Genomic DNA, 54,436 nt, shown 5'->3' with positions numbered 1-54,436 from the left:
ACAGCCCGGTGCGCACATGTCCCGGCACCAGGCAGTTCAGCCGGATGCCATGCCGTGCAAGGTCGATGGCCGAGGACTTGGCGAACTGGATCAGCGCCGCCTTGGAAGCCCGGTAGGTCATCATCCCCATGCCCGCCAGCGTCCCCGCGATCGACGCGTTGCTGAGGATCACCCCGCCCCGCCCTTGCCTGCGCCTCACCCGCGCCGCATTGCGCGTCCCCAGCATCGGCCCCAGCACGTTGACGCGCATCACCCGGTCGAAGTCGGACAGTTCGTCGTCGAGGAAGTTCAGCCAGGGGCGGGTCGATATGAAGACCGCCGAGGGCCTCGACCTCGTCAAGCGCATGGTCGCCACGGCCGACATCCTGATCGACAACATCCGCTACGGCGATTCCACCGCAGGCGCCTGCGCGGCGCTCGCCTGCGTGGCGGCGCTTCATCACCGCGAAAGCACCGGTGAGGGCCGGTTCATCGATCTGTCCGCCGTGGAAGCGATGACCGGCCTCGTCGGCGACAGCCTTTCGCCGCGAGCGTCATCGGTGCGGTGCCGGAGGCCGACGGCAACTTCCATCCCGAGATGTGCCCGCACAGCGCATACCCTTGCGCGGAGCACAGCTGGACAAGTATCGCAGTGGCGAACGAAGCCGAATGGCAGGCGTTGTGCCAAGTGCTCCAAGCCCCCGCACTGGCCGCCGACGAGCGCTTCGCCGCCCTCGCCGACCGGCTTTTGAACCGCTTGGCGCTGGACGCTGCGATCGGCGCGCTGACCGTCTCGCACGATGCTGCGCGACTTGCCGAAAAGCTCAGGAATGCAGGCGTTCCGGCGTTCAAGTCGATGAGTTCGCTGGACCTCGTCACCGTTGCATTCCTATGGCAGCGGCAGGCATATCGCCTGGTCTCCGATCACCGCTCCGGCACTCGCCCGATCATCGGCCCGTCCTGGCGGACCAGCCCCGATCCGCCCCTCATCGAACGCGGCGCGCGGTTGCTCGGGGAGCATAACGGCTACGTCTAACGCGATCTGCTGGGCTTGCGGAGGGGCGAAATGGACGATCTGATCGCGCGCAAGGTGATCGACTAGGGGCATTCCCCGGTCGGCCAAATTCGGGGAGGACATCATGAAACTAGGCTTTGCGATGCCGCACATGCTGCGGCTCAAGGCGACGATGCAGCCGTGGGAAACCGAGGTTACCGGCGCCGATCAGACCCGCCTTGCGAAATGGGCGGAAAAGCTGGGTTTCGAGATGATCGCCGTGCCCGAGCATCACGTCATTCCGAAAAGCCACGTCGATCTTTCCGGGCCTTTCTACTTCAATGCCTATGCCGCCATGGCCTATATCGCCGGGGCGACCGAGCGGGTGCGCGTCAATTCGTGCATCGCGATCCTGCCGGCGCAGCATCCGATCGTCACGGCCAAGGCGCTCTCGACGATGGACTGGCTGTCGAGCGGCCGGGTCACGATCACTTTCGCCGTCGGCTGGCTCGAGGAGGAATTCGCGCTGCTCGGTGTCCCCTTTCACGAACGCGGGGCAATGGCGGAGGAGTACATTCAGGCGATCATCGCACTGTGGACTCAGGAAAATCCCGAATTCGAGGGGAAATACGTCTCATTCCGCGATGTCGCCTTCGAGCCGAAGCCGGTACAGAAGCCGCATCTGCCCGTCTGGTTCGGTGGTGATGCCGACGCCGTCCTCAAGCGCGTTTCCCGCTATGCGCAAGGCTGGTGGCCATTTCTGACCAAGCCCGAGGACATTCCCGCGCGCATCGACTTCATCCGCTCCCAACCCGACCATAACGGCCAGCTTGCGGACATCTATTACGGCATGTCCACCAGCCGCGTCGGCGAGGGTCATGCGGTGCTCGACGATCCCACCGCCCGTCCCGGCCAGACGAAACAGGAGATCATCGACCGCCTCGGCTGGCTGAAATCCCTGGGTGTCACATGGAGTTCCGTGCCCATCCCGGCCCTTCCCGGCATCCAGGCCTATTACGATTACACCCAATGGATCGCCGAGGAGATCATGCCCGCGATCCGGTGAGCGAACGTCGCCGCGATGCCTGCGACGAACGCCTTGACCTGATGGCACTCGACGGCCCTTAACGGCACACAGAACGGGGAGAGCAACACATGAGCCCACCAAGACCGAGGCCGAAACTGGACCAGGAAAACACGGCGTTCTGGACCAGCGGCGCCGAGGGCGAACTGCGCATCGTTCGCTGCAGCGACTGCGGCGAATACACCCATCCGCCCCGCATCCTGTGCCGCCATTGCCAGTCCGAAAACGTAGCCGCGCAGGCTGTCGCCGGGACCGGGGTGATCGACACTTTCACGGTCAATCACCAGCCCTGGGCCAAGGACCTCCCCGTCCCCTACGTCATCGCCCGCGTCGCGCTCGACGGAGTGCCCGGCGTCTACCTCACCACCAACATCGTGAACTGCCCGGTCGAGGCCGTCGCGTTCGGCGATCCGGTCCGCGTGGTGTTCGAGGAGCAGGCCGGCATCTTCTATCCCTTGTTCGAGAAGGTCGGCTGATGGCCCGCGAAGCCTACATCACCGGCGTCGGCCAGTCCGAGGTGGGCGTGCGCCTGCCCCGCCATCCGCTGCTGCTGACGCTCGACGCCGCGAAGGAGGCGATCGCCGAGGCGGGCCTTACCTTCGGGCAGATCGACGGCGTGTTCTCGTTCCCCGGCAAGAGCCACGGCTACCTCGCCTTCTCGCCCGTCGGCACCGACGAGGTGATCGAGGCGCTCGGCATCAAGTCGAAGTGGCAGATGGGCGGACTGGAGCAACCGGCGCAGCTCTCCGCCATCGGTATGGCGGCGTGGGCGGTGAAGCAGGGCATCTGCCGCCACGTGCTGTGCTACCGTACCGTCTACGAGGCGGGCGGCATGGCCGATCCGGCGACCTACATGGGTGCGCGGTCGGACACCGTCTCCGGCGCCTCGCAGTGGACCAGCCCGTTCTGGGCGACTTCGGCCGCCTGCTGGACCGCGCAATATGCCGCGCGCCACGTCCACAAATACGGGTTGACGCGCGAACAGTTGGGCCAGATCGCCATCAACGGCTCCAAGAACGCCATGCTCAACCCAAGGGCGCGCGCGATCACCAAGGAGGAACTGACGCTCGACAAGTACATGTCGGCACGGATGATCTCGACGCCGCTGTGCCTCTACGACTGCGACCGTTTCTCCGACGCCTCCACGGTGGTGATCGTCTCGGCCGGCGATGCGCTCGACGAGATCACATGCGAGCCGATCCGCATCGCCGCGATGTCGGGCTCTGTCGACCGGTATTCGTGGGATCAGGTCGAGTGGCCCGCCGCCTACGATGCCGGGCGCGACTTGTGGCAGCACACCGATTACACCGTAGGCGATGTCGATACCGTGCAGTTCTATGACGGCTTCGCCTATCTGCCGATCACCTGGCTGGAGGGCCTGGGCTTCTGCGAGAAGGGCGAAGGCGGCCGCTTCATCGAAGGCGGCACCCGCATCGCGCGCGATGGCCAACTACCGCTCAACACCGCAGGCGGTCAGCTCGGTGCGGGACGCCTGCACGGCTTCGGCTTCGCGCACGAGGCGGTGACGCAGCTGCGCGGCAAGGCAGGCGAGCGGCAGATCCCCGGCGATCCCAGAGTGGCGGTGGCGACATCCGGCGGCGGCCCGCTCGCGGCGGCGCTGCTGCTGGCGAAGGACTAGACGGCTCCGGCCTCGCGGGCTCTCCTCTCGCGAGGTCGGGGATACGGAAGAAGGCTTCGAAAAGCTCAGCCTGCCCCTTCCACAAGCTCAGGGTGAGGGGCGGTTGTGCAAGAACCTCCAATCCCGCTCAGGCTGAGCTTATCGAAGCCCCAGCGCAATCACGCAACCGTCGGCGGTACCACGCTCGCCTTCGCCCGCTTGACCGGCTTGGCGCGCTTCAGCCCGATCAGCGGGCGCAGCGGCCCGACCTCGCGGCCAACGAGATAGAACAGCCAGGAACCGCCCGCCACTACCGCGCAGAGCACCAGAAACTCCGGCAGAGCCGTCAGTCCCTTGTCGCGCAGCCAGTAGCTGACCAGCACCATCACCGTCTGGTGCGCGATGAACACCGGGAACACCGCCTCGGCCAGCATGCCGCGCCAGCGGGCGTCACGGTTCCAGAAGCGATCGGCGATGCCGAACAGAGCGATCACGGTACCCCAGCACTGCACCGCCTTGGCGAAGTCCAGCGGCTCCATCCATGCACGCGGCGTGCGCACGTTGCCGGGAAAGTACCACGCCTCGAGTGCGACGAAGGCGTAACCCGCCAGCCCCAAGACCAGCGCCCATTTCCACTGCCGTGCGATCGCCGCGCGCAGCGGTTCCGAGTTGCGCAGCAGGTAGCCGAAAAGGAACATGCCGCCATAATGAAGGTGCGCGCAAAGGTCGGTGAGCAGGCTGTGAGTGTCGGTCCAGCCGTCGCCCGGCGCGCGTACCGCATAGATGGCCAGGCATCCGAACGGCAACAGCCACGGCCCCGACAGCAGCTTCTCCGATCCCCGCGCCAGCGCGGCGCGCCAGCTTGCAGGCAGCACCATTACCGACACGCAAAGCGCGACCGTATAGGCGAGCAGGTAGATCACGAACCACAAGTGCATGATCGCGGGCAAATCCTCGTGGATCACCCGGCGGAAACCGAAGGCATCGTGGAACAGGAAGTAGGCGTAGCCATGGGCATAGCCGCTGTTGAGCAGACCCATGTAAGGCTGTGGCGGCACGATCACCGTCAGGCCGAACAGCAGCGGAATGCCCAGCCGCAGCAGACGGCTCCTGAGAAAGCTCCCGGCGTCGCGCTCCCGGGAAAACAGCGCCGCGCTGGCGTAGCCCGAGATCGCGAAAAGCAGCGCCAGCCGCCAGGCGCTGAGGCCCAGCAACGGGATTTCCGCCCACCACACCACGCCGCGCGTGGGCGTCTGGTAGCCCCATGGCGTGAACGAGAAGCCGACATGATAGAAGATCAGCATCACGAAGGCACCCACGCGCAACCAGTCCATTCCGTAGTGGCGTTGGCTGGGGGCGGGGTTCATCGCTATCCGTCAAGTCTTCGGCCCGCCACGCGGGTCAGGGGTGCCCGCAAGAAGCGGCATGTATTTGCAGGGCTCATTAAGCGCGTTGTCACCACTCTGCAATCGCGCGGTTGTAATAGACGGTAACGCGGGGCCTGTCCGGTTTCATCGGTTCCGGAGCTAACTGCGGTTGGTCCGCCGCGCGCGAGCGCCCAGCATCGCGGTCATGACTTCACCCGAAGCGTCCGTCGCACCCCGGCCCGCTCGCAAGCGACCTGCCACCTCGATCGAACGGGCGGCCTATGCCCCCGACCTGCGCGCGCCACTGCGTCCGCCGGAGAGTGTCGGTGCGGCCGTGCCGGGCGGGGCGATTGTCCTGCTCGTCCACGACGGCCGGGAGAGCGCCGTTCGCGAAGCCCTGCAACGCGGCATGGAGCGCGCCGTGACCACGGCGCCTCTGCTGCTTGCCATCCACGTCCAGCCCCCGGATGAAAGTACCGCCATGTTCGCGCAGGTTCTCGAACATCATCGGCCTGAAGCCGTGGTGCTGACGCCGCCCCTCGGCGGGCGCAGCGATCTTGTGGACGTGTGCGACCGCGCGCGGACCCGCTGCCTGCGCATCGGTCTGGCGCCCGAGTTGTCCTGCGACGAACGGGCCGCCACCGCGCTGACCGTGCGCCGTCTGGTGACGCTGGGCCATGCGCGGATCGGACTTGTAGCCGGGCCGGAAACCTCCCCCGGCGCCCGGCAACGCGAACTCGGCTATCTCGATGCCATGGCCGAACATGGGCTCGACCGGGGCCCGGCGCTGATCGTGCCGGGCGACGATACGTTCGAGTCCGGCATGGCCGCCGGACGGCTGCTGCTGGAGATCAGTCCGCGGCCGACCGCGATTCTCGCCTGCAACGACGACATGGCCGCCGGCGTCCTTCATGCGGCCGCACAGGCGGGCGTGCCGGTTCCCGAAGCGCTATCGCTCGTCGGGTTCGACGACACCTCGATCGCCCGCCGCCTGCTTCCTCCGCTGGCCTCGGTGCGCATCCCCTGGGAGCGCATCGGCCACGAGGCGATCAACCGGATACTGGACCGGAGCGCGGCACCGCCCGGCCCTTTCGATGCGCAACTGGTAGAGCGCGCCTCGCTAGCCGTGCTCACGTGAAAGCCGGCAGTTCCTCGAAGGTGAAGCCGTTGCCCGGGGCACATCGCTGCACCTCGATGACGCTCCCCTCCGGGTCGCATGCCCGACAGCGACGAAATCGCGGTCGTTGAACGTCATCCCGCATGCCTTCAGGTGCGCGATATCCCGTTCGATGTCGGTCACGTCGATACGGAAATGCGTGTAGCCCCGATCGTTGGGCCGCAACGGCCGGTCGAGGTCGGAAGGCGGCGCGGTATATTCGAACATCTCGATGTAGCAACCGCCCACCCGCAACACATACCCTTTTGCGACAGAGCCCCGCAGATCGACGATGTGGTCCATGACCGGCTCCCGCGCCCAGGAAAGCCCGTCGGCGTCCACCGGCGCAAAGCCCGGCGCGTCGCAATAGAGGCGCTTCATCCGCTCGAGATCTCGGCAGTTCATGCCGATATGGTGGATGCCGCGGATCATGGCGCTTTTCTTCCTTTGTCCCGACCGAAGGCTATCCGCAGCCCGGGCAGAAATGACAACGCCGCAGGCTTGACCCCATCGGAGCAATGCGCCCGCTCAAATGGCAGTTCCGTTAGCGAACGTTTTACCATAAGGAATTAAACCATTGTGGATCCATTGGCGGATGGATGGCGCAAGGGGGCCAATCTTGTATCTGCAGACCGACCGGCATCGTACCGCCATCCGCCCGCTTACCGACGGTCGCCTCGTGTCACGGGCCGCGGCGCTGGTCGGGCTCAGCGCCTGGAGCTGCGACCTCGCTACCGAGCAACTCGAATGGACCGACGGCGTCTTCGAAATCTTCGGCCTCTCCCACGACACGCATTTCGAACGTCGCGATACCGTCGCCCTCTACCACGAGGAATCTCGCGAGATCATGCTGCGCCTGCGCGCGCAGGCGATCGAGACAGGCTCCGGCTTCTCGATGGAAGCGCAGATTCGCCAGCCGGGCGGCGAGGCGCGCTGGCTGAGGCTGGCCGCCAACACGCGAGTGGAAAATGGGCGCGCGGTCCAGATCTACGGCATGAAGCAGGACATCACGCAGGAGCGCCTGCAGTGGGAACAGCTGCGCCGCCTTGCCGAGAACGACCCGCTCACGGGCCTCGGCAACCGGGCGCGGTTCCAGTCCGAATTCCTCGACCTTCCCGCCGGGTCGGAACGGCTGTCGCGCATCGGTGCGCTGGCGATGTTCGACCTCAACGACTTCAAGGCGATCAACGACCGCTGGGGGCACGCCGCCGGGGATGCCTGCATCGCCCGCTTCGGGGAACGCCTGGCCACTGCCTTCCCCGGCGCCCGTCTGATCGCCCGCATCGGCGGTGACGAATTCGCGGCGCTGCTACCCGCCACGATGCCCGCCGCAACGCTGGAAAGCGCCGTGCGCCGCCGCATCAACCGCCTCGTCACCCGGGTCGAGTGGCAGGGTACGCTGATCCCCATCGGTGTCAGTGCCGGTCTCGCCTTCATCGACGGATCGCCGGAGGCCACCTTCGCCGCCGCCGATGCCGCGCTCTATGCCGCCAAGCGCAGCGGCCGCAACGTGCTGCGGGTGGCGGCCTGAAACTCCCGTCAGATCAAAGGCAACCCCCAAACCCCGCTCAGACTGAGCAGACTATTCCGGCTCCACCCAAGTCGTGCGGGTGACGCGCGGGGAGAGATATTTCGTCGTCGTCCAGCCGCCGTCCACCACGATCGACTGCCCGTTGATCATCTCGCTGCCCGGCAGGCACAGGAAGGCGATGACCGAGGCGATGTCCTCCGGCTGGGCGAGGCGCGGATAGGGCGTGGTCTCGACGTTGGCGCGCTTGAAGCCCTCGTCCTCGAAGCGGTGGCGCACCATGTCGGTCATCGTCACGCCCGGTGCCACGCAGTTGGAGCGGATGCCGCGCGGGCCGTATTCGCAGGCCATGTGCTCGGTCATCGACTTGAGCCCGCCCTTGGCCGCCGAATAGGCCCCGCCGCGCCGTCCGCCGATATGCGCGAATGTACTCGTCACGTTGACCACGCTGGCGCCCTCCCCCAGATGCGGGATCACGTCGCGGCAGAGCCGGAACGGGGCGACGAGCATGATGTCGAGGAAGTCGTCGAGCGTCTCGTCGTCCGTCTCGTCGAGCGGCTTGGGGCTGCCGACGCCCGCGTTGTTCACCAGCGCGTCGATGCGGCCGAAGCGGGCCAGCGCCTGCGCGACGACGGCTCCGGGCGCGGCCGGGTCGGTCAGGTCGGCGCTGATGGCAAGGACGTGGTCGGGATTGCCGATCGCGGCTTCCAGCGCCGCCAGCTTGTCCTTCGAGCGGCCGACACCGACGATCGCGAAGCCCTCGCCGTGCAGGATCTTCGCGGTTTCGAGGCCGATGCCGCTGCCCGCACCCGTGATGATCGCTACCTTCACTTCGACTTCCTCCACCGTTGCAAGGCCGTGTTAGCCGCCGCTCCGGCAGGCGTCGAACCGCCCCGGCGGTATTGCCCGAGGCTGCCTTGTCCCCGGACCGCACAGGGCTAGTCAGAAGGCTCAGACAACGAGCGAACAGGCACAATGAGCACACCCAAGGCCGCCCTCGAAGGCATCCGCGTCATCGACATGAGCCGCGTCTTCGCCGCCCCCGTCGGCGCGCAAATCCTCGGCGATCTCGGAGCCGACGTCATCAAGGTGGAGCGGCCGGGCGTGGGCGACGACGGGCGCGGCTACGGCTTCTCGTGGGTGCCCGGCAAGGACGGGATCGAGACGCGGCACTCCAGCTTCTTCACCGTGTCCAACCGCAACAAGCGCTCGATCACGCTGAACCATTCCCGGCCCGAGGGGCAGGCGATCCTGCGCGATCTGGTGAAGAACGCCGACGTGCTGATCGAGAACTACAAGGTCGGCGACCTCAAGCGCTTCGGCCTCGATTACGAGAGCCTGCGCGCAATCAACCCGGGCCTCATCTACTGCTCGGTCACCGGCTTCGGCCAGACCGGGCCGATGGCGGCGCTGCCGGGCTATGACGGGCTGTTCCAGGCGACCGGCGGCATGATGGCGGTGACCGGCATTCCCGAGGGCCAGCCGGGCTCCGGCCCGCTCAAGACCGGCCCCAGCCTCGTCGACTTCGTGACCGGCCACAACACCGCGCTGGCGATCCTCGGCGCGCTGATGCACCGCACCCGCTCCGGCGAGGGGCAGTACATCGACATCGCCCTGCTCGACAGTTCGGTGGCGATGGTCAGCCACATCATGCAGGACTACCTGATAAGCGGCAACGCCCCGCCGCGCCTCGGCAACGGCGGCAACGGCGGCGGCCCGGCGGACCTGATCCATTGCGCGGACGGCATCATCTACCTCACCGCCGGCACCGACGAGCACTGGCGGCGCCTGACGGTGCTGATGGATCAGCCCGAACTGAACGACGATCCGCGCTTCGATTCCAACCTGAAGCGCGGCAAGACCAATCGCGCCGAGTTGATGGCCATCATCAACGACTGGAGTGGCCGCTTTCCGACCCTCGAGGTTCAGGCCATGCTCGACGGCGCGGGCATTCCGGCGGCGCGCTACAATGAACTGGCCGACGTCTGGGAAGACCCGCAGGTGCAACATCGCGGCCTGAAGGCGACGACGCCGCATGCATGGGCGGAAAGCGGCTCGGTCGATCTCATCGCCAGCCCGCTCGCGAAGATGTCGGCGAGCCCGGCGACGATCCGCATGGCCCCGCCGATGCTGGGCGAGCATACCGACGCCATCCTTTCGGAGCTGGGCTACGACGAGGCGCAAGTCGCCGCGCTGCGGGACGCGAAGGTGGTGTGAACGCCCAATCCTCCCTGTTCCGAGGGAATGGGGAGGTGGCAGCCCGCCGGGCTGACGGAGGGGGCTGCTACCCCTCCACCACCGCCTTCGGCGGCGGTCCCCCTCCCCATTACTGCGCAACAGGGAGGATATAGCCTCAGCGTCCCTTGAACGCGGGCTTGCGCTTTTCGAGGAACGCATTGACGCCTTCGAGGAAGTCCTCGGTCCGCCCCGCCTCGCGCTGGCCGCGTCGTTCGGCCTGCAGCGCGGTCTCAAGGCTCGAATCCAGCGCATCCCACGCCATCCGCTTGATGAGGCCGAGCGAGCGCGGACCGGTGGCCAGCCGCTTCGCCAGCTTCATCGCCTCGGCGTCGAGGTCGTCCTCGGGCACCACCCTGGTCGCAAGGCCCCAGTCGAGCGCGGTCCTAGCATCGACCTTCTCGCCCAGCAGCATCATCTGCATGGCGCGCACCCGGCCCACCGCCTGCGCCAGCAGGTAGGTCGCGCCGCCATCGGGGACGAGGCCGACGTGGCAGAAGGCGCAGAAGAAGTACGACCCTTCCGCCATCAGCACCACGTCGCCCGCCGCCGCCAGACCCGCGCCGAAGCCCGCCGCAGGCCCGCGGATCGCGGTGACGACCGGCTGCTCCATAGTCTTGATCTGCATGATGACCGGGTTGAACGCGCGGTCGAGCTGGCCGCCGATATCGCGCATGGGATCGGCCAGCATATCCTGCGCCGCCGCAAGGTTTGCGCCCGAGCAGAACGCCTTGCCCTCGCCCGTCAGCAGCACCGCGCGGGCATCGCGCGCCGCCACGTCCAGGGCGTGGACCATCTCCAGCCCCATCGCCTCGGTGACGCCGTTCATTGTCTTGGGATCGTTGAGGGAAATGCGCGCGACGCCGTCCTCCAGCGAATAGAGGATGTGCTCGTAACTCATGGAATCTCCCTCTCCGTCGATCAGGCGAGCATGGCGCCCAGGCGTTCCTTCACGATTGCCTCGGCCTCGCCAACGATCCTTTCGATCAGTTCCTTGCAGGTGGGCACGTCATGGATCAAGCCCTGCACCATCCCGGCCCAGAAGATGCCCTTGGTAAGATCGCCGCTCTGCAGCAGTTCGCGGCCCACAGCGCCCGCGACGAGGTGGCGGATATCCTCGAAAGTCGAGTCGGGCCGTTCGGAAATCGCGACCACTTCGTCGGACACATCGTTCTTGCCGACGCGCGCCGAGTTCTTGAACTTGCGGAAGATGAGGTTGGTGCCGCGCTCGTCGTTCTCGACGTATTTGGCCTTCACGTTGTCGTGGATCGGCGCTTCCTTGGTGGCGCAGAAGCGGGTGCCCATGTTGATGCCCTCCGCCCCCAGCGCCAGCGCCGCGACGAGGCCGCGCCCGTCGCCGATGCCGCCGCTCGCCAGCATCGGAATCTTCACCTTGTCCGCCGCCGAGGGGATCAGGATCAGGCCGGGAATGTCATCCTCGCCGGGGTGCCCGGCGCATTCGAAGCCGTCGATCGAGATGATGTCGCAGCCGTGCCTCTCTGCCGAAAGCGCGTGGCGCACGGCGGTGCACTTGTGCAGCACGGTGACGCCGTGGGGCTTCACCATCTCCCAGATCTCGCGCACCTGCTGGGTGCCCGCGGTCTCGACGATCTTCACCCCGCCGTCGATCACGGCCTGCGCATAGGCCTTGTAGTCGGGCGGCAGGATCGTGGGCAGGACGGTGATGTTCACCGCGAAGGGCTTGTCGGTCATCGAGCGGCAGCGCTCGATCTCCTCGCGCAGCGCCTCGGGGCTGGGCTGGGTCAGCGCGGTCAGGGTGCCGAGGCCGCCGGCATTGGACACCGCGCTTGCCAGTTCGGCATAGCCGACGCCCTGCATGCCGCCCTGGACGATCGGATGTTCGATGCCGAGCATCTCGGTCACGCGGGTCTTGAATGGCATGGTTCTCGCTGCTCCCTATCGATGGTTGCAAGCGGGGCTATGTCATGCGGCGCGGGGCTTCAAGGCACCCGGGGTGCCAAGGGGCGCGTCCATCGCGGCGGCGAAGGTTTCACACCTTGCCGTTCGCCCCGATCCCCTCGATCACGAAAGCCGCGATGGCATCGCGAATCTCCGCCTCGCTGGCCATGCCCGGCGGGAACAGCCAGTCGCGGAACATCAGGTTCGCCAGCACCGCCGCGAACGACACGCGCACCATGAGTTCCGGCGCGATGCGCGGGGTCTCCCCGATGCGCGCGCGCGACATCGCCTCGCCCTTGCGAAAGTAGTCCTGCAACCCGTCGAGCGCCTCGATCCCGCCCGAGGCTTCGGGCGAATAGGCATTGGCGACCGCCAGCGAGAGGAACATCTTCGAATGGCTGCCCATGAAATCGAGCAATTCGCCGATGTAGGCCCGCGCCACATCCTTGCCCTCGCCCGCTCCGGCGGTTCGGGCCTGAAAGTCCGCGAAGTGGCGGTTCAGCGGCGTGAAGATCGCCGCGCGGAACAGCGCCTGCTTGCTGTCGTGGAAGCGGAAGATCTGCGCCTCGGTCACATCGGCGCGGCGGGCGATCGCGGCGGTCGTCGCCCCGGCATAGCCCGAAGCCTCGAACTCCTCGGCGGCGGCTTCGAGGATGCGGTCAGCCACTTCCTCGGAAGAGCGGCGGCGACGTTTCGGTTTCGGGTCGGGAGCGGTCAATCTTTCCTGCCGGTTTCGGTTGCGTGACTGCATGTGTCGGGAACGGCGCGCGCCATTGAAACCCTCCCGCCCGACCCTAGATTCGCCGGGACAAACGCTCAAGGAGACAATTGAAAGTGAACGGAATGAAGACGGCCATGCTGCTGGCGGCGCTGACGGCGCTGTTCATGGGGCTGGGCTACATGCTGGGCGGAACCGGCGGCGCCATCATCGCGCTGCTCGTGGCGGCGGGCATGAACCTGTTCACCTTCTGGAACGCGGACAGCATCGTGCTGAAGATGCACAACGCCCGCGAGGTCGGCCCGGAGAGCGAGTTCCACCGCCTCGTCGCCGAACTGGCGCAGCGTGCCGGGCTGCCGATGCCGCGCGTCTACGTGATCGACACCGAGGCGCCCAACGCATTCGCCACCGGCCGCGACCCCGAGCACGCCGCCGTCGCCGCGACCACGGGCCTGCTCGACATGCTCAGCCGCGATGAAGTGGCGGGCGTGATGGCGCACGAACTGGGCCACGTGAAGAACCGCGACACGCTGGTGATGACGATGGTGGCGACGATCGCGGGCGGCATCTCGATGATCGCCAACTTCGGCATGTTCTTCGGCCACATGGGCAATTCGGAGGATCGCCCGAGCCCGATGGCCGCGATCGCGGCAATGGTCATGGCCCCCTTCGCGGCGATGATCGTGCAGATGGCGATCAGCCGCACCCGCGAATACGGCGCCGACAAGGCGGGCGCCGAGATCAGCGGCAACCCGCGCGCGCTGGCCTCTGCGCTGCAGAAGATCGCCGGGCCTGCCGCCCACTTGCGCAACCCCACCGTCGAGCGCAACCCGGCGGCGGCGCAGCTCTACATCGTGCCCTCGTCGGTGTCGGACTTGTTCTCGACCCACCCGGCGACCGAGAAGCGCATCGCCGCGCTGATGGCGCTGGACGGCGGGGCTATACCCCCGCGTCCAGCGATGGCTTCGGTGCCGCGTAGTAGCGCGACGCGTGGCCGCTCGGCGCTCGATCCGAACCGGCGCTGACCTTCGCCGACTATAATTGCTCGGACAAAGTACCGTCCGTCATTCCCGCGAAGGCGGGAACCCATCTCCTGACGGTGCCTGTTGCATGAACATCAGATGGGTCCCCGCCTTCGCGGGGATGATGGGTTTAAGGCGAAACTCCCACGACGCGGCTGTCCGCTACCTCAGCCCTTCACCCACCGCGCGATGAAGAAGCCGTCGAGGCCGCCCGCCTCGGCCAGCATTCCCGGATCGGTGCGCAGCCAGCCCTCGCCCGTCGGCGAGAGGCCCTCGGGCAGTTCCGCCGCCGTGATCGGGGCGAGCGTCAGTTCGACGTCGGCCGCCCGGTCCTCGCCTTCCTCCTGCTCCAGCGAGCACACAGCGTAGACCAGCGTGCCGCCGGGCTTCAGCCACTCGGCCGCCCGCGCCAGCATCCGCGTCTGGATTTCGGCCATCTCCTCGATCTGGCGCGGCGCGATGCGGTGGAGCACGTCCGGATGACGGCGCGAGGTGCCCGTCGCGGTGCACGGCGCGTCGAGCAGGATCGCGTCGAACTTCTCCTGCGGCTCCCACGTAAAGGCATCTGCGAGCACCACCTCCGCCTCCAGCGCGGTGCGCTCAAGGTTCTCGCGCAGGCGTTCAAGCCGCCGCTTGGCGTTGTCGAGCGCGGTCACCTTCCAGCCCGCCGCCGCAAGCTGCATCGTCTTGCCGCCGGGCGCGGCGCAAAGATCGAGCACGGACCGCCCCTCACCCGCACCGAGCATGCGCGCGGGCAGGCTGGCGGCGAGATCCTGCACCCACCACGCACCCTCGCGGAAACCTTCGAGATGCTCCACCGCGATCCCGCGCGGCAGGCGCACATGACCCGGCATCAGCGAGACGCCGCCGAGACGCTCGGCCCACTCCGCCGTCGCCGCGGCATCGCGCAGCGCGAGGTCCAGCGGCGGCGGCACGGCGAGACCGGCGGCGATCGTCTCGGCCCGGATGCCCCAGCGCTCCATGACCGGCTCAGGCAGGGTCGGCACTTCGGGCAGCGTCACGGCGCGCTTGGTCAGGGTCGAGAACACGCCGTGCGCCAGACGGCGCGGGCCGCCCATCAGCAACGGCAGGCCGGTGGCGATGACGGCGTGCGCGGGCGTCTCCAGCCGCAGCACTTGCGCCAGCATGATCTGCAGCACCGCGCGCGCCTTGGCGTCGTCGGCCAGCGGCAGGCGGGTGGCGGAGTCGATCAGCGCGTCGAGGTCGGCGCGCCAGCGCAGCACCTCCCCGGCGATGGCGCGGGCGAGCGCGCGGTCGGCATCGCCCTTGATGCGCGCGAGCGCGGAGCCGCCCGCCTGGTCGAGCGTCTCGCCCCTGCGCAGAACGGCATCGATGAGGTTGAGCGCGGCACGGCGCGCAGGAAGTCCGGGTATGTCCATCGTCGGCCCCTATACCGGATTGCCTTTTTCCGCCACCCGCACCACATGGGGCCCATGACCAAGCGCGCCACTGAACGTCCGGCGGCCTTCACCAAGCCCGCTCACTGGACCAACGACCCCGCTCCCCCGCCTGTCAAGGCCAAGGACGAGCAGGATCCCGACGGCCTTTCACCCACCCGCTACGGCGACTGGGTGCAGAAAGGCATCGCGATCGATTTTTGATTTGGGGTAGGAAAGCCCACCCCCAGCTCCTCCCGCAAGCGGGAGGGGAGAACAAGGCCATGCCCTCCCGCTTGCGGAAGGGCCGGGAGGCTTGGCGGTTTACCTCCTAGCCGGACGGGGTGGGCCGGCCGCTACTGCCGCCACCCGCCGCCGAGCGCCAGGAACACCGCGATCTGGTCGTCTACCAGTGTGGTTTGCGCCGAGGCGTGACTCACCTGAGCGGAAGCCAAACTCGCCTGCGCACTTAGCAGATCGAGAAAAGCGCTACGCCCGAAGCGAAACAGCTTGCCTGCCTGCGAAGCCGATAGCCCCGCCGCATCTGCCGCCCGGCCCAGTGCCGCCTCGCGCTCCCGATCCCGCGCGTAAGTCTCCATGGCCGATTCCGCCTGCCGCAGCGCTTCCAGTACCGTACCGTCGAAATTGGCGAGATCGACGCGCACTTGCGCGTCGGCCTGATCGATCTTCGCGCGTACGGCCGGGCGGTTGGGGAAGCTCCAGCTGAGCAGCGGGCCGAGACTCATGCCGAAGCTGTCGCCGGTGCCGAAATCGTGGATCGGGCCGGAGAAGCCCAGCGACCCGCCGATACTGACCGAAGGATAGAGGTCCGCCGTCGCCACCCCGATGCGCGCGGTGTCGGCGGCGATGGTACGTTCCGCAGCACGGATATCGGCGCGGCGACGGATGAGCGCGGCACCATCCTCGACCGGCACTCCGCCCGCGAGGCGCGGCAGCGTAGCGCAGTCTGCGACTTCCGCAGGAAAATCGGCGGGCGGACGGCCCAGAAGTGTCGCCAGCAGGTAAAGCGAGTTCTGCCGCGCGGCAGTGAAGGCCGGAAGCGCGGCCGCGCTGGTCTCTACTGCGGCGGCAGCACGGCTGACGTCGAACGCGGTGCCGCGACCGCCCTTCTGCAGCCGCCGCGTGGCGTCGAGGGTCTGGCGCTGGAGCTGTACCACCCGCTGCGTCACCCCGAGCTGGTAGTTGGCGGCGCAGACTTTGGCATAGGCGCTGGTGGTCGCGGCGGCGACGCTGACGCGCACGGCATCGCGCGCGGCCTCGGTCGCCTCGGCATCGGCGGTGCTGGCCTCGATGGCTCGGCGCAGCTTGCCTTTCAGGTCGAGCGGGTAGCTCAACGCAAGTCCGAGATTGTCGGTCACCACGCCCGGCATCGAGACGCCAGTGGAGGACTGGCGCGACAAATCGACGCCGCCGCTTACCGCCGTCGACAGCGTGCGGGCGGCAGCAGCCTCGCGCAGCACGGCGCGGGCGCGGTCGAGATTGGCGTCGGCGGCACGCAAGTCGGTGTTGGCCGCCAGCGCCTGCTCCACCAGCGCGTCGAGGCGCGGGTCGTCGTAGAGCTTCCACCAGTGATCCGGCAGCGGCTCCTGCGAGAACGCCGCACCATTTGCCGAGTTGAACGTCCCTTGCGCGGCCGGCGCATTGGAGACGGCGTTCTCAGGCGGATGATAGTCCGGCCCCGCTGTCGCGCAGGCGGACAAGGCGAGCGCCAGCGCTGCCGAGCACAGGAAGCGCGGCAAGGTCACTGCACCTTCCCCTTCGGTGCGGGCTTGTTCTGGCTGTGCTGCTCGCCATGCTGCTCGCCATGCTGCTCGATCGTGACCGTCGCGGTGCGGCCCAAGATCAGGCGCACGTCCTTAGGCACCTGCGTCAGCCTCACGCGCACCGGGATGCGCTGGGCGAGACGCACCCACGAGAAGGTCGCCGCGACATTGGGCAGAAGGTTGCCCGAATCGCTGCGGGTATCGTCGTTGATGCCTGCCGCGATGCTCTCGACCCGCCCCTTGAGCACGTTCTCCTCGCCCATCAGTTTCACGCTCACCGGCGCGCCGATGCGGATCAGCGGCAGCTTGGTTTCCTCGAAGTAGCCTTCGACCCGGATCGAATCACCATCGACCAGCGCCATGGCCTGGCTACCGGCGGCCACGTAATCGCCGGGATGCAGGTCGAGGTTGGTCACCGTGCCGTTGACCGAGGCATGGACCTGCGTGCGCTGGAGGTTTAGCCTGGCCCCGTCCAGCGCGCTCTGCGCCTCGGCCACGGCGGCGCGGGCGGTGGCCACCTTGGCGACGTTCTGTTCGTGCGACTCGGTGGCGACGAGGTCTCCCAGCGCCAGATCGCGCGAGGACTCGCGCTGTGCCTGCCCCAGCGTCGCCCTTGCGCTGGAGAGGCTGGCCTCGGCCTGCTCCACCGCCAGCGAATAGCGCGGCTTGTCGATCACGAAGAGGAGATCCCCGGCCTTCACCTGCTGGTTGTCGTGCACCGAGACGGATGTGACGAGCCCCCCGATGTCCGGCGTCACCCGCACCACATCGGCACGGACACGGCCGTCGCGGGTCCAGGGACTGCGCTCGTAATGCATCCACATCCAGTATGCGATGAAGGCCGCAAGCAGGACGATGACGATGGTAGCGGCGCTGCGGCCGATGGCGGGAAGCAGGTTCTTCATGGGTGGAGACCAAAATAGGTGGCAAGGAAGGAAAGCGCGCCGAACACCATGACATAAAGGCACAGGTCGACGAGCGCGCGATAGGCGACAATGCGGTAGAACCCCACGAAATCGGCCACGCGCATGAGCAGCATGGTCAGGACCGAGGCGATGACCGCGATCAGCAGGAGCGTGGGCATGAACACGCCCAGGATGGAGACTTCGCCGTTCATGGCTGGCCTTTCAGCGCGGCGGCTTCGGGAAAGATGTTACGGCGCAGCGAGACCAGCGCCAGTGCCGCCTTGCGGCGCACGGACCGGTCCTCGTCGCGGGTGAAGACGTGGAGCGCAGCATCGATGTCGGCCAGCAGTTCGGGCGCGGCGGGCGGACGGTGCTCGGGCTCGAGCCGGCGGTAGTAGTCGGCCACGTCGGCCAGCACACTGGTGAGGGGCGCGCTGCGAGCGGGCGGCAGGTCGAGCCGCAGCTCGCGCAGTTCGCCGATCGCCACGCCCGTGCGCAGATCCCGCAGCACGTCGTAGAGCGGCGCGCCCGGCTGCTTGCCTGATAGCGCGAGGCGGGGATTGAGCAGCGCGATACGGTCGAGCATGCGGTTGATCCAGCCGCGCACGTCGGGCGGTCCGTAGAGGTTGGCACGCTCGGCGATATCGCGCCAGCCCGCGCGCAAGGTCCGCCGGATGGCGCTCTCCAGCCCGGCCGTTTGCAGCAGGCGCGCCATCACGATGGCGAACAGAGTGCCCAGCAGCTGAGCCAAGGAGCCGTTGGCGAACGTGGCGAAGTTGTCGCTATACTGCTCGGCGATGATGAACGGGCTGCCCATGCCGAGCAGCGCAGGCAGCGCGACACCGGCGTAGCGCGGCGAGTGCATCAGCGAGCCGAGCACCAGCAATGGCGGCGCCAGCGTCAGCGCCAGCATCGTAAAACCGTCGATGCGTGGCAGGATGCCGAAGGCGTAGATCATGCCCAAAATCGTTGCGATGAGCGTGCCGTTGAAGAACATCCACAGCGGCAACAGCGGATTGTCGGATGCCGAGAACAGCGCCAGGAACACGCCCGCCAGCATGACGGCGGTGGCACCGTCGTTCCAGCCGCTGCCGATCCACAGCGTGCAGCCCAGAATGATCGTCAGCGCCGCACCGGCCGCGCCGCGCAGGGCGCCGCGATAGTCGCGGTGAACCTCGCGGTTGCGCCGCCCTTCCAGCAACGGCGGAATGCGCGCGGAAACCGGCTTGCGGTTGCGGGTGCCGAGTTGTTCCGCAAGATCGCGGCAATCGAGATGCGCCTCGATCAGGCTGGAAAGCCGTGAACCCAGGCTGAGGACGAGCATGTCGTCCCAGCCGGACGCGGCATCGATCCGCGGTTCAAGCGCGGCACAACGGGCCTTGAGGTCGGCGCCGACCTGCTCGCGCTCCTCGCGGCTCGCTTCAATCCGCGAGAGCCAGTCACGCGTGTCGGCAAGCAACGCCTCCGCCTCCTCGCTCATGGCATCGTGTTCGCGTAAGGCGCCGATACGGTCGGAGACGGCGGCACCCAACGGCATCAGCAGCGAAAGTTGGTCCTGCAGCGCCCGCACCGTGCGCACACGCGGGGCCAGGCGGCTGGTCTCGAACGGTAAGTGGATCGAAAGTTGATGCAGTTCGGTCACATCCTGCGCCAGTCGCCGCTTTTCCGCCTCGATCGAAGGATCTGGTTCCAGTTCCAGCGAATCGCGACTCCAGCGCTCGGCATCGCGCAGCATCATCGCCACGCGGCCGAGCAGGAACGTCGAGACCGAACCCGGCAGGACGATACCGTGGATCAGGCTGCCGCACAGGATACCAATGGTGATCTCCTGAACGCGCAGCGCGGCATCCTCGAAGATGAGGTCGGGCGTTTCCACCGTCGGCAGCACGATCAGACAAGCGGTATAACCCGCTAAAACGAACATATAGCCGCGCGGCGTGCGATCGAGCAGGGAGACGAAGACGCACAGCGCCAGCCACGAAGCGAGCGCCAGAGTCAGCAGTTCCGGCGAATGGGCCAGCGGCGGCACCATGAGCACCGAAGCCGTGGCCCCGACGAAAGTGCCGATGACGCGGAACAGCGCCTTGGAAACGACCGCGCCGGCTAGCGGCGCGGCGACGATATAAGCGGTAAGGAAGGCCCAGTACGGTCGCTCCAGCCCGATCGAAAACGAGATATAGGCCGCCAGGATCGCTGCCAGAAACGCCTTGATCGAGAAGATGGCCGCCGGGACGCCCCAACGCGCGAAGACCGGCCGGTTCATGTCCGCCCCCGCATCTCTGCAGCGCGGTTGCCCACAGTAGTAATCAAGTTTACGGCCGCTTCGAGGTCGGCGTCCGGAATGCCGTCCAGCAATTCCCCCCGCAGCGCCACCAGCCGCGCTTCCGCCTTGCGGGCGATACCCGCGCCCTCTCGGGTAAGGTGGAGAAGATTGGCGCGGCGGTCACCGGCATCGGCGAGGCGCTCGACGAGACCCGCCGATTCGAGCTGGCGCACGGTGGTGGTCAGCGAGGCTTCGGTGATGCCGATCGCCCGCGCCAGATCCGCCTGCCGCGCCCCCGCACCCAGCCGCTCGAGATGAACCAGCGCCCAGCCCGCCGAGTTGGAAATCTCCAGCGAGGCGAGGATGCGGTCGGCAAGCTGCCTCCACGCCCGCCCAACAGGCGCGAGTTGCGTGGCGAGGTCATGGGCAAGGCTCGATCGGTCGGTCATGGGTCCTGGGGGGATCGGGGGTGGCGGGTACTTAGGCTCCTAACTATTATCGGGCAACCGGGTTGCCCTTGCGATTTACAAGCCAGCAATGCCGGAAATTGCAATTCGCGCAAGTGGGACGTTTGGGCCACTTCGTCGTCCCGGACTTGATCCGGGACCGGTGGCAGTGAACGGCCCATGTCGCTGCGTGAAGCTATTGCTCACCTAAAGACGGCCACCGGTCCCGGATCAAGTCCGGGACGACGCGACATTCAGGGTTCGATCTCGATGGGGGTGCCGTCGGCCACGACTTCCCACAGAGCCTCAATCTCTTCGTCGGAAACCGCAATGCAGCCGTCGGTCCAGTCGCCGGGTACACGCCCCTCAGCCCAATCGTTCGGCTGACCGTGAATCATGATCATCCCGCCCGCAGAGCGCCCCCGCCCCGCCGCAAAGGCGCGGTCGTCGGCGTTGGGGTAAGAGATATGAAGCGAGAGATGATAGGCGCTCGCCGGGTTGCCCCAGTCGATGACATAACGCCCCTCCGGGGTCCGCTCGTCGCCTTCGAAGCGCTTGGGGCCGACGGGCTCGTCGCCGAGCTGGATATGCTCGATCACATGGACGAGGCGGCCTTCCGAGTAGAGTTCCATGATCCGCGCCGCCTTGCGTACGCGGATCATGTCGATGTCAGGCAGTTTCAAAGGCCGGGGCGCCTCGGTGGCGCCCAGCAGCAGAAGCAGCGGGGCGAACCTCAGGACGCCCCGCATCATCATCAATCCACGAAAGGATCGCGCACGAGGATGGTGTCCTCGCGCTCGGGGCTGGTGGAGACGAGCGCCACCGGCGTCTCGATCAGTTCCTGGACGCGCTGGATGTACTTGATCGCCTGCGCGGGGAGGTCCGCCCATGAACGGGCACCGGCGGTGGTGCCCTGCCAGCCGTCCATTTCCTCGTAGATCGGCTCGACCGCGGCCTGATCGGCGGCGTGGCTTGGGTAGTAATCCAGCACCTTGCCGTGCAGGCGGTAGCCGGTGCAGATCTTCACCTTGTCCATGCCGTCCAGGACGTCGACTTTCGTGAGGGCGATGCCGGTGACGCCCGAGATCGCGCAGGACTGGCGCGTCAGCACCGCGTCGAACCAGCCGCAGCGGCGCTTGCGGCCGGTGACGGTGCCGAATTCATGGCCGCGCTCACCCAGACGCTGGCCGGTCTCGTCCTCCAACTCGGTCGGGAACGGGCCGGAGCCGACGCGGGTGGTGTAGGCCTTGACGATGCCCAGCACGAAACCGGTCGCCGAGGGGCCGAGGCCCGAACCACTGGCGGCGGTGCCCGACACGGTGTTGGAGCTGGTGACGAAGGGATAGGTACCGTGATCGACGTCGAGCAGCACGCCCTGCGCGCCCTCGAACAGGATGCGCGCGCCCGCCTTGCGGACCTTGTTGAGACGCTTCCACACCGGCTGGGCGAACTGCAGCACGAAGGGCGCGATCTCGCGCAGTTCGTTGAGCAGCGCCTCGCGGTCGATAGGGGGCTGGCCGAAACCGGCGCGCAGCGCGTCGTGGTGCGCGCAGAGGCGATCGAGCTGCGGCTCCAGCGCATCGAGGTGCGCCAGATCGCAGACGCGGATCGCGCGGCGGCCGACCTTGTCCTCGTAAGCCGGGCCGATGCCGCGACCGGTGGTGCCGATCTTGCCCGCACCGGCGGCCGCTTCGCGCAGGCCGTCCAGCTCGCGGTGGACCGGCAGGATCAGCGGGCAGTTGTCCGCGATCGCGAAGTTCTCGGGATTGATCTCGACGCCCTGCCCGCGCAGCTTCTCGACTTCGGACTTGAGGTGCCACGGATCGAGCACGACGCCATTGCCGATGATCGAAAGCGTGCCGGTGACGATGCCCGAAGGCAGCAGGCTCAGCTTGTAGACCTGTTCGCCGACGACGAGCGTGTGGCCCGCGTTGTGACCGCCCTGAAAGCGCACCACTGCATCCGCCCGGCTGGCGAGCCAGTCGACGATCTTGCCTTTGCCCTCATCGCCCCACTGGGCGCCGATCACGGTAACATTTGCCATGGATATGCTCCTCCACCCTGCCACGGTGGATCCGGTATCGCCCTTCGACAGGACTCGACGATACGGATTTACGGTGGGGCAGGAGGCCCCGGCTTTTTCGGTCGGCGCCCTAAGGGCAAGGGGGGGCGGTAGTCAAGGGTCACCGGCACGAACGGGGTACTCTTCATTACACTTGGCGACTTGCCCCTGCCCGCTCCGGCCTGCGACCGTGCAGACATACCACGGGAGCATGCGACCATGAAGAAAACCCCAATGATCACGATCGGTGCCCTGCTGCTGGCGGCAGCCACGCCCGCCCTCGCGCAGCAGCGAACGGAAACGCTGAGTTACGGTACCGGAGCGCTGCAGACGCTCGATTTCTGGCCAGGAACTCAGAACGGGGCCGCGCGCAAAAAGCCTTCCCCACTGGTCGTCTTCGTTCACGGCGGTGGCTGGAAGCGCGGCGACAAGGACAGCGCCACCGGCCGCTACAAGGTCGCGCACTACACCGGTGAAGGTTACGCCTTCGCCAGCGTCAACTACCGGCTAGTCCCGGACGCGACCGTGGAGCAGCAGGCGCAGGATGTTGCCGATGCGCTCGCGGCCCTGCTCAAACAGGCGGATTCGCTAGGCATCGCGCGCGGCAAGGTCGTGCTGATGGGGCACAGCGCAGGCGCGCATCTGGTGGCGCTGGTCGGCACCGATCCGCGGTATCTGCGCAAGGCCGGACTGGCCTACTCCGACATTCGCGGCGTGATCCCGATCGACGGCGCCGCCTACGACGTCCCCGCGCAGATGCAGGACGCCGAGCGGCTGATGGGCGGTGCATATCGGCAAGCCTTCGGAACCGAGCCGTCGCGCCAGCGCGCGCTTTCGCCCACCTTGCAGGCGGCCGCGCCCAATGCGCCGCAATTCCTGCTGCTCCACGTCCAGCGCGCCGACGGCGTGCGGCAAGCCCAGGAACTGGAAGCGGCGCTGCGCAAGGCGGGCACAAAGGTCGAGCGCGAAGGCTTCCCCGGACGCGGATTGCCGGGGCACATTCAGATCAACCGCGAACTGGGCAATCCGGACTATGCCGCGACCGGCGTGGTCGATCGCTGGCTCGCCCGGGTGTTCGGCTAAAGCGCGACCGCCTCGCCGCCTTCCAGCTTGTGCGAGCAGCCCAGCGCCAGCGCATCGTCCGCTTCTGAGAGCGCGGCCACGGTCACCCAGCCGATCGCCCGCTGACGACTGGCGACCTCGCGGTCATGGCCGAGCGGGAGGAACAGGCGGCGCTCTTCGCCCGCAGCGGCGGACAGGCTCTCGATCAGCGGATCGGGATAGAGCGAGAAGCCCGTCGCGGATTCCGGATTGCGGCCGGTCTGACCAAGGATCGAATAGGTGCCACCACGCCCAAGACTGCCCGGCACGCCATCGGCGTAGATCGTGAAACCGAACCAGGACTGATACTCGAAGCCATGGCGCTCGGACGGATCGAGCGTCAGCCGCGCCTTGCCGCCGACCCGCGCGGCGATCGCCCGCAGCGCGGCAATGCGGCTGGCGAGTACACCGCCGACATCAAAGGCTGCCAGTTGCTCGATCGCGCTGTCGAACGGCCCGACGGCGTAGAGCAAAGGCAGATAGGCTTCACCGCCCGCATCGACCAGCCCGCCTGCGTCCTTGGCGTCGAGCATCTGGCGCACCGCCTCGATGTTCATGGAGGGCAGCGGCAGTGCCCCTGCGCTCAGCGTATCGACGAGGTCGGGGAGGGTGAAGTCCACCGAAACGCCCGTCGCGCCCGCCGCGCGCAGCGCCTCGATCGCCAGTTCGACGATCTCGGCCACCGCTTCGGTCGAATCGGCGCCGACGAGTTCCGCGCCCAGCTGCAGGCGCTCACGCGCCGGATCGAGGCCGTCGCCCTTGATCGTCACCACCTGCCCCGAATAGGACAGCCGCAGCGGCCGCGGCGCCTGCGCAAGGCCGGTCGCGGCGATGCGCGCGACTTGCGCGGTGATGTCGGACCGCAAGGCCAGCATCCGCATCGAGACCGGATCGACGAAGCGGAACATGCGGCGCACCTGAACGCCCGCCATGCGGTGCGCCAGTGCCTTTTCGAACTCCAGCACGGGAGTCTCGACGCGCGCGTAGCCGTGACTCGCAAGAACGTCATGCGCGGCGCGGCGCACCGTCTGGGAAGCCCATGCCTGCTGCGGCAGACGGTCGCCCAAGCCCTCGGGCAGAAGATCGCGGTCGTTTTCCTGCATAATGGCCGCGCCCTTAGCCCGCCGAAGCGCGGTTGTCGAATGTACAAATTTGCGACGATTGGCGACGAATTTTCCATCGGCTCCGGAAGGTCCAGCCGCTAAGTCGAAGCCAGGCGTCTGGCGGGACGCATCCTGTTTCAATCAACGAAGGCGCAACCATGAGCCCTGCCCGCAAGATTACCCCGCTTCTGGCCGTACTGCTGATGACACTGGCTCCACCAGCCCTTGCGCAGGGCATGGGAGGCATGGATGGCGGCATGGGCGGCGGCGGAATGGGTGGCGGTGGCATGGGCGGAGACGACATGGGCGGCGGAGGCCCTCCGGGAGGCGGCGGCGGTGCTCGCCCCCCTCAGCCGCCCAAGCCGATCAAGCGCGCGCGCTTCGACAAGATCGTCACCGACATGTTCCGCGACGCCGACACCAACCGCGACGGCACCGTAACACTCGACGAATTGCACGCGCTCGTCGAGGCGCGACGCGCGGTCATCATCAAGGAACGCTTCGCCGCAATCGACGCCGACCGCAACGGCTCGATCTCCATGGCGGAATTCAGCGCGTGGCAGAGCAAGATGGGCTCGGCCGCCACCAGCGACGATGCCGCGACCGGTGACCGAAGCGGCCCGATCGTCGAGGCCGTCATGCCCGACGTCGGCGAAGATCGCGCACTCGCGCGGTTGATCGAGCCCCTCAGCGGCACCGTCATCGCCCGCGCCAACACCAATTACGACGCAGGCGTCTCGCTGGAGGAACTGCTGGCCTACGAAGGCAAGCTGTTCGACACGGCGGACACCGACCACGACGGCTACCTGTCGATGGAAGAACTGCGCCCCAAGGGCAAGGACGGGGAGCGCATGCGCGGTCCCGGCGGCCCCGGCCCGATGGGCGGCCCGCCGCCGCGCTGATGCTTCAAAGCAACACGCGCCAGGTCTCGCCCTGAACCGGTTCGCCGAACGTATGGTGGACCTGGGTGTCGATGCACTCGAAGCCGTTGCGCGCGTAGATGCGGCGCGCGGCTTCGAGCACGGTATGCGTCCATAGCACCACCTGCCGGTAGCCCTTCTCCCGCGCGAAATCGAGGCAGCCGGCGACCAGCGCGTCGCCGATGCCCCGCCGCCGCGCGAAAGGCTCGACGTGGAGCAGGCGCAGCCGAGCGGTGCCTTCCCCCTCGTCGGTAAGGAACACCGCGCCGGCCATGACCCCGCCCAGATCCGCGACCCAGCAGCGCTCTCGCTCCGCATCGGAGTTTCGCAGGAACGCTGCAGTGGTTTCCGCCTCCACCACTTCGAGCCCATGCCCCCAACTGTGGCTTTCGGCGTAGAGCACCGACTGACGGGCCGCCACCTGACTGACTTCGCCGACCCGCGCGTCGCGGATCGTGAAGGCATCGGGCGCCTGGCGATCCAGCAGCAGCCGCGCCCGCGTCAGCGCCTGCACCAGATCGTCGCGCTCGGTCGCGCTCAGGCTTTCCAGATCGTGCGCGACAGCATCGCGCTGGCGCCCGTCGATCTCCTCGAACGCCGCCTGCCCCGCCTGCGTGAGCCGGATCGGGCGGGCGCGCGCATCACTGTCGAGCCGGTCGCGCGCGACCCAGCCCCGTTCCTCGAACCGGGCGATCATCCGGCTGAGGTAACCGCGATCGAGGCCCAGTTCGGCCTGCAGGACATTCGCCAGCACCGGCCCCAGCCGTGCGATCTCGAACAGGAGGCGCGCTTCCGGCAGGTTCGCATCGGTGTCGAGAAAGCGCGCGTCGATGGCGCCGACGTGCCGGGTGAAGAAGCGGTTGAAGGTGCGGATCGCGTCGATGGCCTGGTTCATGCGCCAGCCTTGATCGATTATGTTGACTTAGTCAACAATATCGAGAAGTGCGAGACGAACGACGCCTCCCGAACGAGAAAGGGGCCGATGCCGCAAGGCACCGACCCCTTTTCGTTGGGAGCTTGTTAAAGCGTCAGCTTAGAACGTCAGCGCCTTGACGGTCTTCACGCCCGGCAGCGCACGCGCCTGCTCCAGCAGTCCGGCCGAGAGATCGCCGTCCACCGAGAGCAACAGCACCGCTTCGCCGCCAGCCGCGCGGCGACCGAGGTTGAAGGTGCCGATGTTGATCGCGTTCTCACCCAGCAGCGTGCCGATGCGGCCGATGAAGCCCGGCGCGTCCTCGTTGACGATATAGAGCATCGAGCCGTCCAGCTCGGCCTCGACCTTGATGCCGAACATCTCGACGAGGCGCGGCTCGACGTTGTTGAACAGCGTGCCGGCCACCGAACGCTCGCCCGCTTCGGTCTTCACCGAAACGCGGATCAGAGTGTGGTAGTCGCCCTCGCGCTCGGTCTTCACTTCGCGCACTTCGAGGCCGCGCTCCTTGGCGAGGAACGGGGCGTTGACCATGTTCACCGTAGCCGACTGCACGCGCAGGAAGCCGGCGAGGACGGCGGCGGTGATGGGCTTCTGGTTCAGTTCGGCGGCGGCGCCCTCGACGTGGATCGAGATGCGCGGAACCGAGTCCACGGTCAGCTGGCCGACCATCGAACCCAGCACTTCGGCCAGCTTCATGTAGGGCTTGAGCTTGGGGGCTTCCTCGGCGCTCAGCGAGGGCATGTTGAGCGCGTTGGTGACACCGCCGTTGACGAGGTAGTCGGCCATCTGCTCGGCCACCTGGAGCGCCACGTTGACCTGCGCTTCGGTGGTCGATGCGCCCAGATGCGGGGTGCAGATGAAGTTCGGGGTGCCGAACAGCGGCGAATCCTTCGCCGGTTCGGTCTGGAACACGTCGAGAGCGGCGCCCGCGATGTGGCCCGAATCGAGGCCCGCCTTCAGCGCGGCTTCGTCCACCAGACCGCCGCGTGCGCAGTTGATGATGCGCACGCCCTTCTTGGTCTTGGCAAGGTTCTCGGCCGAGAGGATGTTGCGGGTCTGGTCGGTCAGCGGCGTGTGCAGCGTGATGAAGTCCGCCTTGGCCAGCAGCGTTTCGAGGTCCGCCTTCTCGACGCCCATTTCCACGGCGCGCTCAGGCGTCAGGAACGGGTCGAAGGCGACGACCTTCATGCGCAGGCCCAGCGCACGGCTGGCGACGATCGAGCCGATGTTGCCCGCGCCGATGAGGCCGAGCGTCTTGCCAGTGACTTCGACGCCCATGAAGCCGTTCTTCGGCCAGGTGCCGGCCTGCGTCTGGGCGTTCGCCTCGGGCAGCTGGCGGGCGAGCGCGAACATCAGCGCGATGGCGTGCTCCGCGGTGGTGATCGAGTTGCCGAACGGGGTGTTCATCACCACCACGCCCTGCGCCGAGGCAGCCGGGATATCGACGTTGTCGACGCCGATGCCGGCGCGGCCGATGACCTTGAGGTTCTTGGCGGCGGCCAGCATTTCCTTGGTCACCTTGGTCGACGAACGGATGGCGAGGCCATCGTATTCACCGATGCGGGCGATCTGCTGTTCCGGATTCTCGCCGGTGATGACGTCGACGTCGCAGCCCATCTCTTCGAAGATGCGGGCGGCGTTGGGGTCCATCTTGTCGGAAATGAGGACTTTGGGCTTGGTCATGGAATGTGTTCCTTCACGCTGGCCGTAAGGGAGGCCATGGCGGAGTGAAATTCTCGAATAAAATCGCGGAGTAAAACTCGATCACGCGGTAAAATCCCCGTCATCCCAGCGTAGGCTGGGACCGCAATCGGCCTTGCACGAGATGTCGCGCGTGGCGGCCAGCGGTCCCAGCTTTCGCTGGGATGACGGCGGTATTTTTACGCCGCGACCTGTTCGGCCTTGACGGTGGCGTAGGCCCAGTCGAGCCAGGGACCGAGATCCTCGACGTCCTGGGTGTCGACCGTGGCACCGCACCAGATGCGCAGGCCCGCAGGGGCATCGCGGTATCCGGCGACGTCGTAGGCGGCGTCCTGCTTTTCGAGCAGGGCGGCGAACTTCTTGATGAAGTCGGCGTCGGCACCTTCGACGGTCAGGCACACCGAGGTCTTCGAACGGGTCGCCTCGTCCACCGCAAGGTGGTCCAGCCAGTCACGCTCGGCGACGATCTTGCCAAGGGCAGCGGCGTTGGCGTCCGAACGGGCCTTCAGACCTTCCAGACCGCCCAGCGACTTCGACCATTCCAGCGCGAAGATCGCGTCCTCGACGGCGAGCATCGAGGGGGTGTTGATCGTCTCGCCCTTGAACACGCCCTCTGCGAGCTTGCCCTTGGAAACGAGGCGGAACACCTTGGGGAGCGGCCATGCCGGGGTGTAGGTTTCCAGACGCTCGACCGCGCGGGGGCCGAGGATGAGGACGCCGTGACCGCCCTCGCCGCCCAGAACCTTCTGCCAGGAGAAGGTGGCGACGTCGATCTTCGACCAGTCGATGTCGTAGGCAAACACCGCCGAGGTCGAGTCGGCGAAAGTCAGGCCCTCGCGGTCGTCGGGGATGAAGTCGGCGTTCGGAACGCGCACGCCCGAGGTGGTGCCGTTCCAGGTGAACAGCACGTCGGTGCTGAAATCGATCTGGGTGAGGTCAGGCAGCTGGCCGTAGTCGGCGCGGATCACGGTGGGATCGAGCTTGAGCTGCTTGGCAGCGTCCGCCACCCAGCCTTCGCCGAAGCTTTCCCAGGCAACCGTGGTCACGGCGCGCTGGCCGAGCATGGTCCACATGGCCATCTCGAAGGCGCCGGTGTCGGAACCCGGGACGATGCCGATGCGGTGGGTATCCGGCAGCTGCAGCACTTCGCGCATCAGGTCGATGCAGTAGGCGAGGCGAGTCTTGCCGATCTTCGCACGGTGCGAACGACCCAGCGATTCGGTGGCGAGCTTTTCGGGGGAATAGCCGGGCGGCTTGGCGCAAGGTCCGGAAGAGAACTGCGGACGAGCAGGTTTACGCGCGGGAACGGCAATCAAATCAGTCATTTCTGACTCTCCTTACAGAGAGCACGCGCGGCGTTGGGACCGCGTGGCCCGGAGCCGCTCCTAGTGGCACCCACGGGGATGTCAATCGTCTTGCAGGCCAAAGGGCGGTCAGTTCACTGTGTAAAACGGTCGCATGCATATGGCGCCCTGCCGCCGTGTAAGGCACGGATAAGCGCAGGTTAAGGCACTCCCCCCAAGAGCTTGGACCCATGCGCAGAATTTTGTTCACCCTCCCCCTGCTCGCCGTGCTCAGCGGGTGCATCGACCGTCCGGCGCCTTCGAACCGACGGCCGAATCACACGGCGAGTCGCCCCCGACCCTCGCCGCCGCGCCCCGAACTGCGGCAGTGCCTCTCTACGCTGAGCGCACAGCAGGCCGTATTCACCCCGGTCGAGGATCGCTGGTACGGCAACGCCTGCTCCACGGTGGGAACGGTGAAGCTGGCTGCGCTGAACACCGACGACGCCACTGTGACCGTATCCGGGCTCGGCCCCGTGACCTGCGCAACCTCGACAGCCTTCGCGGGCTGGGCACGCTACGGCGTTGACCGCGCGGCACAGCAGATCCTCGGCAGCCGTCTGGTGAAAATAGAGACGTTCGGCAGCTATTCATGCCGCAACGTTGCGGGCACCGCGCGCCGGTCCGGCCATGCCAGCGCCAATGCCATCGACGTCTCCGGCTTCGTCCTCGGCGACGGGCGACGCATCACCGTGTTGCAAGACTGGAACGGCGGCACCCCGGCCGAGCGCCGCTTCCTGCGCGTGGTCCACGACAGCGCCTGCAAGCGCTTCGGCACGACGCTGGGACCGCAGTACAACGCCGCGCACGAGAACCACTTCCATCTTGAGGCCGACGGCGCGGATTTCTGCCGCTAGAGTGCTGCCTCTGTCAGTCGCCGGTCACGATCGGCTGCGCATTGTCAGTGTCAGCCCCTGCCACGTCAGGCTTGATCACGAAGCGGACACGATCGACACAGCCGTTGCTGCCCTCCTGTGAAGCCGCCGCCTTGGCGGACTGGATCATTTGCACCGCCTGTCGTCCGAAGTCATCACTCGGTTCGGCGGCAAGCACGGACGCATTGCCGACCGCGCCCCACGGCGCCACATCGTAGCGCACCACGGCCCAGCCCTCGATCCGGCGACGGTTGTAGGCGGCCGGGAAACGCAGCACCGGGGCAGTGGTCCACTCCCGCCCGGTGGAACAGGTTTCGCCCGACTTGAACGCATTTTTATCAGGCATCGGCGGTGCAGCCATCACCTCGGGCGCCCGCCAGTAAGGATAGGAACAGCCCGTTCGTGCGCCGCCGGTAAAGCGCGATTCCTGAACCGCCTTCACGCTTGCCTGATCCAGCGCCTTGTTGCCGGTCCCGGTCTGCACCCGCACGTTCAACGGCTTGCCCGATGCGTCGGTATCGTAAGCGATCATCGACCAGTCCCTGACGCCGGGAGTCGCGGGCAGTTTGTCGAAGTCCGGGTAGGCGCGCATAAGCGGCTGCGGACGCGGCGCCTGCCCGCAGTTGCCAGCCTCTTGAATACGGTCCCACCCCTGCTGCGGCAGGCGTCCGCTCAACGGGGTCACGCTGTAGGAAACAAGGTCAGCGACCGGAGCCGCGGCGAACGGTTCGATCTGCGCCGTGTACGTCACCGAGCAGGCCGAGCGCGCCTTGGCCGGAAAGCGGCTGGCCGCCAGCGACGGCGCAATGTCGTCATTGGGGACGTAGCGCAGATCCTCTCGCGTGATCGAGATGGGCCGCCCACTGCCGTCGATATCGAAGCGCAGCGTCACCGATTGACGGCTGTTCGAACCGCGCCAGCCAATCGTGCCCAGCGGACGGCGGATCGGCTTGCCCACTGCAGCGCCGCCATCGCACCGGACTTCGCCCGGCATCCAGGTGGCGAGCCCCCGCTCCGCCGGGCCCGTTGAAACCGGAGAATGCGGCACGGGCGGCGCAGCGGCCAGAACCAGAAACGCCAGAGCAGCTGCCACCATGCCTGATCTCCTCACTCGAGATCGTCAGGCTAACATGCTGGGAAGACAGAACAAGGACGTATCGGCGCCATATCCGCACAGGTTGAGCGCCGAAATCGATGCAGTTCAGATTTCCAGCTGGCTGCCCAGTTCGACCACGCGGTTCGTGGGCAAGCGGAAGAACTCCATCGCGCTCGCCGCATTGCGCATCATCCACGCGAACAGCTTTTCGCGCCAGATCGCCATGCCGGGCTTTTCCGAGGGCACCAGCGTCTGGCGTGAGAGGAAGAAGCTGGTCTTCATCATCTCGAACGGCCCCCCACAGAACGGCGCATGGGCGAGCGCAGCGGGAATATCGGTCTCCTCCATGAAGCCGTAGCGCAGCGTCAATCGGTAGAAGCCCTGCCCCAGATCGACGACGGTGAAGCGGTCCTGCGGCTCCACGTAGGGGCCGTCCTGCACTTCCACCGTCAGCACCACGACGCGCTCATGCAATACCTTGTTGTGCTTGATGTTGTGCAGCAGCGCCGAGGGCACGCCCATGTTGCTGGAGGCCATGAAGATCGCCGTGCCCGGCACCCGCGCGGCGCTGCCGTGGGCGCTCTTGGCGAAGACGTTGAGCGGCAGCGCGGCCTCGGTCATGCGGTCGCGCATCAGGCGGCGGCCCTTGTTCCACGTCGTCAGCAGGGTGAAGGCGATGCCGCCGATCATCAGCGGAAACCAGCCGCCGTCGGGGATCTTGGTGGCGTTGGCGGCGAAGTAGGCGCCATCGACCACGAAGAAGGTGACGATCACCGGGATCGCCAGCGCCTTGTGCCACTTCCACACGACCAGCAGCATCACCGCCATCAGGCAGGTGTCGATCAGCATCGCGCCGGTCACCGCAATGCCGTAGGCCGAGGCGAGGTTCGACGAGTTCTGGAACACCAGGACCAGCACGATCACGCCGGTCATCAGCGCCCAGTTGACGAAGGGGATGTAGATCTGCCCCGCCTCGTGCTCGCTGGTGTGGCGGGTCGAGAGCCGCGGGATGAAGCCCAGTTGCATCGCCTGATGGGTGATCGAGAACGCGCCCGAGATCACCGCCTGGCTGGCGATGAAGGTGGCGCAGGTCGCCAGGATCACCAGCGGCAGGCGCAGCGATTCGGGGGCGAGGTTGAAGAACGGGTTCTCCATCGCGACGGCCGCCTGCGCGTCGTCGAGACCGAGGATCATCGCCGCCTGACCGAAGTAGTTGATGAGCAGGCAGGGCATCACGAAGGCGAACCACGACAGCCGCAGCGGGCCGCGCCCGAAGTGCCCCATGTCGGCATAAAGCGCCTCCGCCCCCGTCACCGCCAGCACGACCGAGCCAAGCGCGAGGAAGCCGAGGATCTTGTCGGTCAGGAAGAACTGGATCGCGTACCACGGGTTCAGCGCCACCAGCACCTCGGGCATCTGAACCAGATGGTAGATGCCCAGCACCGCGAGCACGGTGAAGTAGGTCACCATGACCGGCGCGAACAGCGCGCCGATCTTGGCGGTGCCGCTCTTCTGGATGACGAACAGCGCGATCAGCAGCACCAGCGCGATCGGCAGCACGAAGGGCGCGAGGTCCGACTGGACGACGGTGAGGCCCTCGACCGCCGAGAGCACCGAAACCGCCGGGGTAATCATCGAATCGCCGTAGAACAGCGAGGTCGCGAAGACGCCGAGCAGTACCACCAGCGGCCCGTAGCCGGACTTGCGGATCGCGCCCGAGATCAACGCAACGAGCGCGAGGCTGCCGCCCTGCCCCTTGTTGTCCGCGCGCATCAGTACGCCGACGTACTGCACCGACACCACCAGCGTCATCGACCAGAAGATCAGGCTGACGACGCCGAGTACGTGCAGTTCGTCGATCGCCAACGGATGCGGGCCGACGAAGGTTTCGCGGAAGGCATAGAGGGGGCTGGTGCCGATGTCGCCGAAGACGACGCCGACCGCGCCAAGCGCGAGCTTGGTGATATTGCCCGAGCCCTGGCCGTGATGGCCGCCCGAACTGTGAGACTCACCCGCCGTCGAAGGAACGTAAGGTGTGTCTGCTAGAGAATCACTCATTCATGCGTCCTGTAATGGACTCGCAGACACGCTAGAGCGGCTGCGGCAGGCTTGCGCCGTTAGCAGCATGAATGGGGCCAAGCAACGATACTTACAATCCCCGCGCCCGGCGGCAATGTTCCGTTCAGGGATTGGCCGGGCCGGGCTGAACGGGCGCCGATTCGGTCGGGGCCTGACCGTTTTGCGCCACGATCGCGGCGTCGAGGCGCATCAGTTGCTGGGCGAGCGGCAGGCGCCATGGCGCATCCTCGGGTGCGGTCTTCACAACATCCACCCACAAGGCACGCGCCTCGGCGAGTTTCCCCTCGCGCGCATAGGCGAGGCCGAGGAAGAATCGTGCGCCCGGCGCATCCGGCTCCGCGTCGATCGCACGCTGGTAGGCGTAGAGCGCGGGCGGCGTCAGCATGTTGTCTGCGTGGGCGACCAGCGAATTGGCCAGCGCCAGCCAGGCGTCGGCGTTCTTGGGGTCATCCTCGATCGCCCCGCGAAGGACTTCGGCGGCATCGGCATACTGACCGTTGCGAGCGAGGCCATCGGCGATCACCACCCAGCGGTTGTTGGTCGGGATGCCGCTATTGGTGACCTTGGCGCGGCCTTCGACAAGCGCGGCGGGGTCGGCGGACACGGACTCGGCCGAATCCTTCGGCGCTCCTGCCAAGCTCGGCGAGCCCTGCGTCACGTATCCCGCGATGCCGAGCAGCAGCGCCGAAGCCACCGCCTCGCGGCATCCGCGCGGCACTTTGAATACGAAAAGCAACACCGCCAGCACGAGGGCGGCTAGGCCGATCACGAAAACCCAGGTCACTGCCCTGCTCCTTTTGCGGAAAAGCGGCGCCGTAGCAGCAGGAAGGCGATGAGGAGCAGCACGCCCGGCACCGCGAACAGCGGCCAGGTCAGGCCGGTGAGCTGAGGTGCATAGCTGACGTAGTCGCCGTAGCGCTCGATCAGCCAGGCGCGGATCTGTTCGGGAGTCTCGCCCGCCTTGATCCGCTCGCGCACCAGCGAGCGCATCGAACCCGCGATCGGCGCGTCCGAATCCGCAATCGACTGGCCCTGGCACTGAAGGCAGCGCAGGGTTTCCATGAGATCCTGCGCCTTGGTTTCCTGCGCCGGATCATCGAGCTGACGATAGGCGTAAGGCGCAGTGGACTGCTCCTCCTGTGCGAACACGGGAGCCGCGAGAGCCAGCGCAACGAGAGCGATCAGGCGCTTCACTGGCCCGCCTCCTTCAGCTTCTCAAGCAGCAGCCCGAGGTGCTCGGGCCGGATTTCGCCGATGTGCTGGTAGACAATCGTGCCCTTGCCATCGACCACGTAAGTCTCCGGAACGCCGGACGAGCCGAGCGCCAGTTGCACTTTCCCGTCATCGTCCGCGCCGATGCGCTGGAACGGGTCGCCGTTCGTTTGAAGGAAGCCCTGCAGGTTCTCGGTCGTGTCGCGCACCGAGATGCCTTCGATCGGCACCCCGGCCTTGGCCAGCGCTCCGAGTTGCGGCGCCTCGACGCGGCAGGGAATGCACCAGCTGGCGAACACGTTGACGAGGTGCGGCTTGCCGTTGGCAAGCACCTTGCTGTCAAGGCCGGGCCGTCCCGGCAAGGCGGCAGGCAGATCGAACTGCGGCATCGACTTACCGACGAGCGCGGAGGCGACATTGCGGTCCGCCGGGCGATAGAGCCCGACGATCACCAGCGCCACGAAGCCGAGGAACAGCGCCAGCGGCAGCCAGATCGCCCAACGAGGCGCTTTTGCGGGTAAATCGCTCATCGTCCCTGCTTCTCGCGCCGATAGGCGATCTTGTCCTTGGCCACGATCCGCCGCACGTCGGCCGCCACCCGGCCCAGCAGCGCCAGCAGGCCGCCCAGCGCGATCAGCAGACCGCCGATCCAGATCAGCGGCGCGAAAGGCTTCCACCACAAGCGCAGTTGCCAGCGCGATTGCTTCTCGCCATCGACCTTGGGCGCCTCGCCGCCGAGCACGGCGTAAAGCTGGCCATTCCAGCGCGTCAGCAGCGCCGATTCGCTAGTTTGCTGCGGCGGCGTCCAGAAGCTGCGCGACTGCGGGAGCATGCGCGTCACCTTACCGTCGATACCGTAGCGCACCAGCAGGCGCGCCTCCATCGCCGTCCAGTTCGGCCCGGCGACAGGCTCGACGGTGCCGAGCTTGACGCCCCATGGCCCGACTTGCGTGACCTCGCCCATGCGCACCGCGACCAGCTTCTCGACCGAGAAGGCGCTCTCGCTGCTCATGCCAAACAGAGCGACGGCAATGCCGAAATGCGCGACGACCATGCCCCAGATCGGCAGCGGTGTGCGGCGCAGGTTGCGGCCCTTGAGCGGCAGCAGGCTGGCCCAGCCGAGCCCGACCGAGAGCGCAAGACCGATCCAGGGCAGCAGCGCGACACCGCCCAGAACCAGCACGCCGATCCCGCCCGCGACGACCAGCATCGCCGGGATCACCAGCCCGCGCCCGACGCGCCCGAACTTGTCCCGCCGCCAGCGCAGCAACGGCCCGACCATGAGCACGACCAGCATCGGCACCGCGAACAGCGCGCTCATCGGGTTGAAGTACGGCGGCCCGACCGAAACCTTGGCTCCCATCGCCTCTGCGAACAGCGGGTAGAGCGTGCCGAACAGCACGATGCCCAGGATCGCCGAGAGCATCACGTTGTTGACCACCAGCGCGCCCTCGCGGCTGACGAAGGCAAAGCGCTCGCCCTCGGTCACCGTCGCGGCGCGCAGGCCGAACAGCACCAGCGCGCCGCCGATGTAGATCGCCAGCAGCGCGAGGATGAACGTGCCGCGCTGCGGATCGACGGCAAAGGCATGCACGCTCGTCAGGATACCCGAGCGCACCAGGAACGTGCCGATCATCGACATCGAGAACGCAACCACGCCCAGCATGATCGTCCAGGCGCGCAGTGCATTGCGCGCCGCCAGCACGCCGCACGAATGGAGCAGTGCCGTCGCCGCCAGCCAGGGCATCAGCGAGGCGTTCTCGACCGGGTCCCAGAACCACCAGCCGCCCCAGCCCAGTTCGTAATAGGCCCAGTACGAACCGGCGGTGATCCCCACGGTGAGGAATATCCACGCGCCCAGCACCCACGGGCGCATCGCCTTGGCGAACGCCGGGCCGACCTCGCGCGTCACCAGTGCGCCGATCGCGAAACTGAACGCGATCGAGAGCCCCACATAGCCCAGGTAGAGCGTCGGCGGATGGAACGCGAGGCCAAGGTCCTGCAGCAGCGGGTTGAGCCCGTTACCCTCCATCGGCACCGGCGAAAGCCGCTCGAACGGGTTGGAGGCGAGCAGCAGGAAGGCATAGAAGCCAAGGCTCACGAAAGCCTGCCCGGCCAGCGTCGCCAGCATGGTGCGTTCCGGCAAGCGCTTTTCGACGAGCGCCACGAAGGCGCCGCCCAGCCCCATGACCGTCACCCACAGGAGCATCGAGCCCTCGTGGTTGCCCCAGGCGCCGGCGATCTTGAACACCAGCGGCTTCATCGAATGCGAATTGAGCGCGACCAGCTTCACCGACAGATCGGTGACCGAAAAGACGTAGATGAGACAGGCGAAGGCCAGCAGCGCCAGCCCGCCCTGCACCACCGCCACGGGGCGCACCGCACCGCCGAGCACGGCGCCGCGCTCTGTCAGCCCCAGCGCACCGGAAACGAGTTGCAGCGCCGCCAGCGCCGCCGCCAGCCAGAGGGCGGCAAGACCTAGTTCAGCGATCATTTGGGTTCAGCGATCATTTGGTTTCTTGCATGACCTTCTGGGCCTGTTCCCTGGACATGTCCTGCATCTCGTGGGGCACGTAGTTCTCGTCATGCTTGGCGAGGAGGTTGTCGGCGACGAATGTGCCGTCCGTGCCCATCTTGCCCTCGGCGACGACGCCGGATCCCTCGACGAACAGCGAGGGCACGATGCCCTTGAAGGTCACCGGCACGCGCGCCTTGCCGTCCTGCACGGCGAAATTGATCGTCACTCCGTCCGCCGCCGTCTTGAGCGAGCCCTTCTCGACCATGCCGCCAAGGCGCACGGCGCGGCCGGGCTCGGGCGGCCTGGCGACGATCTCGCTCGGCACGTAGAAGTAGCTCGCCTGATTGCGCAGCGCCCATGCGGCGAGCAACGCCGCCCCGATGAGCACGACCAGCGCGACGATCAGCAGCACGAGGCGCTGGTGCTTGGCCTTGATCGGGCTCTTGGCGACCGTCGCCATCAGCGGTTCCTCGCCGAATCACGGCGCTTTTCTGCGCGGCGCATCGAAAGCAGCGCCCATGCGACCATCGCCAGCGTCGCGCCGATGCCGACCACATAGGCCGCGACCACGAAGGTCCATGGGTCCATCGCTTCACGCATCAGAATGCCTCCACTTCCGCGCGCGCTTTCCTGCGCAGCCGCGCCTCGGCCTGCTGCTCGGCCAGGATCGCACGCATCCGCGCCAGCACGACGCCTGCGAAGATCAGCGTGAAACCGAGCATCGCGGCAAGCAGCGGCACCAGAAAATCGCCCGACATCGCGGACTTGCCCACGGTGATGCTCGGCGGCTGGTGCTGGCTGTTCCACCAGATCACCGAGTAATGAATGATCGGCACGTTCACCGCGCCGACGAGCCCGAAGATGGCGGGCGCGCGATTCTGGCCGCCGTCCGCAGCCTCGCTCGCCTGCGACAGCGCCATCCACCCGAAGTAGAGGAACAGAAGCACCAGCATCGAGGTCAGCCGTCCGTCCCAGACCCACCATGTCCCCCACGCAGGACGCCCCCACAGCGAACCTGTAAGTAAGCAGACGGCGGTAAAAACCGCGCCCGGCACCGCGCAGGCTTTCGCCGCGATGGCCGCGAGCGGATGACGCCAGACGAGTTCGGTGAAGCTCGCACCCGCGATGCCCATCCACCCGGCCATGCCCAGCCAGGCGGCGGGCACGTGGAGATAGACGATGCGCACCGTCTCTCCCTGCAGGCGCTCGGCAGGGGCGACGAACAGCCCCCAGCCCAGCGCCGCGAAGGCGACGACCAGTCCCGTGCCCATGCACAGGGGCATCAGCCAGCGGGCGATGCGCAGAAAACGGGCGGGGTTGGCAAAGCCGTGCATGACAGGCGCGCTTCTATAGTGCGTGTTGAAAGGAGCAAGTGACTCAGATCAAAGCACAGCGCTTTTCATGCGCCAATCGGGCATTGGTATCATGATGCCGCTATGAGCATCACACTGTGGTAAAAGGGAGAAAATGGGGCGATCGATGGGGTTCGAACCCACGACCTCCGGTACCACAAACCGGCGCTCTAACCAACTGAGCTACGATCGCCACAGGCGCACTCGAGAGGCGCCGCGCCCGGCATCGGACGCTGCTGCATCCGGTGCGGAGCGCGCCTTTTGCACAGCGCGCGGATTCTTGCAAAGCAAAAATGCGGAGAGGCGAAATTTACCTGCCCGTCGCCTCGCCCGCGATTTTCCTGCGCCCTGCCCGTGGCTAAGGTCGGCGCATGGACGAACCCGGCGAATCATCGGCTGCAAGACTGCTATCCCACCCCGGCGTTCAGCGCTTTCCCTCGTCCCGGCTCGACCTGTTCATCCTGCGCGAGTTCCTTAGCGCCGAGCGCTGCGCGCAGTTGATCGACCTGATCGAGACCAACAACCGCCCCTCGACGATCGCCGACTACAACGGAGACGATGCGTTCCGCACCAGTTCGACCTGCGACTTGTCACGCAACTATCCGGTGGTCGACGAACTGGCGCAGGCGCTCTCCCGCCTTTCCGGCATCGACCTTGCCTATGCGGAACCGCTGCAGGGACAGCGCTATGAAGTCGGGCAGGAGTTCAAGGCGCACACCGATTATTTCGAGCCCGACAGCGCCGATTTCGAGAAATACTGCAAGGTTCCCGGCCAGCGGACCTGGACCTTCATGATCTACCTGAACGACGTCGAGGCCGGAGGCGCGACTCGCTTCAAGGTCATCGACAAGATGATCCAGCCCGAGACCGGCAAGCTCATCGGCTGGAACAACCGCCGCGCTGACGGCAGCTGTAACGCGGCGACGCTTCATCACGCGATGAAGGTGCGCAAGGGCCGCAAGTACGTCATCACGCAATGGTATCGCGAGCGGCCCTGGGGGTGAACCGATGGGGCTTCGACAAGCTCAGCCTGAGCGGATTTGAGAAGTTCTCTCTATTCCGCTCAGGCTGAGCTTGTCGAAGCCCCATCGGCAAAAGCCATCAGCAGCCGCCCCGGAATGAGCCCGGGACGGCTGGCAGCCCGGCTTACTTGGCCGCAGCGATCACCGCGCAAGCGATGCGCCCGCCGGCATTACCCGAAGGCTGGCTGGTGTAGTCGTCCACGCCTGCGTGGATCACCAGCGCCGAACCGTCCGCGTCGAGCAGCGACTTCGGCCCCGGCGAGAGCGTCACGCCGGAATTCAGCACCTGCGTCTTGAGCAGGCCGTCCGCGCCGACATTCTGATTCGGCATGTCACCGCCATGCGGCCCCGTAGCGACCATATAGCCGTGCTGGTGATCGCCGCCGGTGAAGTGGCCGCCCGAACTGTCGAACTTGGTCGCGGTGTCGCACACGCCCTTCTGGTGGAAGTGGAAGCCGTGCTCACCCGCCGGAATGCCCTTGGCCTCGGCGCTGACGAGGACGCCTGCCGGGGTCTCCTGCAGCATGACCATGCCGATGGTCTTGCCGTCCAGCCCAATCAGATCGGCGTGGATCATCGGCGCGGCGGCCGCCGTCGTTGCGGAATGGCCGGTATGGTCATCAGCCGCACCGGCAGCGCCGGCGAGCGAGAGCAGGACCGCCGAGGCGGCGAGGATGCGGGAGGATCGCTTCATATCGTATCTCCGGTCTTTCGGGCTGGATGGCTGCGAAACGCAGCCGCACGCATGGACGTTCCCCCGCCCCGCGTGGACATTCACGACCCTAAAGCCCTGCACATGAAAGGCAATCGCAACTGGCAATGAAATTTTGCACGCTATGCGGACAACAAAAAAGGCGGCCCCAGGGACCGCCTTCTTCGTGAAGCTGATGTTCGGAGCCTGAAGCCCCGCCCAATCAGTTCTTCTTGAGCGTGAGACCGCCGAAACGCTTGTTGAACTGGGCCACGCGGCCACCGTCCTGAAGCTGGGCCTTGCCGCCGGTCCATGCCGGGTGCGAGGTCGGGTCGATGTCCAGAACCAGCGTGTCGCCTTCCTTGCCCCAGGTCGAGCGGGTCTGGAAGGTGCTGCCGTCGGTCATCTGTACCGTGATGGTGTGGTAGTCGGGATGCGTATCGGCCTTCATGGGTCTATCTCTTTCGCATGTGGCCGGTTCCGACCGGCCTGGCTTGGAAAGCGGCGCGCTTACAGCGAAGCGGGCCTGAATGCAAGGGCGAAGAAGCCCAACCCTGCCCCTCCCGCGAGCGGCAGGGGAATGAGAGGTCCCCGCCAACACAGCCCTCCCGCTTGCGGGAGGGCCGGAAGCCTTGGCAGCTTGCTGCCTAGCCGGACGGGGTGGGCAGCAGCCTCAGGCGTCTGCGATCATCGCCGTGAAGTTGACCTCGCAGGTCACCTTGTCGTCGATGGAGGCCTTGCCCCAGAACTTGCACACGCGCGAACGCTTCTGGACGAAGCCGGTGCGCAGTGTCAGCAGGTGCCCCGGGGTCACGGGGGCGCGGAACTTCGCGTCCTCGATCGCCATGAAATACACCAGCTTGCCGGTCCCGGCGAGGCCGAGGGTCTCGATCGCGAGGATGCCCGCAGCCTGCGCCAGCGCCTCGATCTGGAGGACGCCGGGCATGATCGGTCGGCCGGGGAAGTGCCCCTGGAAGAAGTCCTCGTTGAAGCTCACCGCCTTGACCGCCTCGATCTCCTCCTCGGAGATCGAGACCACGCGGTCGACGAGCAGCATCGGGTAGCGGTGCGGAAGCGCCGCCAGGATCTTCGCGGTGTCGTACACGACTTCGGCCTTATCGCTCATGCCCGTGACGTCCGATCAGCGGCCCGAGGGCTGCGTCGCCGGCGCGGCGCCGGCCGGAGCCTGGCCCTGCGCGGCAGCCTGCTGCGCACGCTGTTCACGAACCTGGCGCGGTTCCCAACCGGCGGGCGGAACCAGCTGCGCCGAGGGGATCGACGTGTTCAGCTCGTTCAGGATGTCCTGGTTGAGGTTGTAGGCGCCGCCGTTGACCGCGAGGATCGCGTCGGGCGAGATCAGGATCGACACGCCCTTCTTGGTCATCGCTGCCTTGACCGCATCGTTCAGCTTGTCTTCGATCTGCTCGTTGACGTAAGCCTGCGACAGGCCGACCGGCTGCAGGATGCGCTGGAGTTCGGCCTTGCCGTTCTCCTGGATCTGCTGGATCGAACCGGCCTGCTGCTCAAGCGCGGCCTGAGTCACCTTGCCGCCCTGACGGTCGGCGTTGAACTTGTCGATCAGCGGCTTGATCTGGGCGTTGAGCGCGTTCTGACGGGTCTGCGCCTGGTCGAACTGCGCCTTGAATGTGGTCTGGCGCTGCGTCTCGGCGGTCTTGAACGCGTTCGAGTTGGCGATCACCGCATCGAAGCTGGCAACGCCGAGGCCCTGCACGATAGTACCGCCGGTTGCGGGGGCGGCGGCGGCCGGAGCGGGCTTGGCAGCCAGCGCGGGCTGCGCCGAGACGGCGGCGAACGCGAGGCCGGCAGCCAGCGCGATGGTCTTGTTCTTGGTAATCATCAGAACTGGGTTCCCACGTTGAAGTTGAATGCCTTGGGATCGTCGCCGTACTGCTTGAGCAGAACGCGCGAGAAGTCGATGCGGAACGGACCGAAAGGCGAGTTCCAGTTCACGCCGATGCCGATGGCGACACGCGGCTTCCAGGTATCGCCGACGAATTCCTCGACGAAGTTATAGGCATAGCTGCCGGTGGCGGTCTGCGTGCGACCACTCGAGTCAGTCGAAGACGTGACCGGCGTGCCGCTGGTGTTCGCAGTGCCATCGGTATTGTTGGGATAATACGTCGGGATACAGCCCGGATCGCACTGCGTGAGCGTCGGCCTCTTGACGCTCCAAACCGCGCCCACGTCGGCAAAGATGGAAGGACGGAGGCCCATTTCGCGAGCACCGGAACCGAGCGGAATTTCCATCTCCGCACGGCCCATGTAGTAATAGTTGCCGCCCAGCGCGTCGTCGGTCCAGTTGCTGCGGTCGGTCGTAACGCTGCCGTCCGTGTTCAACTGCTTGCGCAGCACGCGCGGGCCGACGCCGCGGATGGCGAAGCCGCGGAACTGCGGTTGACCGAGGTAGAAGCGGTCGGTCAGGCGGATGTCCTGCCCGGACAGACCCTTGATCACGCCACCTTCCGCCGAGAGCGAGAAGATGAAGCCGTGGCCCATGTTGAAGAACTTCGACGCATTGCCGCGAACACGGGCATACTTAACGTCGCCGCCAAGCCCTGCGAAATCGACATTCACCGAAGCGGTCGTGCCACGCGTCGGACGGACGCGATTGTCGAGCGTATCGTAGATCAGAGAGGCGCCAACAATCGAACTAAGGCGCTTCCCGATCGCGTCACACAAGTAACGCCCGGCGATTAGCGGACTGCACTGGCCGTTCGCGTCGTAATATTCACTGCCGAGGCTAACGTCATCGTAGTTGAGCGTATAGCTGCCCACCGCAGTCAGATACTCGGTCAGCGGCACACCCGCACGGACATTGAAGCCGGTAGTCGACTGCGAGTACGTGGTGTTACGATTGGTGTTATAGTAGTTGAAGCTGTTGTAGTCGCGGCGGTAGATATTGACGCCGAGCGACACGTTCTTGTCAAACAGGTAAGGCTCGACGAAGCTCGCCTCGACGCTCTTCGAATAGCGCGAGATGCTGCCCGACAAGCCCACCGTCTGGCCACGACCGCGGAAGTTGCGCTGGCGGATCGATGCCTGGAAGATGAAGCTCTCAAGGCTGGAGAAACCTGCCGAAAGCTGGAGTTCGCCGGTCGGCTTCTCCTCGACGTTGGCTTCCAGCAGGATGCGGTCGTCGGCGCTGCCGGGCTTCTGCTCGACCTCGAACTTCTCCTGGAAGTAGCCGAGCGACTTGATGCGATTGGTCGAACGCTTGACCTGCAGCGAATTGAACGCGTCGCCTTCCGCGAGGCGGAACTCGCGGCGCACGACCTTGTCCTGGGTCAGCGTGTTGCCGTTGATGTCGATCTTCTCGACATAGACGCGCGGCGCCTCCTGGATCACGAAGGTCAGCCCCATGGTGAGGTTTTCCTTGTCCCGATCGTACTGCGGGCGGACGTCGGCAAAGGCGTAGCCGAAGGCACCGGCAGTCTCGTTCAGACTGTCGATCGTGTCCTCGACCTGCTTGGCGTTGTACCAGTCGCCCTTGTGCATCGGCAGGCGCGACGCCATCTTCTCGCCGTCGAAGTCGCGCAGTTGGCTTTCGACCTTCACGTCGCCGAACTTGTAGCGCTTCCCTTCCTCCACCACGTACGTGATGATGAAGTCCTTCTTGTCCGGCGTCAGTTCGGCCACCGCCGAGACGACGCGGAAGTCGGCATAGCCCTGCGTCAGATAGAACTGGCGCAGCTTCTGCTGGTCGAAGGCCATGCGATCGGGGTCGTAGCTGGTGCCCGAGCTGAACAGACGGGTGAAGCGCGCCTGCTTGGTCACCATCTGGCCGCGCAGTTCGCCGGCCGAGAAGTGCTCGTTGCCGATGATGTTGATCTGGCGGACCTTGGACTTGTCGCCCTCGGTGATCTCGAAGACGATGTCGACGCGGTTCTGGTCGAGCGAGACCATCTTCGGCTCGACGGTCGCGGCGTAGCGCCCTTGGCGCTTGTACAGCTCGATGATGCGGGCGACGTCGGCGCGAATCTTGGAACGGGTGAAGATCTGGCGCGGCGCGACCTTGATCTCGGGAAGGATCTTGTCGTCCTTGATGCGCTTGTTGCCTTCAAGGATGATGCGGTTGACGACCGGGTTCTCCTGAACCGTGATCGTCACCACGCCATTGTCGAACGCAACCTGCGCGTCCTTGAACAGTTCGGTGCCGTAGAGGTCCTTCAGCGCGGCGTCGGCGGAAACCTTGGTGTAGTTCTGGCCGACGCGCATCTTGATGTAGGACAGGACCGTCTGCGCCTCCAGACGCTCGGCGCCCTTCACCACGATGGTCTGGATCGGCTGGCCTTCCTCGACCGGCGCTACCACGGCCGGGGCCGGAGCGGCGGGAGCGGCAGGAACCGGCGCACGCTTGCCGGCCTTTGCAGCTTGCGCGGAAGCCTCCATGGGCATCCCCGCGAGAATGGTGGTCCCGAGGAGCACTGCTGCAACTTGCGAGCCCCAGAGGCCTCGGGCGCTGCGCGCTCCAGTGCCGCGAACCATTTCCCGTCCGATCATTCTACGCAAAATCCCGTATTCGCTTTCGCGATGAAAAACAGACCACCGGCGGGAGCGCACCCAGACCCGCAGGCAATCGCAGCCATCTGCCCGATGGAGCCGGTCCAATCAAGCAGACAAAACCCGGCAACATTGTGATCGCTCGTGAATCCCTCCAGGCTATCCCCCGAAAATAGGGAGAGAGGCCAGGTCATTGACCGTGACGAAGACCATCAGCGCCAGCACCAGCGCCACACCTGTCTTTATCGCCCATTCCTGACTGCGTGCACCCAGGGGTCTGCGCCGGACCAGTTCAGCCGCGTAGAAAGCCAGATGTCCGCCGTCGAGGCCAGGAATTGGCAGGAGGTTGATGAATGCCAAGTTAATCGAGATCAGGGCGGCGAACTCCACGAAGGCTTCCCAGCCCAGCGTGAAAGTCTGCCCGGAATACTGCGCGATCTTGATCGGACCACCCAGTTCGCGGACAGAGCGGTCGCCCGTGAAGATCTGGGTTATGCCGGTCACCATGTTGCCCATGGCGCGGAAGCTCTGCTGGAATCCGAGGGCGACGGCATCGACCGGGCCGACCTGCTCGAAGCGGCCTGCGCGTACGCCGATCTGACCGACCTTCTGCGGCTTGCCCTGTGCGTCAGGGATCGAGCCTTCGGTCACCTTGACCTGGAAAGTGCGGACTTCACCGTCACGCCGCACCGAGAGATCGACGCTGCGCCCCGCCTGCGGGCGGATGAGTTCGGGGATGTCCTCGAAGCTGGTGATTGCGGCGCCGTTCACCGCGACGATGCGGTCGCCCACCTTGAGCCCGGCGTCCTCGGCCGGCGAATCGCCATAGAAGCCGCCGACGACGGGCGGCATCATCCGCACGCCGATATCGCCGATCTTCGCCTTGTTACCGAACTGGTCGCTGAACTCCTGCGTCGCCAGCTTCACCGGAAGGACAAGCGTGCGCCCTGCCCGCTCCACCGCGATCGGCAGCGTCTTGCCGGGGAAGTACGCGACGCGGCCCGGCACGTCGGTCGCTCCGTCAACCTTGTCACCGTCGATCGCGACGATGCGGTCGCCGACGCGCATACCCGCAGCCTGCGCGGGCGAGTTGGCGGTAAAGCCGCTGATCTCCGCATCGTTTACGACGCGGCCGTAGATCGAGAAGAACCCGGCGAAGATCGCGACGCACAGCAGCAGGTTGGTCAGCGGCCCGGCAAAGACGATCAGCGCGCGCTGCCACAGCGGCTTGGAATGGAAGGTCTGCGCCCGCTCACGCGGGGAAAGGCCTACGTCGTCGGGCTTCGGCGCGCTCGTCGGGTTCATGTCGCCCGCGAACTGGACGTAGCCGCCGAGAGGCAGCGCCGAGAGCTTCCAGCGGGTGCCGCGCTTGTCAGTCCAGCCCGCGAGTTCCTTGCCGAAACCGATGGAAAAAGCGTCCGCCTTCACGCCGAACAGGCGGCCGACGAGATAGTGCCCCAGCTCATGGATCAGGACCAGTGGCCCCAGCACCAGGAGGAAGGCGAAGATCGTCGTCAGAATTCCTGGTGAACCGGTCAAGCTATGCCTCTCTTCAGGTGCTGGTCACGAGTACACGCGCCCTCGCCCGGGCCTCCGTATCCACGTCGAGGACGTCGGAGAGGCTGCCGGGTGGCGGCGGCGCATACGAGCCTAGCACGTCTTCCACTTGTGCAGAGATACGCGTGAACGAAATCTGACCGCCAAGGAACGCAGCAACCGCGATTTCGTTCGCGGCGTTGAGCACGGCGGGGATCGCCCCGCCCGCCTGCGCCGCCTCGCGCGCGAGGCGCGTGGCGGGAAAGCGCACTTCGTCGGGCTTGCGAAAAGTCAGTTCGCCGATCTCGGCAAGGTCGAGCGGGGCGCAGGGCGTGTCCATGCGCGCGGGCCAGGCCAGCGCCGAGGCGATCGGCACGCGCATGTCCGAGGGGCCAAGCTGCGCCAGGGTCGAGCCGTCCCGGTACTCGACCATCGAATGGACCACCGACTGCGGGTGGACGATGATCCGCAACTTGTCGAGGCCGACGGGGAACAGGTGGTAGGCTTCGATCAGTTCGAGGCCCTTGTTGAACATCGTCGCCGAATCGACGCTGATCTTCGCGCCCATGTCCCAGTTGGGATGGCGCACCGCCTCGGCCGGGGTGGCGGCGCTGAGGCGCTCCCACGACCAGTCCCGGAACGGGCCGCCGCTGGCCGTCAGGGTGATCCAGCGCACATGGGCATGGTCGTTGCCGGTGAGGCACTGGAAGATCGCGTTGTGCTCGGAATCGATGGGCAGCAGCGTGGCGCCATGCCGCGCGACTGCGGCCATCATCACCTCGCCCGCGGAAACCAGCGCCTCCTTGTTGGCGAGGGCGATGATCCCGCCCTGCTCGATCGCCGCCATCGTCGGCGCAAGGCCGGCACAGCCGACGATCGCCGCGACGGTGACGTCGGCGCCGCGCGCAGCCGCCTCGATCAGCGCGGCGGGGCCGCCTGCAACTTCGATCCCGGAACCCGCAAGCGCCTCCCGCAGAGCAGGCAAGTGCACCTCATCGGCGACGACGGCGACCTCGGCTCCGAATTCCCGCGCCAGCTTCGCCAGTTCGGCCGCATTGGAATGCGCAGTCAGCGCCACCACGCGCCACTCGTCGCGATTGCGGCGGATCAGGTCGAGCGTCGAGGCGCCGATCGAGCCGGTCGCGCCAAGCACCGTCAGGGAGCGCAAAGAACCGGTCATGCCAACACCACGATAGCCATCGCCAGCAGGAACAGCACCGCCAGCAATCCGTCAACCCGGTCGAAGAAACCGCCGTGCCCCGGAATGAGGTTGCCCGAGTCCTTGAACCCCGCGCGGCGCTTCATCCAGCTTTCGAAAAAATCGCCCGCCTGCGCACAGACCGCCACCAGCAGTCCGGCCGCAAGGCAGGTCGCAAAGAGCGGAACCGCGCCCGCTGTCGCATACCAGCAGGGCTGCGTACCGAAGCACGACACCGCGTTCGCCGCCGAGACATCGGGCGTAAGACGGATCGCGCCTTCCTGCCAAAGCTGCGCGGCGGTGAAGAGCGCGAGCGTCGCGCCCAGCGCCGCGCCCATCAGGCCCGACCATGTCTTGGACGGACTGACCGACGGCGCAATCTTCGGCCCGCGCAAGGTGCGGCCGGTGAAATAGGCGCCCACGTCCACCGCGATCACCGTCCCCAGCAGGGTCAGGATCGGCGCGAGGGTGAAGGCGTCGTTATGCAGGAACAACAGCATGGCCGCGCCGATGCCGACATAGAGCATCCCGGCGAAGTTCCACGCCGCGCGCACCCCCGGCCCCGGCACGATGCGGCGGGCAAGCCGAATCCATTCCCACAGCACACCGACCGACACCGCGCAGACGAAGGCGATCCACACCGCTCCGCCCAGCCACAAGGCAGTCCCGGCGACCGCCACCATGACGATGGCCGAGAGCGTGCGCACCTTGAGATCGGAGGTGCCTTTCGCCGGAGGCTCAGCGCCCGCCATAGCGACGCTCGCGAGTGGTGAAGGCGCTGAGCGCATCGCGCAAGTGATCGGCGGTGAAATCCGGCCAGAGCACGTCGGTGAACAGCATTTCGGCGTAAGCCGCCTGCCACAGCAGGAAGTTCGACAGCCGTACCTCGCCGGACGTGCGGATCAGCAGGTCGAGCGGCGGCAGGTCCGCCGTATCGAGTTCAGCCGCGATCGTCTCGGGCGTGATCGGCCCCTTCGCCGCAGCCCTGGTCGCCGCGCGGGCGATCTCGTCCTGCGAGCCGTAGTTCAGCGCCACCGCCAGCGTCGTCTCGGTATTGTGCGCGGTCTTGGCCATCGCACCTTCAACCAGTTCGACCAGTTCAGGCTTGAACGCCTTGTAATCGCCGACGATCTTGAGGCGCACGCCGGCCGCCGCGAATTCGTCGAGGTCGGAAAGGATGAAGCGCTTCATCAGGCTCATCAGGTCCGAAATCTCGTCCTCGGGCCGCCGCCAGTTCTCGGTCGAGAAGGCGTACAGGGTCAGTGCCTCCAGCCCCATCTCGCGCGCGCCGCGTACGACGCGGCGCACCGCCTCCACGCCGCGCTGGTGGCCCACGGCGCGCGGAAGCAGGCGCTTCTTCGCCCAGCGCCCGTTGCCGTCCATGATGATGGCGACATGACGGGCGCGCAAAGATTCGTCCTTGGCCATCAGGCTCCCTTCTCGGCGAAGCGCAACAGGCTCACTTGCCGAGGATTTCCTTTTCCTTGGCCGCGAAGACCTCGTCGAGGGCCTTGACCATCTCGTCGGTCAGCTTCTGGACTTCGGTTTCGCCGCGCTTGCGGTCGTCTTCCGAGATTTCCTTCTTCTTCTCGTCGGCCTTCAGGTTCTCGATGCCGTCGCGGCGCACGTTACGCACGGCGACGCGCGCCTTCTCGGCATAGGAGCTGGCGAGCTTGGCCAGTTCCTTGCGGCGCTCTTCGGTCAGATCGGGGATCGGCAGGCGCAGGGTGTTGCCGTCGTTGATCGGGTTCAGGCCCAAACCCGCCGAACGGATCGCCTTCTCGACCGGACCGATATTGGTCTTGTCCCACACCTGCACCGAAAGCATGCGCGGCTCGGGCGCGGAGATCGTCGCAACCGACGTGATCGGCATCGCGCTGCCATAGACGGTCACGGTGATCGGCTCCAGCAGCGCGGTGTTCGCGCGGCCGGTGCGCAGGCCCGAGAGGTCGTGCTTGAGCGCGTCGATCGCGCCCTTCATGCGGCGCTCGAGGTCCGCCTTGTCGTACTTTGCCATGGTTCAGGCTCCTTTCTGAACGATCGTCTTGGTGCCGCCACCCGCAAGGACGGTGGCCAGGTTGCCCTGCTCGCGGATCGAGAACACGACGATCGGAATGCTGTTGTCGCGGCACAGGGCCACGGCGGAGGCGTCCATCACCTGCAGGTTGTCGGCGAGGACGGTGTCGTAATCGACGGAATCGTACCGCTTGGCGTCGGGGTTGCGCTTGGGATCGCTGTCGTAGACGCCATCGACGCTGGTGCCCTTCAGAAGAGCATCGCAGCGCATCTCGGCGGCGCGCAGGGCGGCGCCGGAATCAGTGGTGAAGTACGGCGCGCCGACACCGGCAGCGAAGATCACCACGCGCCCCTTCTCAAGGTGGCGCTCGGCCCGGCGGCGGATCACCGGCTCGCAGACCTGGTCCATCTGCACGGCGCTCTGCACGCGCGTTTCCACGCCGATCTGTTCCAGCGCGTTCTGCATCGCCAGCGCGTTCATCACGGTGGCCAGCATGCCCATGTAGTCGGCCTGCGCCCGGTCCATGCCGCGCGCGGCGCCCGCCATGCCGCGGAAGATATTGCCGCCGCCGATGACAAGGCAGATCTCGAGCCCGGTTTCCTTGGCCGCCTTCACTTCCTTGGCAAGTTCCGCGACGAAATCGGGATCGATTCCGAACTGCTGGCTCCCCATCAGCACTTCGCCCGAAAGTTTGAGCAGGACGCGCTTGTAGGGGGATGACATGCCGCTGGGTCTCCTGTGGGGGCCGGAAATACTGGAACGGCCCCGGCTTTAGGAGGGCAAGCGCGAATTGCCAAGGGGCTTGGACTGTGGATGAACCCGGTTCAGCGCGCCATTACGGACAGCTCTTCCTCACGCCGATCGTAAGCAACTTGCGCCGAGGCCACCGATCCCATCCGCCTCTCCGCCCAGTCGATCATCGCCTGCAGCGCATCAAGCAGTTCCCGCCCCAGCGGCGTTACCGCATAACTGACCGAAACCGGCACCGTCGGCACCACATCGCGGCGCACCAGCCCGTCGCGCTCCAGCGAGCGCAGGGTCTGGCTGAGCATCTTCTGCGAAATGCCGTCGATATGCCGCTTGAGCCCATTGAAACGCATGTCGCCGACCCCAAGCGTCGTCAGGATCAATACGCTCCACTTGTCTGCGATACGATCGAGCAACTGCCGCGTCGGACAATCCGCCGCATAGACGTTGGGCGCGAGGCAGGCGGTTCCCTCAAGGTAACCCGGTGCGGTGAAAGTGCCTTCTTGCATGGGAATTGACGATATCACATCTGGTCACCATTGGATACCTGGTGGAGAATGGAAATGAAGATCGCAGTCCTCGGTGCCAGCGGCCGCGCCGGATCGGAAATCACGAAGGAAGCCGCCGTTCGCGGCCACGAAGTCCTCGCCATCGCACGCAACCCGGAAAAGATCGCGACCGGCGAGCGGATCACGGCAGCGACGGGCGATGCCTCGGACCCTGCATCTCTCGCCGCCTTCATCGCCGGAAGCGACGCCGTCATCAGCGCCCTGCACTTCGACGTCCCCGCCGAAACCTTGCTCTCGGCAATCCGCGAGGCCAGCGTGCCCCGGCTGCTGGTGACCGGAGGCGCGGCCAGCCTGGAAGTCACTCCGGGCAAGCGCCTGATCGACACACCGGACTTTCCCGAGGAATGGAAGACCTTCGCGATGGGCGGGATCACCTTCCTCAACGCCCTGAGGCAGGTGGACGACGTGGACTGGACGTTCTTCTCCCCCGCCGCGCTGATCTTCGAAGGCCCGCGCACGGGCAGCTACCGCTCGGGCGGTGACGAACTGGTCACCGACGATGCAGGCGAGAGCAAGATCAGCTTCGCCGACTACGCAATTGCGATGGTCGATGAACTGGAAGCGCACAAGCATTCCAGGGAACGATTTACGGCAGCATATTAAGATAAAAGGGAAGTTCTGGGGCCATCGCCCCAGACCCCGGAACTGTCGTCGCCCCGCGCGCAGCCGCCTCAGCCCAACGCGGCGGCGCAGGCTTTAAAAGTCTCCCGGCGCAGCGTCATCGCATGACGAAGCCGCGCACCAGACCGCGACGGTATACGGGGTGCAGGGATGGTAAACCCCTGCCTTCCCCTCCTTAGGCTGCTTCCGCCAAAGGCCCGCCGATCGAGCAAACCCCATCGACACCCAGCACATGCGCGACCCTGCCCATCGCCATCCACGCAGCAGTGCAATGGGTCAGATCGACGATCTCGGCGTCGGTCATCACACTCTTGAGCTGTGCCCAGAACGCGTCGTCCTCGGCCAGCCCGCGCGGATCGGTGCCCATCTTCTGCGAGTACCGCACGGCAAGACGCTCCTTCTCGGTCAGGCTGGCGAGGTCACCGCCGAGCACGGCCTGGTACATAGCCTCGTCAGGCGCATTGCCCTGCTCGATCACGCCGCCATCGTAGCCGAGAATCCGCAAGTCCCGCTGGGCGCGCCAGTTCATGCAGACGGTGCAGCCGTTGATGACGGCGGTGGCGATGCGGCATGCCTCGAACAGCCGCAGGGGCAGTTTGGAATACTGGTAGGGCGCCATCGCGAAGGCGCCTGAAGCCCGGACGATTTCGGGCGAATACTGGACCGAAAGATCCGGAATCGGATTCTGCGGCTGGGGAGCGAGTTCTACGCGCATGGGGCCTCTCCGGTTGCGCCCGGATCTGGCCGGGTCAATGCGGGAGGCTACGCCGACCCTTTAATAAGTCAATCGTGCATGTTTTTTATGGAGCCGCAAACGAGACGGGCCGCAGAAGCATATGCTCCTGCGGCCCGCACGTTTCTTCAGCGAAGAAGGCTTGAGATCAGCCGGCGACCGCTGCGGCCACTTCAGCTGCGAAGTCGGTGACTTCCTTCTCGATGCCTTCGCCCAGCTGGAAGCGCACGTAGTCCTTGAGGACGATCTTCGCGCCAGCTTCCTTGCCGGCCTGGTCGACGACCTGCTGGATCGGGGTCTTGTTGTCCATGACGAAGACCTGCGAAAGCAGCGCGTTTTCCTTGGCGTATTTGGCGATCGCGCCGTCGACCATCTTCGCCTGCACGGCTTCGGGCTTGCCCGATTCGGCGGCCTTTTCCTGGGCGATCTTGCGCTCGCGCTCGATCAGCTCGGCGTCGAGGTCTTCGGCGTTCAGGGCCAGCGGGAAGGCAGCGGCGATGTGCATCGCGATCTGCTTGCCGAGACCTTCGAGAACGGCAGCAGGCGCTTCCGATTCCAGAGCTACGAGCACGCCGATCTTGCCGAGGTTCGGCGCAGCGGCGTTGTGCATGTAGGGAACGACGAGACCGGCCGAGACTTCGACGGTCTTCATGCGGCGAACCTGCTGGTTCTCACCGATGGTCGCGACATTGTTGGTCAGGGCGTCGGTCACGGTGCCGCCGCCCGGGTAGGCCGATGCCTTGAGTGCTTCGACGTCGTCACCGGCAACGCCGAGCGCTGCTTCGGTGGTCTTGCGCACGAAGTCCTGGAACTGGTCGTTCTTGGCGACGAAGTCCGTCTCCGAGTTGACTTCGACGGCAACGCCCTTGGTGCCGGTCACGGCGATGCCGACCAGGCCTTCAGCGGCAGTGCGGCTGGACTTCTTGGCAACGGCGGCGAGGCCCTTGGCGCGCAGCGCGTCGATCGCGGCTTCGATGTCGCCGTTCGTCTCGTCGAGAGCCTTCTTGCAGTCCATCATGCCGGCGCCCGAGCGCTCGCGCAGGGTCTTCACGTCAGCGGCGGTGTAAGCCATCGCTCAATTCCTCTTGATTGAGTGGGGAACCGTGCAAGGTTCCTTGAAACAGGTGCGCGCCGGGCCACATGGACCCGGCGCGCGACAATTCCGTGACGAAAGTGTCGTCGTGCCGGGCTATTACGCCTCGACAACAGCCTCTTCGGCGACCGGCTCGTCGAACGAACCGATGTCGGCACCGCTGTCGACCACGGCGGCGCGGCCACCCTTGGTCGCGGCCTGGGCGATCGCTTCGCAGTACAGGCGCACGGCGCGGCTGGCGTCGTCGTTACCCGGGATCGGGAACGCGATGCCGTTCGGGTTGACGTTGGTGTCGAGCACGGCGACGACCGGGATGCCGAGGACGTTGGCTTCCTTGATCGCCAGCTCTTCCTTGTTGGCGTCGATCACGAACATCACGTCCGGGATGCCGCCCATGTCGCGGATACCGCCGAGCGACAGCTCGAGCTTGTCACGCTCGCGGGTCAGCTGAAGGACTTCCTTCTTGGTCAAACCGGCGGTGTCGCCAGCCAGCTGCTCTTCAAGAGCCTTGAAGCGCTTGATCGAACCCGAGATGGTCTTCCAGTTGGTGAGCATGCCGCCCAGCCAGCGGTGGTTGACGTAGTGCTGGCCGCAAGCGCGGGCTGCCTGAGCGATCGGCTCCTGCGCCTGGCGCTTGGTGCCGACGAAGAGGACCTTGCCACCGGCCTGGACGGTCGACTGCACGAATTCCAGAGCGCGCGCGAAGAGCGGCACGGTCTGCGACAGGTCGATGATGTGGATGCCATTGCGCGCGCCGAAGATGTACGGCTTCATGCGCGGGTTCCAGCGGTGGGTCTGGTGACCAAAGTGCGCGCCGGCTTCGATGAGCTGCGACATGGTGACGACAGGTGCCGCCATAGTAGAATTCCTTTCCGGTTGAACCTCTGGAAGGCAGGAACCGCGCGGAAGTCTTTCGACTCTGGCCGCAACAGCACCGGTATGTGCGCCTTCCATGTGGATTGCCCGCTTCGAGTCG

The 54,436-nt window shown here is 66.3% G+C and carries 58 protein-coding genes, 1 tRNA gene and 1 pseudogene (2 of these 60 cut by a window edge); 16 read left to right on the top strand and 44 right to left on the bottom strand.

Translation table 11 applies throughout. From position 1 onward, the window contains the following. On the bottom strand, nucleotides 1-346 hold the 5' portion of the coding sequence (locus tag BES08_RS01480; RefSeq protein ID WP_231958127.1) for an SDR family NAD(P)-dependent oxidoreductase. The gene continues 95 nt to the left of window position 1, outside the view; 346 of the gene's 441 nt are visible here — the first part of the coding sequence; it begins with the start codon at nucleotides 344-346; the stop codon falls past the left edge of the window. On the opposite strand from BES08_RS01480, the pseudogene BES08_RS33865 reads away from it, so the two are divergent. The 5 genes and pseudogenes from BES08_RS33865 to BES08_RS01460 all read left to right on the top strand — a co-directional run. Beyond that, a pseudogene (locus BES08_RS33865) lies at nucleotides 309-464 on the top strand (CaiB/BaiF CoA transferase family protein); the annotation flags it as partial. The gene BES08_RS01480 and the pseudogene BES08_RS33865 sit on opposite strands and share 38 nt — an antisense overlap. 113 nt (nucleotides 465-577) lie before the next feature. Beyond that, a complete protein-coding gene (locus BES08_RS33860; RefSeq protein WP_083274560.1) occupies nucleotides 578-1,015 on the top strand; it encodes a CoA transferase in 438 nt (145 codons plus the stop codon). Between the two features lie 103 nt (nucleotides 1,016-1,118). Further along, on the top strand, nucleotides 1,119-2,039 hold the full coding sequence (locus BES08_RS01470; RefSeq protein WP_069707505.1) for a TIGR03619 family F420-dependent LLM class oxidoreductase: 921 nt from the start codon (nucleotides 1,119-1,121) through the stop codon (nucleotides 2,037-2,039). Nucleotides 2,040-2,128: 89 nt separating this feature from the next. Continuing rightward, on the top strand, nucleotides 2,129-2,533 hold the full coding sequence (locus BES08_RS01465; protein ID WP_008831112.1) for a Zn-ribbon domain-containing OB-fold protein: 405 nt from the start codon (nucleotides 2,129-2,131) through the stop codon (nucleotides 2,531-2,533). Further along, nucleotides 2,533-3,696 carry a thiolase family protein gene (locus BES08_RS01460; RefSeq protein WP_069707504.1) on the top strand — a complete coding sequence of 388 codons (1,164 nt, stop codon included), beginning with the start codon at nucleotides 2,533-2,535 and terminating at the stop codon, nucleotides 3,694-3,696. Before BES08_RS01465 ends, BES08_RS01460 begins: the two co-directional genes overlap by 1 nt. Before the next feature lie 158 nt (nucleotides 3,697-3,854). Here BES08_RS01460 and BES08_RS01455 read toward each other — a convergent pair whose 3' ends face one another. Beyond that, complete coding sequence (locus BES08_RS01455) at nucleotides 3,855-5,042, bottom strand: acyltransferase (protein WP_069707503.1); 1,188 nt, start codon at nucleotides 5,040-5,042, stop codon at nucleotides 3,855-3,857. A gap of 205 nt (nucleotides 5,043-5,247) precedes the next feature. Here BES08_RS01455 and BES08_RS01450 point away from each other — a divergent pair, with 205 nt between their 5' ends. Then, nucleotides 5,248-6,180 (top strand): substrate-binding domain-containing protein, encoded by a 933-nt coding sequence (locus BES08_RS01450; protein ID WP_069709110.1) that lies wholly within the window; start codon nucleotides 5,248-5,250, stop codon nucleotides 6,178-6,180. Here the strand turns inward: BES08_RS01450 and BES08_RS01445 are convergent. Further along, nucleotides 6,163-6,630 (bottom strand): VOC family protein, encoded by a 468-nt coding sequence (locus BES08_RS01445; RefSeq protein WP_069707502.1) that lies wholly within the window; start codon nucleotides 6,628-6,630, stop codon nucleotides 6,163-6,165. The two genes, BES08_RS01450 and BES08_RS01445, sit on opposite strands and share 18 nt — an antisense overlap. Nucleotides 6,631-6,817: 187 nt before the next feature. On the opposite strand from BES08_RS01445, the gene BES08_RS01440 reads away from it, so the two are divergent. Further along, nucleotides 6,818-7,729, top strand: coding sequence for a GGDEF domain-containing protein (locus tag BES08_RS01440; protein ID WP_051586667.1), 912 nt, complete (start codon nucleotides 6,818-6,820; stop codon nucleotides 7,727-7,729). A 51-nt stretch (nucleotides 7,730-7,780) separates the two neighbouring features. Here the strand turns inward: BES08_RS01440 and BES08_RS01435 are convergent, their stop codons facing one another. Further along, nucleotides 7,781-8,557, bottom strand: a complete 777-nt coding sequence (locus BES08_RS01435) for an SDR family NAD(P)-dependent oxidoreductase (RefSeq protein WP_069709109.1) — start codon at nucleotides 8,555-8,557, stop codon at nucleotides 7,781-7,783. A gap of 144 nt (nucleotides 8,558-8,701) precedes the next feature. On the opposite strand from BES08_RS01435, the gene BES08_RS01430 reads away from it, so the two are divergent. Continuing rightward, on the top strand, nucleotides 8,702-9,943 hold the full coding sequence (locus BES08_RS01430; protein ID WP_069707501.1) for a CaiB/BaiF CoA transferase family protein: 1,242 nt from the start codon (nucleotides 8,702-8,704) through the stop codon (nucleotides 9,941-9,943). A gap of 136 nt (nucleotides 9,944-10,079) precedes the next feature. Here the strand turns inward: BES08_RS01430 and BES08_RS01425 are convergent, their stop codons facing one another. The 3 genes from BES08_RS01425 to BES08_RS01415 form a co-directional block, all read right to left on the bottom strand. Then, nucleotides 10,080-10,862, bottom strand: coding sequence for an enoyl-CoA hydratase-related protein (locus BES08_RS01425; protein ID WP_069707500.1), 783 nt, complete (start codon nucleotides 10,860-10,862; stop codon nucleotides 10,080-10,082). 20 nt (nucleotides 10,863-10,882) lie between these two features. Next, the gene (locus tag BES08_RS01420) at nucleotides 10,883-11,863 is read right to left on the bottom strand and encodes an NAD(P)H-dependent flavin oxidoreductase (RefSeq protein ID WP_008832640.1); all 981 of its coding nucleotides are present in this window, start codon (nucleotides 11,861-11,863) and stop codon (nucleotides 10,883-10,885) included. Nucleotides 11,864-11,972: 109 nt separating this feature from the next. Beyond that, nucleotides 11,973-12,599, bottom strand: coding sequence for a TetR family transcriptional regulator (locus BES08_RS01415; RefSeq protein ID WP_231958126.1), 627 nt, complete (start codon nucleotides 12,597-12,599; stop codon nucleotides 11,973-11,975). Nucleotides 12,600-12,715: 116 nt separating this feature from the next. On the opposite strand from BES08_RS01415, the gene BES08_RS01410 reads away from it, so the two are divergent. Further along, the gene (locus BES08_RS01410; protein ID WP_231958125.1) at nucleotides 12,716-13,624 is read left to right on the top strand and encodes a M48 family metalloprotease; all 909 of its coding nucleotides are present in this window, start codon (nucleotides 12,716-12,718) and stop codon (nucleotides 13,622-13,624) included. 164 nt (nucleotides 13,625-13,788) lie between these two features. On the opposite strand, the gene BES08_RS01405 is transcribed toward BES08_RS01410, so the two are convergent. After that, on the bottom strand, nucleotides 13,789-15,021 hold the full coding sequence (locus tag BES08_RS01405; RefSeq protein ID WP_069707497.1) for an RsmB/NOP family class I SAM-dependent RNA methyltransferase: 1,233 nt from the start codon (nucleotides 15,019-15,021) through the stop codon (nucleotides 13,789-13,791). A 54-nt stretch (nucleotides 15,022-15,075) separates the two neighbouring features. Between BES08_RS01405 and BES08_RS01400 the strand changes: the two genes are divergently transcribed. Then, nucleotides 15,076-15,243 carry a DUF1674 domain-containing protein gene (locus BES08_RS01400; protein WP_008832636.1) on the top strand — a complete coding sequence of 56 codons (168 nt, stop codon included), beginning with the start codon at nucleotides 15,076-15,078 and terminating at the stop codon, nucleotides 15,241-15,243. 131 nt (nucleotides 15,244-15,374) lie between these two features. Here the strand turns inward: BES08_RS01400 and BES08_RS01395 are convergent, their stop codons facing one another. The 7 genes from BES08_RS01395 to BES08_RS01365 form a co-directional block, all read right to left on the bottom strand. Beyond that, nucleotides 15,375-16,784, bottom strand: coding sequence for an efflux transporter outer membrane subunit (locus BES08_RS01395; RefSeq protein ID WP_008832635.1), 1,410 nt, complete (start codon nucleotides 16,782-16,784; stop codon nucleotides 15,375-15,377). After that, nucleotides 16,781-17,707, bottom strand: a complete 927-nt coding sequence (locus BES08_RS01390; RefSeq protein ID WP_008832634.1) for an efflux RND transporter periplasmic adaptor subunit — start codon at nucleotides 17,705-17,707, stop codon at nucleotides 16,781-16,783. Before BES08_RS01390 ends, BES08_RS01395 begins: the two co-directional genes overlap by 4 nt. Next, nucleotides 17,704-17,919: a DUF1656 domain-containing protein gene (locus BES08_RS01385; RefSeq protein ID WP_008832633.1), complete on the bottom strand. Its 216-nt coding sequence runs from the start codon at nucleotides 17,917-17,919 to the stop codon at nucleotides 17,704-17,706. Before BES08_RS01385 ends, BES08_RS01390 begins: the two co-directional genes overlap by 4 nt. Further along, complete coding sequence (locus BES08_RS01380; protein ID WP_069707495.1) at nucleotides 17,916-19,970, bottom strand: FUSC family protein; 2,055 nt, start codon at nucleotides 19,968-19,970, stop codon at nucleotides 17,916-17,918. The genes BES08_RS01385 and BES08_RS01380 overlap by 4 nt, the downstream gene beginning before the upstream one ends. Next, the gene (locus BES08_RS01375; protein ID WP_008832631.1) at nucleotides 19,967-20,419 is read right to left on the bottom strand and encodes a MarR family transcriptional regulator; all 453 of its coding nucleotides are present in this window, start codon (nucleotides 20,417-20,419) and stop codon (nucleotides 19,967-19,969) included. The genes BES08_RS01380 and BES08_RS01375 overlap by 4 nt, the downstream gene beginning before the upstream one ends. Before the next feature lie 251 nt (nucleotides 20,420-20,670). Continuing rightward, nucleotides 20,671-21,165 (bottom strand): L,D-transpeptidase family protein, encoded by a 495-nt coding sequence (locus tag BES08_RS01370; protein WP_069709108.1) that lies wholly within the window; start codon nucleotides 21,163-21,165, stop codon nucleotides 20,671-20,673. A 5-nt stretch (nucleotides 21,166-21,170) separates the two neighbouring features. Beyond that, nucleotides 21,171-22,460 (bottom strand): adenylosuccinate synthase, encoded by a 1,290-nt coding sequence (locus BES08_RS01365; RefSeq protein WP_008829316.1) that lies wholly within the window; start codon nucleotides 22,458-22,460, stop codon nucleotides 21,171-21,173. Between the two features lie 237 nt (nucleotides 22,461-22,697). Between BES08_RS01365 and BES08_RS01360 the strand changes: the two genes are divergently transcribed. After that, the gene (locus BES08_RS01360; RefSeq protein WP_420873459.1) at nucleotides 22,698-23,561 is read left to right on the top strand and encodes an alpha/beta hydrolase; all 864 of its coding nucleotides are present in this window, start codon (nucleotides 22,698-22,700) and stop codon (nucleotides 23,559-23,561) included. Here the strand turns inward: BES08_RS01360 and BES08_RS01355 are convergent. Next, entirely contained in the window at nucleotides 23,558-24,682 is a 1,125-nt protein-coding gene (locus BES08_RS01355; RefSeq protein WP_008829318.1) for an ATP phosphoribosyltransferase regulatory subunit, read from the bottom strand. The genes BES08_RS01360 and BES08_RS01355 overlap by 4 nt on opposite strands. A 158-nt stretch (nucleotides 24,683-24,840) precedes the next feature. Between BES08_RS01355 and BES08_RS01350 the strand changes: the two genes are divergently transcribed. Beyond that, entirely contained in the window at nucleotides 24,841-25,584 is a 744-nt protein-coding gene (locus BES08_RS01350) for an EF-hand domain-containing protein (protein ID WP_069707493.1), read from the top strand. A 4-nt stretch (nucleotides 25,585-25,588) separates the two neighbouring features. Here the strand turns inward: BES08_RS01350 and BES08_RS01345 are convergent, their stop codons facing one another. The 3 genes from BES08_RS01345 to BES08_RS01335 all read right to left on the bottom strand — a co-directional run bounded on the left by BES08_RS01345 (nucleotide 25,589) and on the right by BES08_RS01335 (nucleotide 29,562). After that, the gene (locus tag BES08_RS01345) at nucleotides 25,589-26,497 is read right to left on the bottom strand and encodes a bifunctional helix-turn-helix transcriptional regulator/GNAT family N-acetyltransferase (RefSeq protein WP_069707492.1); all 909 of its coding nucleotides are present in this window, start codon (nucleotides 26,495-26,497) and stop codon (nucleotides 25,589-25,591) included. A gap of 138 nt (nucleotides 26,498-26,635) precedes the next feature. Further along, entirely contained in the window at nucleotides 26,636-28,219 is a 1,584-nt protein-coding gene (gene serA / locus BES08_RS01340; protein ID WP_069707491.1) for a phosphoglycerate dehydrogenase, read from the bottom strand. Nucleotides 28,220-28,416: 197 nt separating this feature from the next. After that, a complete protein-coding gene (locus BES08_RS01335; RefSeq protein ID WP_069707490.1) occupies nucleotides 28,417-29,562 on the bottom strand; it encodes a phosphoserine transaminase in 1,146 nt (381 codons plus the stop codon). A 209-nt stretch (nucleotides 29,563-29,771) separates the two neighbouring features. On the opposite strand from BES08_RS01335, the gene BES08_RS01330 reads away from it, so the two are divergent. Further along, nucleotides 29,772-30,437: an extensin family protein gene (locus BES08_RS01330; protein WP_069707489.1), complete on the top strand. Its 666-nt coding sequence runs from the start codon at nucleotides 29,772-29,774 to the stop codon at nucleotides 30,435-30,437. A gap of 13 nt (nucleotides 30,438-30,450) precedes the next feature. On the opposite strand, the gene BES08_RS01325 is transcribed toward BES08_RS01330, so the two are convergent. From BES08_RS01325 to BES08_RS01285, 10 genes are all read right to left on the bottom strand, one after another. Beyond that, nucleotides 30,451-31,551, bottom strand: a complete 1,101-nt coding sequence (locus tag BES08_RS01325) for an energy transducer TonB (protein ID WP_069707488.1) — start codon at nucleotides 31,549-31,551, stop codon at nucleotides 30,451-30,453. Nucleotides 31,552-31,656: 105 nt separating this feature from the next. Continuing rightward, the gene (locus BES08_RS01320; RefSeq protein ID WP_069707487.1) at nucleotides 31,657-33,609 is read right to left on the bottom strand and encodes a potassium transporter Kup; all 1,953 of its coding nucleotides are present in this window, start codon (nucleotides 33,607-33,609) and stop codon (nucleotides 31,657-31,659) included. A 124-nt stretch (nucleotides 33,610-33,733) separates the two neighbouring features. Then, the gene (locus BES08_RS01315; RefSeq protein WP_069707486.1) at nucleotides 33,734-34,414 is read right to left on the bottom strand and encodes a tetratricopeptide repeat protein; all 681 of its coding nucleotides are present in this window, start codon (nucleotides 34,412-34,414) and stop codon (nucleotides 33,734-33,736) included. Continuing rightward, nucleotides 34,411-34,824, bottom strand: coding sequence for a cytochrome c-type biogenesis protein (locus BES08_RS01310; RefSeq protein ID WP_008830270.1), 414 nt, complete (start codon nucleotides 34,822-34,824; stop codon nucleotides 34,411-34,413). Before BES08_RS01310 ends, BES08_RS01315 begins: the two co-directional genes overlap by 4 nt. Beyond that, the gene (locus BES08_RS01305) at nucleotides 34,821-35,372 is read right to left on the bottom strand and encodes a DsbE family thiol:disulfide interchange protein (RefSeq protein WP_069707485.1); all 552 of its coding nucleotides are present in this window, start codon (nucleotides 35,370-35,372) and stop codon (nucleotides 34,821-34,823) included. The genes BES08_RS01310 and BES08_RS01305 overlap by 4 nt, the downstream gene beginning before the upstream one ends. Continuing rightward, nucleotides 35,369-37,336, bottom strand: coding sequence for a heme lyase CcmF/NrfE family subunit (locus tag BES08_RS01300; protein WP_069707484.1), 1,968 nt, complete (start codon nucleotides 37,334-37,336; stop codon nucleotides 35,369-35,371). The genes BES08_RS01305 and BES08_RS01300 overlap by 4 nt, the downstream gene beginning before the upstream one ends. A gap of 13 nt (nucleotides 37,337-37,349) precedes the next feature. Then, nucleotides 37,350-37,820: a cytochrome c maturation protein CcmE gene (gene ccmE / locus BES08_RS01295; protein WP_069707483.1), complete on the bottom strand. Its 471-nt coding sequence runs from the start codon at nucleotides 37,818-37,820 to the stop codon at nucleotides 37,350-37,352. Continuing rightward, the gene (locus tag BES08_RS33550) at nucleotides 37,820-37,960 is read right to left on the bottom strand and encodes a hypothetical protein (protein ID WP_197524414.1); all 141 of its coding nucleotides are present in this window, start codon (nucleotides 37,958-37,960) and stop codon (nucleotides 37,820-37,822) included. The genes ccmE and BES08_RS33550 overlap by 1 nt, the downstream gene beginning before the upstream one ends. After that, the gene (ccmC, locus tag BES08_RS01290; RefSeq protein ID WP_008830265.1) at nucleotides 37,960-38,694 is read right to left on the bottom strand and encodes a heme ABC transporter permease CcmC; all 735 of its coding nucleotides are present in this window, start codon (nucleotides 38,692-38,694) and stop codon (nucleotides 37,960-37,962) included. The genes BES08_RS33550 and ccmC overlap by 1 nt, the downstream gene beginning before the upstream one ends. Nucleotides 38,695-38,828: 134 nt before the next feature. Continuing rightward, nucleotides 38,829-38,905, bottom strand: a tRNA-His gene (locus BES08_RS01285). 178 nt (nucleotides 38,906-39,083) lie between these two features. Between BES08_RS01285 and BES08_RS01280 the strand changes: the two genes are divergently transcribed. Then, nucleotides 39,084-39,716 (top strand): prolyl hydroxylase family protein, encoded by a 633-nt coding sequence (locus tag BES08_RS01280; RefSeq protein ID WP_069707482.1) that lies wholly within the window; start codon nucleotides 39,084-39,086, stop codon nucleotides 39,714-39,716. Nucleotides 39,717-39,858: 142 nt separating this feature from the next. Here the strand turns inward: BES08_RS01280 and BES08_RS01275 are convergent, their stop codons facing one another. From BES08_RS01275 to BES08_RS01220, 12 genes are all read right to left on the bottom strand, one after another. Then, nucleotides 39,859-40,428, bottom strand: coding sequence for a superoxide dismutase family protein (locus BES08_RS01275; protein ID WP_069707481.1), 570 nt, complete (start codon nucleotides 40,426-40,428; stop codon nucleotides 39,859-39,861). Nucleotides 40,429-40,648: 220 nt separating this feature from the next. Then, entirely contained in the window at nucleotides 40,649-40,876 is a 228-nt protein-coding gene (gene rpmE / locus BES08_RS01270; protein ID WP_008830262.1) for a 50S ribosomal protein L31, read from the bottom strand. 222 nt (nucleotides 40,877-41,098) lie between these two features. Further along, nucleotides 41,099-41,551, bottom strand: coding sequence for a 3-hydroxyacyl-ACP dehydratase FabZ (gene fabZ / locus BES08_RS01265; protein WP_069707480.1), 453 nt, complete (start codon nucleotides 41,549-41,551; stop codon nucleotides 41,099-41,101). A 15-nt stretch (nucleotides 41,552-41,566) separates the two neighbouring features. Further along, complete coding sequence (locus BES08_RS01260; RefSeq protein WP_036522553.1) at nucleotides 41,567-42,283, bottom strand: OmpH family outer membrane protein; 717 nt, start codon at nucleotides 42,281-42,283, stop codon at nucleotides 41,567-41,569. Then, nucleotides 42,283-44,931, bottom strand: coding sequence for an outer membrane protein assembly factor BamA (bamA, locus tag BES08_RS01255; protein ID WP_197524445.1), 2,649 nt, complete (start codon nucleotides 44,929-44,931; stop codon nucleotides 42,283-42,285). Before bamA ends, BES08_RS01260 begins: the two co-directional genes overlap by 1 nt. A gap of 174 nt (nucleotides 44,932-45,105) precedes the next feature. Continuing rightward, entirely contained in the window at nucleotides 45,106-46,485 is a 1,380-nt protein-coding gene (rseP, locus tag BES08_RS01250; RefSeq protein ID WP_069707479.1) for an RIP metalloprotease RseP, read from the bottom strand. A gap of 13 nt (nucleotides 46,486-46,498) precedes the next feature. After that, nucleotides 46,499-47,662 carry a 1-deoxy-D-xylulose-5-phosphate reductoisomerase gene (locus tag BES08_RS01245; RefSeq protein ID WP_197524413.1) on the bottom strand — a complete coding sequence of 388 codons (1,164 nt, stop codon included), beginning with the start codon at nucleotides 47,660-47,662 and terminating at the stop codon, nucleotides 46,499-46,501. After that, nucleotides 47,659-48,432, bottom strand: a complete 774-nt coding sequence (locus tag BES08_RS01240; protein WP_069707478.1) for a phosphatidate cytidylyltransferase — start codon at nucleotides 48,430-48,432, stop codon at nucleotides 47,659-47,661. Before BES08_RS01240 ends, BES08_RS01245 begins: the two co-directional genes overlap by 4 nt. Next, nucleotides 48,419-49,108 (bottom strand): polyprenyl diphosphate synthase, encoded by a 690-nt coding sequence (gene uppS, locus BES08_RS01235; RefSeq protein WP_069707477.1) that lies wholly within the window; start codon nucleotides 49,106-49,108, stop codon nucleotides 48,419-48,421. Before uppS ends, BES08_RS01240 begins: the two co-directional genes overlap by 14 nt. A gap of 31 nt (nucleotides 49,109-49,139) precedes the next feature. Beyond that, nucleotides 49,140-49,697 (bottom strand): ribosome recycling factor, encoded by a 558-nt coding sequence (gene frr, locus BES08_RS01230; protein ID WP_008831814.1) that lies wholly within the window; start codon nucleotides 49,695-49,697, stop codon nucleotides 49,140-49,142. Nucleotides 49,698-49,700: 3 nt separating this feature from the next. Next, complete coding sequence (pyrH, locus tag BES08_RS01225) at nucleotides 49,701-50,420, bottom strand: UMP kinase (RefSeq protein ID WP_008831813.1); 720 nt, start codon at nucleotides 50,418-50,420, stop codon at nucleotides 49,701-49,703. Between the two features lie 101 nt (nucleotides 50,421-50,521). Next, entirely contained in the window at nucleotides 50,522-50,953 is a 432-nt protein-coding gene (locus tag BES08_RS01220; protein ID WP_069707476.1) for a winged helix-turn-helix transcriptional regulator, read from the bottom strand. Nucleotides 50,954-51,007: 54 nt separating this feature from the next. Here BES08_RS01220 and BES08_RS01215 point away from each other — a divergent pair, with 54 nt between their 5' ends. Beyond that, nucleotides 51,008-51,616, top strand: a complete 609-nt coding sequence (locus tag BES08_RS01215; protein WP_231958123.1) for an NAD(P)-dependent oxidoreductase — start codon at nucleotides 51,008-51,010, stop codon at nucleotides 51,614-51,616. A 193-nt stretch (nucleotides 51,617-51,809) separates the two neighbouring features. On the opposite strand, the gene BES08_RS01210 is transcribed toward BES08_RS01215, so the two are convergent. The 3 genes from BES08_RS01210 to rpsB form a co-directional block, all read right to left on the bottom strand. Beyond that, nucleotides 51,810-52,349 (bottom strand): carboxymuconolactone decarboxylase family protein, encoded by a 540-nt coding sequence (locus BES08_RS01210; protein WP_069707474.1) that lies wholly within the window; start codon nucleotides 52,347-52,349, stop codon nucleotides 51,810-51,812. Between the two features lie 166 nt (nucleotides 52,350-52,515). Further along, a complete protein-coding gene (gene tsf, locus BES08_RS01205) occupies nucleotides 52,516-53,439 on the bottom strand; it encodes a translation elongation factor Ts (RefSeq protein WP_036522544.1) in 924 nt (307 codons plus the stop codon). Between the two features lie 120 nt (nucleotides 53,440-53,559). Further along, nucleotides 53,560-54,318 (bottom strand): 30S ribosomal protein S2, encoded by a 759-nt coding sequence (gene rpsB / locus BES08_RS01200; protein WP_036522542.1) that lies wholly within the window; start codon nucleotides 54,316-54,318, stop codon nucleotides 53,560-53,562. An 18-nt stretch (nucleotides 54,319-54,336) separates the two neighbouring features. Here rpsB and BES08_RS01195 point away from each other — a divergent pair, with 18 nt between their 5' ends. Further along, on the top strand, nucleotides 54,337-54,436 hold the beginning of the coding sequence (locus BES08_RS01195; RefSeq protein ID WP_156799749.1) for a hypothetical protein. 203 nt of this gene lie beyond the right edge of the window; 100 of the gene's 303 nt are visible here — the first part of the coding sequence; its start codon is at nucleotides 54,337-54,339; the stop codon falls past the right edge of the window.

The organism is Novosphingobium resinovorum (assembly GCF_001742225.1).
GTDB lineage: Bacteria > Pseudomonadota > Alphaproteobacteria > Sphingomonadales > Sphingomonadaceae > Novosphingobium > Novosphingobium resinovorum_A.
Note: the sequence above shows the minus strand (reverse complement) of the source record. Positions and strands in the feature narration are given on the sequence as shown.

Bases quoted from the DNA above. Each gene is read 5' to 3' on its own strand.
- BES08_RS01260 (WP_036522553.1), bottom strand. From the start codon at position 42,283: ATGATTACCAAGAACAAGACCATCGCGCTGGCTGCCGGCCTCGCGTTC.
- BES08_RS01465 (WP_008831112.1), top strand. From the start codon at position 2,129: ATGAGCCCACCAAGACCGAGGCCGAAACTGGACCAGGAAAACACGGCG.
- fabZ (WP_069707480.1), bottom strand. From the start codon at position 41,551: ATGAGCGATAAGGCCGAAGTCGTGTACGACACCGCGAAGATCCTGGCG.
- BES08_RS01305 (WP_069707485.1), bottom strand. From the start codon at position 35,372: ATGAGCGATTTACCCGCAAAAGCGCCTCGTTGGGCGATCTGGCTGCCG.
- BES08_RS01425 (WP_069707500.1), bottom strand. From the start codon at position 10,862: ATGAGTTACGAGCACATCCTCTATTCGCTGGAGGACGGCGTCGCGCGC.
- rpsB (WP_036522542.1), bottom strand. From the start codon at position 54,318: ATGGCGGCACCTGTCGTCACCATGTCGCAGCTCATCGAAGCCGGCGCG.
- uppS (WP_069707477.1), bottom strand. From the start codon at position 49,108: ATGGCCAAGGACGAATCTTTGCGCGCCCGTCATGTCGCCATCATCATG.
- BES08_RS01365 (WP_008829316.1), bottom strand. From the start codon at position 22,460: ATGGCAAATGTTACCGTGATCGGCGCCCAGTGGGGCGATGAGGGCAAA.
- BES08_RS33550 (WP_197524414.1), bottom strand. From the start codon at position 37,960: ATGCGTGAAGCGATGGACCCATGGACCTTCGTGGTCGCGGCCTATGTG.
- BES08_RS33860 (WP_083274560.1), top strand. From the start codon at position 578: ATGTGCCCGCACAGCGCATACCCTTGCGCGGAGCACAGCTGGACAAGT.
- BES08_RS01280 (WP_069707482.1), top strand. From the start codon at position 39,084: ATGGACGAACCCGGCGAATCATCGGCTGCAAGACTGCTATCCCACCCC.
- BES08_RS01405 (WP_069707497.1), bottom strand. From the start codon at position 15,021: ATGGACATACCCGGACTTCCTGCGCGCCGTGCCGCGCTCAACCTCATC.
- serA (WP_069707491.1), bottom strand. From the start codon at position 28,219: ATGACCAAGCCCAAAGTCCTCATTTCCGACAAGATGGACCCCAACGCC.
- BES08_RS01430 (WP_069707501.1), top strand. From the start codon at position 8,702: ATGAGCACACCCAAGGCCGCCCTCGAAGGCATCCGCGTCATCGACATG.
- BES08_RS01390 (WP_008832634.1), bottom strand. From the start codon at position 17,707: ATGAAGAACCTGCTTCCCGCCATCGGCCGCAGCGCCGCTACCATCGTC.
- rpmE (WP_008830262.1), bottom strand. From the start codon at position 40,876: ATGAAGGCCGATACGCATCCCGACTACCACACCATCACGGTACAGATG.
- BES08_RS01460 (WP_069707504.1), top strand. From the start codon at position 2,533: ATGGCCCGCGAAGCCTACATCACCGGCGTCGGCCAGTCCGAGGTGGGC.
- ccmC (WP_008830265.1), bottom strand. From the start codon at position 38,694: ATGCACGGCTTTGCCAACCCCGCCCGTTTTCTGCGCATCGCCCGCTGG.
- BES08_RS01220 (WP_069707476.1), bottom strand. From the start codon at position 50,953: ATGCAAGAAGGCACTTTCACCGCACCGGGTTACCTTGAGGGAACCGCC.
- ccmE (WP_069707483.1), bottom strand. From the start codon at position 37,820: ATGGCGACGGTCGCCAAGAGCCCGATCAAGGCCAAGCACCAGCGCCTC.
- BES08_RS01380 (WP_069707495.1), bottom strand. From the start codon at position 19,970: ATGAACCGGCCGGTCTTCGCGCGTTGGGGCGTCCCGGCGGCCATCTTC.
- BES08_RS01300 (WP_069707484.1), bottom strand. From the start codon at position 37,336: ATGATCGCTGAACTAGGTCTTGCCGCCCTCTGGCTGGCGGCGGCGCTG.
- BES08_RS01360 (WP_420873459.1), top strand. From the start codon at position 22,698: ATGAAGAAAACCCCAATGATCACGATCGGTGCCCTGCTGCTGGCGGCA.
- BES08_RS01450 (WP_069709110.1), top strand. From the start codon at position 5,248: ATGACTTCACCCGAAGCGTCCGTCGCACCCCGGCCCGCTCGCAAGCGA.
- tsf (WP_036522544.1), bottom strand. From the start codon at position 53,439: ATGGCTTACACCGCCGCTGACGTGAAGACCCTGCGCGAGCGCTCGGGC.
- BES08_RS01355 (WP_008829318.1), bottom strand. From the start codon at position 24,682: ATGCAGGAAAACGACCGCGATCTTCTGCCCGAGGGCTTGGGCGACCGT.
- frr (WP_008831814.1), bottom strand. From the start codon at position 49,697: ATGGCAAAGTACGACAAGGCGGACCTCGAGCGCCGCATGAAGGGCGCG.
- BES08_RS01470 (WP_069707505.1), top strand. From the start codon at position 1,119: ATGAAACTAGGCTTTGCGATGCCGCACATGCTGCGGCTCAAGGCGACG.
- BES08_RS01455 (WP_069707503.1), bottom strand. From the start codon at position 5,042: ATGAACCCCGCCCCCAGCCAACGCCACTACGGAATGGACTGGTTGCGC.
- BES08_RS01215 (WP_231958123.1), top strand. From the start codon at position 51,008: ATGAAGATCGCAGTCCTCGGTGCCAGCGGCCGCGCCGGATCGGAAATC.
- BES08_RS01320 (WP_069707487.1), bottom strand. From the start codon at position 33,609: ATGAGTGATTCTCTAGCAGACACACCTTACGTTCCTTCGACGGCGGGT.
- BES08_RS01275 (WP_069707481.1), bottom strand. From the start codon at position 40,428: ATGAAGCGATCCTCCCGCATCCTCGCCGCCTCGGCGGTCCTGCTCTCG.
- BES08_RS01245 (WP_197524413.1), bottom strand. From the start codon at position 47,662: ATGACCGGTTCTTTGCGCTCCCTGACGGTGCTTGGCGCGACCGGCTCG.
- BES08_RS01400 (WP_008832636.1), top strand. From the start codon at position 15,076: ATGACCAAGCGCGCCACTGAACGTCCGGCGGCCTTCACCAAGCCCGCT.
- BES08_RS01335 (WP_069707490.1), bottom strand. From the start codon at position 29,562: ATGACTGATTTGATTGCCGTTCCCGCGCGTAAACCTGCTCGTCCGCAG.
- BES08_RS01210 (WP_069707474.1), bottom strand. From the start codon at position 52,349: ATGCGCGTAGAACTCGCTCCCCAGCCGCAGAATCCGATTCCGGATCTT.
- pyrH (WP_008831813.1), bottom strand. From the start codon at position 50,420: ATGTCATCCCCCTACAAGCGCGTCCTGCTCAAACTTTCGGGCGAAGTG.
- BES08_RS01325 (WP_069707488.1), bottom strand. From the start codon at position 31,551: ATGGTGGCAGCTGCTCTGGCGTTTCTGGTTCTGGCCGCTGCGCCGCCC.
- bamA (WP_197524445.1), bottom strand. From the start codon at position 44,931: ATGGTTCGCGGCACTGGAGCGCGCAGCGCCCGAGGCCTCTGGGGCTCG.
- BES08_RS01350 (WP_069707493.1), top strand. From the start codon at position 24,841: ATGAGCCCTGCCCGCAAGATTACCCCGCTTCTGGCCGTACTGCTGATG.
- BES08_RS01240 (WP_069707478.1), bottom strand. From the start codon at position 48,432: ATGGCGGGCGCTGAGCCTCCGGCGAAAGGCACCTCCGATCTCAAGGTG.
- BES08_RS01370 (WP_069709108.1), bottom strand. From the start codon at position 21,165: ATGCGGGGCGTCCTGAGGTTCGCCCCGCTGCTTCTGCTGCTGGGCGCC.
- BES08_RS01420 (WP_008832640.1), bottom strand. From the start codon at position 11,863: ATGCCATTCAAGACCCGCGTGACCGAGATGCTCGGCATCGAACATCCG.
- BES08_RS01385 (WP_008832633.1), bottom strand. From the start codon at position 17,919: ATGAACGGCGAAGTCTCCATCCTGGGCGTGTTCATGCCCACGCTCCTG.
- BES08_RS01375 (WP_008832631.1), bottom strand. From the start codon at position 20,419: ATGACCGACCGATCGAGCCTTGCCCATGACCTCGCCACGCAACTCGCG.
- BES08_RS01445 (WP_069707502.1), bottom strand. From the start codon at position 6,630: ATGATCCGCGGCATCCACCATATCGGCATGAACTGCCGAGATCTCGAG.
- BES08_RS01345 (WP_069707492.1), bottom strand. From the start codon at position 26,497: ATGAACCAGGCCATCGACGCGATCCGCACCTTCAACCGCTTCTTCACC.
- BES08_RS01330 (WP_069707489.1), top strand. From the start codon at position 29,772: ATGCGCAGAATTTTGTTCACCCTCCCCCTGCTCGCCGTGCTCAGCGGG.